Raw genomic sequence first — 54,556 nt, 5'->3', positions numbered from 1 at the left:
CCGTTGCCGATCTCAAGAATTTCGCACAGACCGGCGTGCCCTCCCGCGCCGACCTGATCCGTCAGGTTTCCGATGTCGCGACCGCGATCGTCGCCACCGCACAGACCGACGATCCGAATCAGAGTTGGAGCAGCCGGCTGATGTCGGGCGCCAAATCGCTGGTGCAGGTCCGCCCCGTCGGCAATGTCCCCGGCGACGGTATCGATGCCATCGCCGCCCGCTTCGAGGACAAGGTGAGGAACGGCGATCTGCCCGGCGCGGTGACGGAATGGAACAGCCTGCCCGATGCGGCCAAATCCGCATCGGCCGCCTTCAAGCAATCGCTGGAGGCCCGCATCCGCGTCGAGGATCTGGTAAGCGACGCCCTGTCGAAGGCGATCGCCAATACCGGGAAACAGAATTAGAGCATGATGCTGAAAAGTATGAGCGATTTTCGGACGACATCATGCTCTACCTATTTGATTTTAGAGCGGATTCAGATTTTAGATCGTTTCGATCTAAAATCATCCGGCTCTAATGACGGAGCGCAGCAATGATCAGACTGCTTATCTTCGCCATTCTCGTCCTGGCTCTCGGCTATGGCTTTTCCTGGCTGGCGGATCGGCCCGGCGATCTCTCGCTGGTCTGGGAAGGCCAGCTTTACCAGACGAAGCTCATCGTTGCCGCCGCGATCCTGATTGCGATCGTGGCCGCGGTGATGATCGTCTGGTGGTTCGTGCGGTTGATCTGGACCTCGCCACACTCCGTCACCCGCTATTTCCGCGCCCGCAAGCGCGATCGCGGCTATCAGGCACTGTCGACCGGCCTGATCGCGGCCGGGGCTGGCAATTCTCTGCTGGCTCGCAAGATGGCGGCTCGCACCCGCGGCCTCATCCGCGCTGATCAGGAGCCGCTCATCAACCTGCTTGAGGCCCAGGCCGCCCTGATCGAAGGCAAGCATGACGAGGCTCGTCAGAAGTTCGAGCAGATGGCCAATGATCCGGAAACGCGCGAGCTCGGGCTGCGCGGCCTTTATCTCGAAGCCAAGCGCCTCGGCGCGCATGAGGCAGCGCGGCAATATGCCGAGAAGGCCGCCGACCAGGCGCCCTATCTGCCCTGGGCGGCGCAGGCGACACTGGAATATCGCAGCCAGGCCGGCCGCTGGGATGATGCCATCAAACTTCTGGACCAGCAGAAGGCCGCCCAGGTCGTCAGCAAGACCACGGCCAATCGTCAACGCGCCGTGCTGCTGACGGCCCGCGCCAGCGACAAGCTGGAGAGCGATCCGACAGGCGCCCGCGACGATGCGCTGGCAGCGCTGAAGCTCGTGGACGATTTCGTGCCTGCAGCATTGATCGCCGCTAAGGCACTCTTCCGCGAAGACAAGGTACGCAAGGCCGCTTCCACCCTTGAGCAGGTCTGGAAGGCGCAGCCGCACCCCGAAATCGGTCGGGCTTACGTGCGAGCCCGCAGCGGCGATTCCGTTCTTGACCGTTTGAAGCGCGCCGAGAGGCTGGAGGCGATCCGCCCGAACAATGTCGAGGCCCTCCTGTTGACCGCAAAGGCGGCGATGGATGCCGGCGATTTTGCCAAGGCCCGTGCCAAGGCCGAAGCCGCCGCAAGGATCGATGCGCGCGAAGGTGCCTTCCTTTTGCTGGCTGACATTGAAGAAGCCGAAAGCGGCGATCAGGGCCGCATCCGCCACTGGATGGCGCAGGCCCTGCGCGCGCCGCGCGATCCGGCCTGGGTTGCCGATGGCTTCGTTTCGGAGAAATGGCTGCCGCTGTCGCCGATCACGGGCCGTCTCGATGCCTTCGAATGGAAAGCGCCCTTCGGCCAGATCGAAGGTCCGGTCGAAGAAGGTTCCACGGTGTCGGTCGACGCGGCGCTGAAGTCGCTGCCGCCGGTGCGCGACGCCTCTCCCGCAACCGCGGCGGAAAAGCCAAGTTCACCGAAAGTTGCATCGCCGGCCGCCGATACCTATGTCATGGAATTGGAGCCCGTCGTGGCGAAACCCGCTTCAAGCGCATCCGAGGCAGCGCCAAAACCGGCGCAGCAGGAGTCTGAGCCCCGGCCCTTCTTCGGTGGTGCGCCTGATGATCCGGGTGTGAAGGATCATAAACTTGAACCGGAACCCAAGACGCGGCTCAAGTTGTTTTAGAGCAATTCCGGCAAAACTGCGCAGCGGTTTTGCGTCCGGAATTGCGGGAAGACAAAAAGATTGAGCATGGTGCCCCAAGAACCCTGCTCTGCTTGCTTTGAGAATGGAAACGGATGTTCGAACGCTTTCAGGAATTCCTTCATAACCTGACCCAGGACCACCCCAGATCCGGCTTCGCCCCCGACGACCCACGTGTCGCGGTGGCAGCGCTCTGCATCCAGGTCATGGAGGCGGACGGCAAGATCGAAAACAGCGAGAAGAAGCGGCTGCGCAAGCTCCTGAAGGATCAATATGGTCTGGATGGCCGCCAGCTCGACCGGCTGATCGCCGCCGGCGAGGAAGCCGAAAGCGAAGCCGTCGACTATTATCGCTTCACCTCCGACCTGAAGCGGCATCTCGACAGCACGCAGCGCCTCGAACTGCTCGGCATCCTCTGGGATATCGTCTATGCCGACGGCGAGCGCAGCGAGATGGAAGACCATGCGATCTGGCGCATCGCCGACCTCATGGGCATTTCCGACCGCGAGCGCATCATGAAGCGTCAGGAAGCAGCCGCACGCGCGCCCGGTTCGAGGGTGGAGACAGGCAATGATGATTGAAGCGCCGAAGAGCGCTGGCCGTCCGATATTGATCGTTCTGCATCAGGAGCGCTCCAGCCCCGGCCGCGTCGGCCAGATGCTGCTGGAAAAGGGCTACGATCTCGATATCCGTCGCCCGGTGCTTGGCGAACGCCTGCCCTCGACGCTTGAGGGACATGCCGGCGCCGTCGTCTTCGGCGGCCCGATGAGCGCCAACGACCCGGATGAGTTCATCAAGTCCGAAACCGACTGGCTGAAGGTACCGCTTAAAGAAAACCGGCCCTATCTCGGCATCTGCCTTGGTGCGCAGCTGCTCGCCCGCCATCTCGGCGCCAAGGTGAAGGCGCGAGACGACGGCAAGACCGAGATCGGCTGGTATGCGCTGCAGCCGACGGAAAAGGGCCGGCTGCTGATGCGCTGGCCGCAAATGGTCTATCACTTCCACCGCGAAGGCTTCGAACTGCCGCATGGCGCCGACCTGCTGGCAACGGCAGAGACCTATCCGAACCAGGCCTATCGCTACGGCGCCAATGCCTGGGGCCTGCAGTTCCATGCCGAACTCACGCGCGCCATGATGCAGCGCTGGGTCGTGCATGGCGAGCACCGCTTCTGCATGCCGAACGCCCAGCAGGGCCGCGAGCACCTGGAAGGTCGTATGATCTTCGACGCCGCGCTCAAGGCCTGGCTTTCCGAATTCCTCGATCTCGTCTTCGAGGGCAAGCAAGCGATGGCTGCCTGCGAAGCCTAGCCTGACAAAAACGCGCGATCGAATTCATCGATCGCATAGCGGATCGCTCCCGCATACCGCTTCAGTTGCTCCGCATCCGCCATGAGAGCGTCCCTGACGCTTCGCGGGATCTCGAGCTGGACACCGGCCTGCCGCTTGCCGCGATTGCAGATATTGCCGGCGGAAGCTCCCGCAAGCGCCTCCCCCTTCACTCTCGCGGCCGCCACAAAGCCATTGAGCCGCAATGTCCTAACGATCCGGTCGCGAAGCGATGTGTCGAGACCGCCGATCCAGCTCGTCAGCGGATCATCCCGATCCGTCCGCCCATGAACGGCGACGACAATCCATGAATTGGCCACCAAGCCGTTTGCTATCGGTTCATCGAAATTTTCGGAGGTGACGTGCAGCTCATGATGGAGCCTCACCGGATCGAGCCCTTCGAAACGATAAAGGGAGAACCTTTCACCCGCGATCGCCAGAGCGATTTCGGATGTGGCAGGCTCGATAAAGCCGCCATGGGGAGCGATGACAGCGATAGGCGACGATCGATCCTCGATATGGATGCGATAGGCGACGCCCTCGGTTTCACGCTCGCGGAGCGCCGAAAACGAATTGTATCGATCCGGCTTCCTTGTCATCGCGCAAGCCCTCAAGCCGGTTGCGGCTCGCCGTCACGGTCGGGCGCGTTCAGGCTGTCGATCCGGCGAAGCTGCGGGAAACCTGTGGCCCAGAGGATGGCGACGGTCAGCGTGCCGAGTCCTCCGATGACCACGGCGGGGATCGCGCCGAAATAATGCGCCATGGTGCCGGCGCGGAATTCGCCGAGCTCGTTCGACGCGCCGACGAAGACCATGTTGACGGCATTGACACGGCCGCGCACGTGATCCGGCGTCCAGAGCGTGATCAGCGTCTCGCGGACGTAGACGGAGATCAGGTCGGAGGCGCCCATGATGGCCAGAGCTGTTATCGACAGCCACGGCGTATGCGAGATGCCGAAGACCAGGGTTCCGACGCCGAACATGGCAACGCCGGCAAACATGCAGATGCCGGCACGATTGCGGATAGGATAGGTCGCCAGGAAAAGGCCCATGGCGATCGCGCCAAAGCTTGGCGCTGCGCGCAGCATGCCGAGACCCCACGGCCCGAGCGTCAGGATATCGCGCGCGTAGATGGGCATCAGCGCAACCGCACCGCCGAGCAGCACGGCGAAAAGATCGAGCGAGACGGCACCGAGCACCACTTTCTCCGACCAGATGAAACGGAAGCCGGCTAGCATCTCGCTCAGGCTTCGCCGCTCATGCGCGAGGCGCTGCTGCGGCTTCGGGATCAGGAATGTCAGCACCGAGCCGGCCGCAAAGAAAAAGACGGCCACGGTATAGGCGACATCGGCACCGACGCCATAAAGCAGGCCGCCGGCAACGGGGCCGAGGATGGCGGCTGCATCCCATGACATCGAGTTCCAGGTGATGGCGTTCGTCAGATCTTCGGGCGGAATCAGATTGGGCGCCAGCGACTGCATGGCCGGCGTCATGAAGGCGCGTTCTATGCCGAAGACCGTGAGGATCAGAAACACAGGCAGCGGAGCGAAGGTGCCCGATACGGTCAGGAACAGCAGCGCGGCCGCGCAGAGGGTGCCGACGAAAATGCAGATCGCGGAAATCCGCCGCCTGTTGTAGCGGTCCGCAGCCGTGCCCGTCACCAGGATCAGCAGTAGCGACGGCAGGAACTGCACGAGACCGATCAGACCGAGATAGATCGGCTGGCCGGTGTGCTCATACATCTGCCAGCCAACGGAGACGCTGACGACCTGCGTGGCAAAAGCCGTCAAAAATCGCGCGAAGAAGAAATAAGTATAAGCAACGTGCCTGAAGGCGGCAAACCGGTCTCCGCTGGCAGCGAACGACATGGGACGAGACTTTCCGATGCGGCCGCTAGCGCAAATGCCGGCCTTTTAAACATGATTCAACATGCTTCGGAGCATGGGACTTGCCCGTTTAGTCGCCAATGTCTACATGTCTGTCAACCGCGAATTGGAGACGGATATGCTCGCCTTATTTCAAACCATTGATCTGGCTTTGAATCTTTATACCTGGATCTTGATTGCCAGCGCCATCTTCTCCTGGCTCTATGCGTTCAACGTCATCAATTCGAGCAATCAGTTCGTCAGCTCCATCGGCAACTTCCTTTATGCGGTCACTGAGCCGGCCCTGCGCCCGATCCGCCGCATCCTGCCGGATCTCGGCGGCATCGATATCTCGCCGGTCATCCTGCTGCTCATCATCTTCTTCATCCGCTCGCTGATGTGGAATTCGATCGTGCCCTTGTTCCTGCGGTGAACAAAGCCTGGCAGGCCTTTGCGGATCACGTCAGGCTCTCCGTGAGGCTCACGCCCAATGGCGGGCGTGATGCAATCGATGGGCTGGAAGCCGGCAGCGACGGCGAGTGCTATCTGAAGGCGCGCGTCTCGGTGGCGCCGGAAAAGGGCAAGGCCAACAAGGCGCTGATCGCCCTGCTTTCCAAGAGCCTTGGCGTTCCCAAATCCATGTTTGCCCTCGTCAGCGGTGACACTGCGCGCAAAAAAATCCTCCGGATCGAGGGCGAACCGGAGGATTTAATAAGGAGGCTTTGCGCCGTCGCTGAAAGCGACTGATCAGGCCTTGGTGTTCTTCGCGCGCTCGATGGCTTCGACGATGAGCTCGCCGGCTTCCTTCGAACCCTTCCAGCCGAAGATCTTCACCCACTTGCCGGGTTCCAGATCCTTGTAGTGCTCGAAGAAGTGCTCGATCTGCTTCAGCGTGATCTCGGGCAGGTCGGTATATTCCTTGACCTTGTCGTAGCGCATCGTCAGCTTCGGTGCGGGAACGGCGATGATCTTCTCGTCCTTGCCGGAATTGTCTTCCATCATCAGCACGCCGATCGGGCGAACATTGATGACGCAGCCCGGAACCAGCGGACGGGTGTTGGCGATCAGCACGTCGATCGGGTCGCCGTCGTCGGAGAGCGTGTGCGGTACGAAGCCGTAATTGCCCGGATAGGTCATCGGCGTGTAGAGGAAACGGTCGACGACCAGCGTGCCGGCCTCCTTGTCCATTTCGTACTTGATCGGATGACCGCCGACCGGCACTTCAACGATGACGTTGACGTCTTCGGGCGGGTTCTTGCCAATGGAAATCGCGTCGATACGCATGCTTGTCCCCTAGATAAGGATGGTTGCCGCCAGCCAAATAATAGGATTCATCCCGCAACGCAACAACGCATCGGGAAACGGAGCTGATTTAGTTGCCGCTCAAGGCCAGACGAAGCCGATCTTGCGCAGCTGCCTGTGATCGAAAGTTTCGATACCCTCGCAGAAATCCGCGCCGCCCTGCCCGCGATAGAAGCGGTAGGCATTCTCGTTTTCCTCGAGGCACCAGACGACCAGCCCCTTGCAGCCAAGCGACTTCAACAGCCGGCGCGCCTCGCCGAACAGCATGCGCCCGAGACCAAGGCCCTGATATTGCGGGCGCAGATAGAGTTCGTAGATCTCGCCCTCCTGCGGCAGAGCGCGGGCACGATTGAGGCCGAGCGTGGCATAGCCGGCGATCTCGCCGGCGACATCCAGAACCAGCAACGTCGCCGGACCGCTGGTCGCCTTGCGCCACCAGGCTTCACCGCGACGCTCGATCATCTGGCCGAGGGCGCGATGCGGAATGATGCCGGCATAAGTGTACTGCCAGGACTGGCGGTGCACCTCCGAAATGGCTCGGGCATCATGGGGTTCTGCCCGCCGAACATCAATCGACAACGTCTTCATAACGTCTACTCTGGTCTTACCAACGCGAATTAACCATCCTCATTCATAAAGATGGCGGACTTGCCCACAGGCTTTATCCGTGGATCATTAACAAAAATTAACGACTTTTTAACCTTTAGGACAAGAGCTCAAAAACCGAACATGCAAATAAAAACCCCGGCACAATGGCCGGGGTCGAATGCATCGAAGCGCTACAGCAATCAGGCCAGACGAGCCTTCTCGTAACGCTTGCGCTCGTTGGGGTCGAGATACATCTTACGGAGGCGGATCGACTTCGGCGTCACTTCCACCAGCTCGTCGTCCTGGATCCAGGAGAGCGCGCGGTCGAGCGTCATGCGGATCGGCGGGGTCAGCTTCACGGCTTCATCCTTGCCGGCGGCGCGGATGTTGGTGAGCTTCTTGCCCTTCAGAACGTTAACTTCGAGGTCGTTGTCGCGCGAGTGGATGCCGATGATCATGCCGGCATAGACCTTCTCGCCGGCGTCGATGATCATCGGGCCGCGATCTTCCAGGTTGAACAGAGCATAGGCCACGGCTTCACCAGCTTCGTTGGCCAGCAGAACGCCGTTCACGCGGCCGCCGATCTCGCCCTTGTACGGCTGGTAATCATGGAACAGACGGTTCATGACGGCCGTGCCGCGCGTGTCGGTCAGGAGTTCCGACTGGTAGCCGATGAGGCCGCGGGTCGGCGCCCAGAAGACGAGACGGACGCGGTTGCCGCCCGAAGGACGCAGCTCGGCCATTTCGGCCTTACGCTCGGACATCTTCTGCACGACGATGCCGGAATGTTCTTCATCGACGTCGATGACGACTTCTTCGATCGGCTCGAGCAGCTGGCCGCTCTCATCCTTATGCATAACGACGCGCGGACGCGACACGGCAAGCTCGAAGCCTTCGCGGCGCATGGTTTCGATGAGAACCGCGAGCTGCAATTCGCCACGGCCGGAAACGTAGAATGAATCCTTGCCTTCGGCTTCCTCGATCTTCAGCGCGACGTTGCCTTCGGCTTCCTTGAACAGACGGTCGCGGATGACGCGCGAGGTGACCTTGTCGCCTTCGGTGCCCGCATAGGGGCTGTCGTTGACGATGAAGGACATGGTGACGGTCGGCGGGTCGATCGGCTGCGCGATCAGCGGCTCGGAGACCTGCGGGTCGCAGAAGGTGTCGGCGACGGTGCCCTTGGAGAGGCCGGCAATAGCGACGATGTCACCTGCCTGCGCTTCTTCAATCGGCTGACGCTCGATACCGCGGAAGGCGAGGATCTTGGAGATACGGCCGGTTTCGATGAGGTTGCCGTCTGCACCAAGAACCTTGACGGCCTGGTTCGGCTTGATCGAGCCGGAATGGATACGGCCGGTGATGATGCGGCCGAGGAAGGGGTTGGCTTCCAGGATCGTGCCGATCATGCGGAACGGGCCTTCGCCGACGGTCGGCTCGGGAACATGCTTGACGACGAGGTCAAGAAGCGGGCCGAGACCTTCGTCCTTCGGACCCTCAGGCGAATAGTTCATCCAGCCGTTACGGCCCGAACCATAGAGGATCGGAAAATCGAGCTGCTCGTCGGTGGCGTCGAGATTGGCGAAGAGATCGAAGACTTCGTTGATGACTTCGTCAGCGCGGGCGTCCGGACGGTCGATCTTGTTGATCGCAACGATCGGGCGCAGGCCGACCTTCAGAGCCTTGCCGACGACGAACTTGGTCTGCGGCATCGGGCCTTCGGCAGCATCGACGAGAACGATCGCGCCATCCACCATCGAGAGAATGCGCTCGACTTCACCGCCGAAGTCGGCGTGGCCGGGGGTGTCGACGATGTTGATGCGCGTATCCTTCCAGACGACCGAGGTCGCCTTGGCAAGAATGGTGATGCCGCGTTCCTTTTCGAGATCGTTGGAATCCATGACGCGTTCGGCAACGCGCTGGTTCTCGCGGAACGAGCCGGACTGCTTCAGGAGCTCGTCGACGAGGGTGGTTTTCCCATGGTCAACGTGCGCGATGATCGCGATGTTGCGAAGTGCCATATGTCTTAATCTCTGAGGCTGGGGCGCGGTATAAAGCAAACACGCCAATTGCATTTGGCGCGCTCATACCCTTTTTTTCGCGATTGCGAAAGGGGGGAGGCAAGAAAGCAGCTTCAAGCCCGCCTTCACGCCCCACGAATATACCAACCTTGCGCGCGGAGATAGCGAAAGCCTCCCGTCAGCGGCGTCGCCAATATCAGATGCACGCCGTTGCCTTCTTCGGAATTTCTGCTGATCCGTCAGGCGGCGCGTTTCAGCAGCCAGGCATCATGAGCCACCAGGAAGGCCTTGAGGCGATCGGGATAGTCGTTCACCACCGCATCTCGAACGCTTTGCCGCAAAGCCAAGTCCTTGCGCCATGCCAAGACACGCGGCAGCCTGTCGAAGACGCCGGTCGGTGTTATGGTGTCGAACACATCAAAGTAACGGAAGATCGGCGCAAAGACTGCATCGACCAGGCTGAATGCCTCTCCGGCGAAAAAGGGGCCATCGCCCAATTGCGCTTCAACGCGAACAAACTTGTCGATCAACGCTTTGCGCTTGGTCTCGTAGGTTTCTTCATCCCTGGCGGTCTCGAATCCCCACAGGTCCGAGAGGATCGAAGAGCCGAACTCGATCCAGCCGCGATGCCGGGCACGGGTCAGCGGATCGGCCGGATGGAGCTTGGCGCCGGACTGAGTTTCCTCGAGATATTCGCAGATCACGGCACTCTCGAACAGGACCGCTTCCGCTCCGTCGTCCTGCCGCACGATCAAGAGCGGCACCTTGCCGAGCGGGGAAATGGTCAGAAACCAGTCGGGTTTTGCCGACAGATCGACATAGCGGAACTCGAATGGCGCGCCCTTTTCGGCAAGCGTGATGGCGGCTCGCTGGACGTAGGGGCAAAGGTGATGGCTGATGAGGGTCAGCATGGCGTCGGGCATGATCAGATCTCCTGGAGCCTTTGTTCAATATAGATGTAATTGCATATATATCCACGCTTGCCAGCATGGTCAATATAGATGTAATTGCATTCATGTCCGATTGTTCAGATGCCAAGACCCCACAGCCCTCGCCCGCCGTCACCCGCGCGTGGATAGGCCTCATGCGCACACAACAGATCGTCCTTGCTGCGATCGAGCAGGACTTGAAAGCGGCCGACCTGCCGCCGCTCGGTTGGTATGACGTGTTGCTGGAGCTGGTGCGGGCCACCGGCGGCAGGCTACGGCCCTACGAAATCGAGGAGCGGACGCTGCTTGCCCAGCATAACCTGTCCCGCCTGCTCGACCGGATGGAAAAGGCCGGCCTTGTCCGCCGCGAGGTATTTTCAGAGGATGGCCGGGGCCGTTGGGTGGTTATCAGTGAGGCGGGCAGCGCCATGCGGGACCGCATGTGGACCGTCTATGCCTCGGCCCTTCAACGTCACCTCGGCGACAAGCTCGATGATATTCAAGCCGATCAACTGACCGAGCTGTTGGCGCTGCTCTCGCGCAAATCCTGATCTGCGGTGTATGACCGATCCGAGCAGCCACTGCCGCAAAGATCAATCGCGGAAATTAAGCATCCGCGACCGACTTTGCGACATGCCGAAAGCAAGGATCAAGCCGCCAGCCCCTTCTTCTTCAGCATCGCATCCGGGCTCGGCAGCTTGCCGCGGAAAGCCTTGTAGGCGTCTTCCGGATCGATCGAGCCGCCGACGGAGTAGATATTGCCTTTCAGTCGTGTCGCCATGTCCGGGTTGAAGGCGTCGCCGGTTTCCTCGAAGGCGGCGAAAGCATCGGCGTCGAGCACTTCCGACCACATGTAGGAATAATAACCGGCCGAATAGCCGTCGCCGGAGAAGACATGCTGGAAATGCGGCGTCGCATGGCGCATGACGATCGATTTCGGCATGCCGATCTCATGAAGCACTTCCCCCTGCACCGCCATCGGATCTTCGACAGCGCCGCGGGTATGGAAGGCCATGTCGACCAGCGCCGAGGAGGTAAACTCGACTGTGTTGAAGCCGGCATTGAAGGTGCGCGCCGCCAGCACCTTGTCGAGCAACGCCTGCGGGATCGGCGCACCGGTCTCGTAGTGAACGGCATATTGCTTGAGGATGGCGGGCACCGTCAGCCAATGCTCGTAAAGCTGCGACGGCAGCTCGACGAAATCGCGGGAAACGCCGGTGCCCGAAACGGAGGGATAGGTGACGTTCGAGAGCATGCCATGCAGCGCATGGCCGAACTCGTGGAAGAGCGTACGGGCATCATCGAGCGACAGCAGAGCCGGCCGGCCTTCCGCCGGCTTGGCGAAGTTGCAGACATTATAGATGATCGGCAGCTCGCCGATTTCGCCATTCTTCAGCGGCAGCTTGTGCTGCGACTGGAACGAGCTCATCCAGGCGCCGGAACGCTTCGAGCTGCGGGCGAAATAATCGCCGAGGAACAAGGCGACCAGCTTGTCGAAACGGTCGCGGATCTCGAAGACGCGCACATCGGGATGATAGGCGGGAATGCCCTTCCGCTCGATGGCCTTGATGCCGAAGAGGCGGCCGGCGACATCGAAGCAGGCGGCGATGATCTTTTCGAGCTGCAGATAGGGCTTCAGCTCGGTTTCGGAGAAATCGAATTTCCGCGTCCTGATCTTCTCGGCATAGTGCCGCCAATCCCAGGGCATGACCTCGTGATTGCGGCCTTCTTCGGCGATGAGCGCCGCAATATCCTTTTCTTCGTCTGCTGCGCGAGCTGCCGCCTTCGCCCACACGGTCATCAGGAGATCGTTCACGGCTACCGGCGTCTTCGCCATGGTGTTGTCGAGCTTGAGCTCGGCGAAGTTGGCATAGCCGAGCAGCTTTGCCTTTTCCGCCCGCAGCGCCAGCGTTTCGCGGATGATCTCGCGGTTGTCGGTCTTGCCGCCATTGGCACCGCGCGCCACCCAGGCGTTGAAGGCCTGCTCGCGCAGATCGCGGCGTTCGGAAGACGTCAGGAAGGGCTCGATGATCGAGCGCGACAGCGTGACGGCATATTTGCCCTCTTCGCCGCGTTCGCGCGCCGCTGCGGCCATCGCCTCGCGCAGATAGTCGGGAAGGCCGGCAAGATCCGCTTCTTCCGACAGAAGCAGCACCCAGCTCTTCTCATCCGCCAGCACATTCTGGCCGAATTGCGCGCCGAGGCCGGCAAGCTTTTCGTTGATCGCCGAAAGCTGCTCCTGCTCCGCCTTCGGCAGCTTGGCGCCCGACTTGACGAAGCCCTTCCAGTGCCGTTCCAGCACCCGCGTTTGCTCCAGCGTCAGCCCGAGGGTTTCGCGGCCTTCCCAGAGCGCGTCGAGGCGGGCAAACAGTGCCGCATTCGTGCCGATCTTCGAATAATGCCGCGACATCTTCGGCGCGATCTCGCGCTCCAGCGCCTGGATCGTCTCGTTCGTGTGCGCGCCGGCCTTGTTCCAGAAGAGCGCGGAGATGCGCGAGAGTTCATCGCCGGCGATTTCGAGCGCGGTCACGGTATTGGCGAAGGTCGGTGCCTCGCTGTTGCCGGCGATCGCATCGATCTCAGCCTCATGCGAGGCAAGCGCGGCGTCGAAGGCAGGTGCAAAATCCTTATCCTTCACTGCATCGAAACGCGGCAGCCCCTGATGTCCGGTCCATTCGGTGAGCGCAGGATTGACGGCGGTTTGGGAAGACATGCGAGGCATCCTTTCGACAGACATCTGACCGAAGCACGATATAAGGCTAGCCTCGCCGAATTGGTATGGCGAGGGGCGAACAAATTGATGCGGCGAGGTCAGGCCTTGCGCCAGCCAAGCAGGCCGGGCGTGGCGTGCCAAAGCGCCTGCGCCGCAAAACCCATGAAAAGCACGCCGGAACAGCGCACGATCAGCCGTTCGTGCGCACGATAGAAACGCCGCACCGCGCCGGCTCCAATGATGCTGATGAGAATAAGGTCGGCGGTTATGAAGCCGGCAAAAGAGACCACAAGCAACAACGGCAGAGCGCTGAAGGTCAACGCACCGGCGGAGCCCGCAACAAGGGCCGTGAATGTCGCCAGCGCAACAGGATATCCCTTGGGATTGGTAACGCCGAAAATCAGGCCGCGGCGGAAGGGACGGTCGACATTGACGAGCGCCTTGCCGTCACCCTTCGGCTTGGCGGTCACGGCACTCCAGCCGATCCAGGCGAGATAAAAGCCGCACAGCAAACCGAGCAGATCGAAGACGAAGGTGCCGATGGTCTTAGCGCCGACGATGGCGACCAAGGCCAGCGTCGACCAGACGAGATCGCCGAACAAATGGCCGCTGACGAAGAATGCACCCGCCTTGCGGCCCTGGCCGGCACCTATGCCGAGCAAAGCCAGAAAGGCAGGGCCGGGAATGAGCACGTAGAAAAGCGCGGCGAGGAAGGCGCCGACAACGAGCGATTGCGTCATGATGAGTGATCCCGCTGGTGATCGCGCGAGAGTAGCAATCTGTGGAACCCGGTCAAGCAGCTGGCCGTTTTAAGTTCCAGGAGGCCGTTGTGTTCGTGGGATGAAATCAATAAGAACGTAGTGGGGCCCCAAAAATCAAAGAGCGTAGGTAGGGAAGCGCTTATGAACAGCAGGATTAATACGGACTCACTCGCTTTTCTTGTAAGCGATTGCGCCCGACTGATCAGGGCGGCCTTCGAGCGACGCATTCTTGTCGCCGGGCTCGGGCTGACGGCGGGTGAAGCACGAACGCTGATGCAGGTTGCCGCCATCAATGGCAGTCGCCAGCTCGACATCGCCTCCCGCATGGGGTTGGAGCCGATGACGGTCAGCGCCTTTCTGGACAAGTTGCAGGCACGTGGCCTGATCGAACGCCAGCCCGATCCGCTCGACCGCCGCGCCAAGCGGATCGTGCTTTCGGAAGCTGCCGACGCGAAGCTCAGGCAAATCGACCGTGAGGTCTGCGAAGTCGAACGCAATGCGACACAGGGTTTCGACGAAGGTCTTCAAGTGCAACTGCATGATGCGCTCTGCACTTTTCGCAGCAATCTTCAGAAGGCCGAAGCCCCTGCAGAAGTCGAACGGGAATTGAGGCCGGTGGATTAATTCCAGGCCGCCATCCTCGAAAAAGCAAGCCCGCCTCCGGCGATCGGAAGCGGGCTTTCTGCATGTCGTGAATTACTTCGACAGGTTGCGCTTGGCGAGCGTGCGCAGGCGCAGCGCGTTCAGCTTGATGAAGCCGGCCGCATCCTTCTGGTCGTAGGCGCCCTGGTCGTCTTCGAACGTGACGAGCTTGTCGGAATAGAGCGACTTAGGGCTTTCGCGGCCGATGACCATGACATTGCCCTTGTAAAGCTTCAGCGTCACTTCGCCTTCAACATGCTCCTGGCTCTTGTCGATGAGCGCCTGCAGCATTTCGCGTTCCGGCGAGAACCAGAAGCCGTAATAGATCAGCTCGGCATAGCGCGGCATCAGCTCGTCCTTGAGGTGCGCGGCACCGCGGTCGAGCGTGATGGATTCGATGGCGCGATGGGCGGCGAGCAGGATCGTGCCGCCGGGGGTCTCGTAGACGCCGCGCGACTTCATGCCGACGAAACGGTTCTCGACGAGATCGAGGCGGCCGATGCCGTTGTCGCGACCATAATCGTTGAGCTTGGCAAGCAGTGTCGCCGGGCTCAGACGCTCGCCGTTGATCGAAACGGCATCGCCCTTTTCGAAACCGATCTTGATGATGGTGGCCTTGTCCGGAGCGGCTTCCGGAGAAATCGTGCGCATGTGCACGTATTCTGGCGCTTCCTGGGCCGGGTTTTCCAGAACCTTGCCTTCGGAGGACGAGTGCAAGAGGTTGGCGTCGACGGAGAACGGCGCCTCGCCCTTCTTGTCCTTGGCAACCGGGATCTGGTGCTTCTCGGCGAATTCGAGCAGGTCGGTACGGCTCTTGAACGACCAGTCGCGCCAGGGGGCGATGATCTTGATGTCCGGATTCAGCGCATAGGCCGACAATTCGAAGCGAACCTGGTCGTTGCCCTTGCCGGTCGCGCCATGCGCGATGGCATCGGCGCCCGTCTTCTTGGCGATCTCGATCAAATGTTTGGAAATCAGCGGACGGGCGATCGAGGTACCGAGCAGATAGACGCCTTCATAGACGGCATTGGCACGGAACATCGGGAAGACGAAATCGCGCACGAATTCTTCGCGCACGTCCTCGATATAGATTTCCTTGATGCCGAGCAGCTCGGCCTTCTTGCGCGCCGGCTCCAGCTCTTCGCCCTGGCCGAGATCGGCGGTGAAGGTGACGACTTCGGCGCCAAGCTCCGTCTGCAGCCATTTCAGGATAATCGAGGTGTCGAGACCGCCGGAATAGGCGAGAACGACTTTCTTCACGTCTTTATGTGATGCCATGATGAGTTCCGTTTCGAGGCGGACCAGGGGAAAGGCCCGCAAAGCTGTATCGCGGAACTTTTAGCGAGATTATCGTGCGGCGCAAGGGGAAGCACAAACGGGACGCTTCGAAGGATGGGGTCAGAGATGGCTACCAATATTCATCCGCCGATGCAGGATGCGGATGATCGCAACTGTTTGAGCATCGTCTTTATAAACGATGAAATGAGAGCCGGAGGCCAACGCAAGATAACCAGGCTTGATGCCGTTTATTGCACGACCGCGAGCGGTTCCGGCTATCAACGCATCACAATGATCGCGAATGGCAAAAATATAACCTTCCGCTTGCTCGCTGCTCCACTTTTCCTCGGTGTAATCGTAGATTTGATCGATATCGAGCGTGGCCTTAGGGGAAAAGATCAATCTTTTCATCAACGGCTACGCAGCATTCGCTTCTTTTCGATGAAACTCTCGAAATCAAACTCATGCGGCGCCCCTGAGGCTTCACCCTCGGCGATCGCGGCAGCAATCGCTTCTCTTTCCGCCCGGCTGCGCAGCAATTTCAGCGCAGCGTCGATGACCTCGCTCGGCGAAGCGTAGTTGCCGTGACTGATCTGTTCGCCGATGAACGCATCCATCTGCTCGTCGATTTCTACGGACACATGCTTTGTCACGCGCGGGGCCTCCGACTGGTTTGACTTGGCTCCCGAAAGTACCATATTCGGCGGCGACCGAACAATGCCTGAGGAGGGCGCCGCTCGTGACCGATATTCAAGACATTTTCAAGAAATCCAATGTTGCCGTCATCACCGGAGGCGCATCCGGCATTGGCTTCGCCGCAGCGAAATACTTCGCCTCGCTCGGCATGAGCGTCGTCATTGCCGATCTCGGCGGTGACAGGCTGGCCGAAGCGAGCGCGGAACTCAAGACGATCGCAGGCGAAGAGCATGTCATGGCCATCGAAACCGATGTCGCCAGTAAAGACGCGCTGGAAGCTCTGGAACGCGCCGTCCTGCAACGTTTCGGCCGCGTGCATGTGCTGATGAACAATGCCGGCATCGGTCCGGAAACCTCGATCTTCAGCGCCCAGGCGGGCTGGGATGCGATCCTCGGCGTCAACCTGCTTGGCGTCATCAACGGCACACGCGCCTTCGGGCCGGGCATGATCGCCCATGGCGAACCGGGTGTCATCATCAATACCGGCTCGAAGCAGGGCATCACCACCCCTCCCGGCAACCCCGCCTACAATGTCTCGAAGGCCGGCGTAAAGGTCTTCACCGAAGCGCTGCAGCATGAGCTACGCAATACAGAAGGCGCGAAGATTTCGGCCCACCTCCTCATCCCCGGCTTCGTCTTCACTGGCCTGACCAAGGGCGAGCGCAAGGAAAAGCCCGCCGGCGCCTGGACGCCGGAGCAGACGGTCGACTTCATGGTCGAAAGCCTGAAGCGTGGCGATTTCTACATTCTTTGCCCCGACAATGATGTGGCCCGGCCGGTCGACGAGCGCCGCATGCTCTGGGCTGCCGGCGATATCGTCGAGAACCGGCCGCCGCTATCGCGCTGGCACCCGGACTATGCCGATCAATTCAAGGCTTTCCTTGAAAAGAAGGATTGATTTGCAATCAGCCGAAAGCCGGATAAGACAACGCCAAGCACTATTATCCGGCTTTCGGAGCAACTTTCATGGATTTCATACCCAGCCTGCCGACCCTTCTGGCCTTCTCGGCAGCGAGCCTGTTGCTGGCGATGACGCCTGGTCCCGACATGACGCTATCGATCAGTCGCGCGCTCGCGCAAGGCAAGAAGGCGGCGCTCTTTGTGGTGCTCGGCACTACCCTCGGCGTCGTCGTCCATACCTGCCTGGTGGCCTTCGGCATTTCTGCGCTGATTACAGCCTCACCCGTTGCCTTCACCGTACTGAAGACCGGCGGCGCTGCCTATCTGCTGTGGCTGGCGATCCAGGCGATCCGCTTCGGTTCCAGCCTGTCGGTCAAGAAGGTCGATGCTGTCGGCGGAACACCCTTCGCCAACATCTCGAACGGCTTCTGGGTAAACCTGCTGAACCCGAAGGTAATCATCTTCTTCATGACCTTCTTGCCGCAGTTCGTTACATCAGGCGATCCCGCCGTCACGCACAAGCTGCTCTTCCTCGGCTTCTTCTTCATCGTCATCGGCATGCCGGTGAACATGCTCGTCGTGCTGGCTGCAGACGGTCTTTCGTCCTGGCTGCAAAGGAACCGTGGCGTGATGCGTGGCCTGGATTACACCTTTGCCAGCGTGTTCTCGATTTTCGCGGTGAAAATCTTCTTCACTCAGGCTCGCTGATGATGGGGCATCGCCCGGCAAATCGACCGGCGATCCACCAATAGACAGTGGCACTGCCGGCCCCTAAGAAGGCGAAGCAGACGGCGATGGTGATGAGATTGAGGGTCTGCGGCCGTTCGACGCCGCCCGAGATCAGGATGGATGCGACCGCCGAAAGGGTCGCGCCGAAAATTGCATAGCCGTACCATCGGCGCATGGCGCGCCATTCCAAAATCGGAATGACCACCAGGGACGGCAGGATGCTGACGATCATCGCAACCTTCGTCAGCGCAATGGTCAGAACGAAAAGCTCGGGCGCCGCGGTTTCCGGAACCGTCCAGGCGGCAACGCAGGCAAGCACGAAGCCCATCAGAGCGCAGGCAGCGAGATAGCCCCACAGGAGGCGTATCGGCTTGCGCAGTCCAAGGAGCATCGATCTCAGTCCTCGCCGTGATTGGCGATCATCATGGCTTCGAATGCCAACCGCTCCGTCTTGCGCATGCGCTCGGATTCCGACTTCAGCTGACCGCAGGCAGCGAGAATGTCGCGGCCGCGCGGCGTGCGGATCGGCGAGGCATAACCGGCCGAATTGATGAAATCAGCGAACTTCTCGATCTGCTCCCAGTCGGAACACTGGTAGTTCGTGCCCGGCCAGGGATTGAAGGGGATCAGGTTGATCTTGGCTGGAATGCCCTTCAGAAGCTGGATCAGCCCCTTTGCATCCTCGAGGCTGTCGTTGACGCCCTTCAGCATCACATATTCGAAGGTGATGCGGCGCGCATTCGACAGGCCCGGATAGGCGCGGCAGGCGTCCATCAGCTCCTTCAGCGGATACTTCTTGTTGATCGGCACCAGCATGTCGCGCAGATCGTCGCGCACCGCATGCAGCGAGATCGCCAGCATGACGCCGATCTCATCGCCGGTGCGGTAGATTTCCGGCACGACGCCCGAGGTCGAAAGGGTGATCCGGCGCTTGGAAAGCGAAAGGCCGTCACCGTCCGAGGCAATCAGCAACGCCGTCTTGACGCTCTCGAAATTGTAGAGCGGCTCGCCCATGCCCATCATGACGATATTGCTGACCTTGCGTCCCTCGGCCGGCATGATCGTGCCCTGCGGCGCTTCGCGATCCGGGAAATCGCCGAGCCGGTCACGCGCCAGAAGCAGCTGCGACAGGATCTCTTCCGCCGTCAGGTTGCGCACCAGGCGCTGCGTGCCGGTGTGACAGAAAGAACAGGTGAGCGAACAGCCGACCTGGCTCGAAATGCAGAGCGTGCCGCGCCCCTCTTCCGGAATATAGACGCTCTCGACCTCGACAGGCCGGCCGGCGCCGCGCGGCGGAAAGCGCAGCAGCCATTTGCGGGTGCCGTCATTGGAGACCTGCTCCTCGACGATTTCGGGGCGCGCGATGGTGAAATGCGTCTTCAGCATTTCGCGCATGTCTTTTGAGACATTCGCCATGGCGTCGAAATCGGAAACGCCGCGCACGTAGATCCAGTTCCAGAGCTGGCTGACGCGCATCTTGATCTGCTTGTCGGCGACGCCCTTTTCCTTCAGCGCTGCGCCCATCTCTTCGCGCGTGAGGCCGATCAGCGACGGCTTCGGCGATAATTCCACAGGCTGCGACACGGGCATCGGCTTGAGCCGGGAGGGGGTTATGACATCGGTGGCGGACATAGGATCATTCCAACGGTTCACATCGGCGATGCCGCAAAAGCTGACGAAAGCTGCGGATGCGGGCAAGGCACGGAAATCTGAAGATTCATGCGGTGGCGGGGCAAGCTATCTGCCGCACACCTATCGTTGGCGCGGCCTTTAGCATTAATTTCCGCTCGCGTCATCCCTTTCCCTCAAAAGCAAAGATTGGCCTTCAAAAACGAAAGGCCGGTCGATTGGACCGGCCTTGCTCATTGCGGTCGCGGCAACGGGAAGATCACATTTGCGTGATCCTTCGGCCCTCGATCTTATTTGCAGTTTTCGATCTGCTTCAGCGCAGCCGTCACACCCTTCAAAGAATAGGTGTAGGAGGTGGCAGTGCCCTTCTTCGACGTCGCCGAAACCTTCAGCGAGTGGCCGGATTTCAGCGCGGCGACCAGTGCCGGCTCCTGCGCGGCATTCTCGACCCAGGCGGCCTTGTCCTTGGTGAACATCACGAAGGTCTTGTTGTCGATGATGACGTTGACCTTGGAGTTGTCCTTGAGGGGATAGCCCATCATCGCCTGCGGCTCATAGGAGATGTTCTGGCCAGGACGCTGGGACACGATGAAGAAATTGTCGCCATGGTCGATACCCGTCGGCGGTGCCTTGGCCGTCGGTACGGAAAGAACGTAACATACCTTGCCGCCGGCGGACTGGTAGGAATAGGCACCCCAGGCGTCGAACTGCTGAATGCGCGTCGGAGCCGCCGGCGCTGCTGGCGCCGCTGCCTGCGTCTGCTTCTTGGTCTGCGCGGACGCTATGCCGGTTCCGGCCAGAACGAGCGAGAGGGCGATTGCGAAGCTTTTTACAAACATGGTTTCCTGCCGATTTCTTGCGGTCCAGAGCTCATGGCGATTCGTTTGACGCACGCCGATGCTCGTGAGCTGCCTTATTTTGACTTTATTCAGGTTACCAAACCGTCAACGGAGCGCCGCCCGCCACTGGCACCGTGTCATTTCAACCCAGGTATCGCACGAAGCTTGAAAGGCACAAGAAGGAATTGGAAAACCCGGATGGTGGAGTACCACCCAACGGATTCGATTTAAGACATAAAGATTCAGGCAAGAATTTGACCTCGCTAAAATCAGGGGGGCCTCATAAAGCTCTGGAAAGCTGAGAGGATTCCGATCGGCCATACAAAGCGGCCATCAGGCCGTCTTCATCGCCTCGGGCTCGCTCTCCAGAGCCCGGTCGGCGGCATCATAGTGTTCCTGGCGGATATGGCCTCTGATCATGCTGAAGGCGAGCGTCAGCACCGCGACGTCGTCCGAATAGCCGATGACGGCAAAGAAATCGGGGATGATATCGATGGGCATGACGAAATAGCCGAGTGCGGCCAGCAATATGCCGCGAACGCGGGTTGGCGTTTGAGGGTCGAGCGCACAATAGAAGGCGGCCACGACGTCGCGGGAGAACGGGATATGGCGAGCCGCCTTCCGCAAGGTCGGCCAGAATTTTCTGCGCACCGATTTCTCCTGCTCTTTTTGGGTCTCTTCGTCACCAGGCATCAGGATTTCCCCATACTTGATGTCATCCATTCCATTCACCTCAATCGAGGCCCGTCGCCCGAGCCGGGTAAACATATGGTGATCGCCTGGCGCGATTCAATCGATCCGGCGCGCGGCCGCCTTCTCCATCGCCTTCGCCAGCTTGACGTCATGGTCGGTCAAGCCGCCGACATCGTGGGTCGTCAATTTCACCTCGACGCGAGAATAGACGTTGAACCACTCCGGATGATGGTTGAATTTTTCCGCGGCAAGGGCAGCTTCCGTCATAAAGCCAAAAGCCTCGACGAAGTTGCCGAACTTGAAGGTCTTCGAAATCGAAAGCCCGTCGGCCGCAAGCGCCCAGCCTCCGAGCTCCGCAAGATTTTCATTGATTGCCGCGCGGTCCAGCTTCTCGTATTTCATGGCAGGTCACTCCTCTCTAGGACGGCTCAACTCTTCACGGAATCTCCGAACCGCTCTACTTTGTTATTTCCTCGCAATTCCGGACGGAAAAACGCTCCGCACTTTTCCTGGAATTGCTCTCTAGCGGTGAAACGATAGCATGGATCGCCACAGGATACTTTTCGTCTGCGCCGGCAATATCTGCCGATCGCCCCTCGCCGAAGGCATATTCAGGCATCTGGCTGATGACGCCGGCCGCGCCGGTGAATTCGAGATCGATTCGGCCGGCACCGGCGGCTGGCACCAGGGAGAGCGCCCGGATCGCCGCTCGATTGCGGTTGCGGCAGCCCATGGCATCGATATTTCAGCCCAGCGCGCCCGCCGCATCGAACCATCAGATTTCAGCCGGTTCGATCTGATCCTGGCGATGGATCAAGACAATTTGAAGAACTTGCGCAAGACAGCACCCGCAGACGCCCTCGGCAAGCTGCATCTCTTCAATGCCCTGGCGCTTGGCAGCAACAAGGATATTCCCGATCCCTATTACGGCAACCGCGAAGATTTCGAGGCTGTCTACACCATGCTCTTGGCTGGCTGCAGCGCATTGCTGCCCAAGGCCGGCAAGCTGCTGCGCGGCTCGTGAAGCGGGAAGATCTCTTCGGTGAGATAGGGACCGCCGCCAACCGATTCGCGCGACGAAAGAAGCACGAAGCGTCCGACCGTGAAGGGCTGGGTATAGAAATTGCCGCGGCCGGAGAGATAGTGCACGACATCGTCGACCCGCGAGGACTTCAGCCTGGCGAGCGTGACATGCGGCGTGAATTTACGGGGGTCAGGCTGCAGGCCGATACGCTGGCAGATGCGTTCGATCTCGCCCTGAAGGGCGAACATGTCAGGCGTCTGCGAGACCCCGGCCCAAACCGAATGCGGTTTCTTGGAGCCAAAGGAACCGATGCCCTCCAGCCGAAGCTGGAATTCAGGTCGATCTATCCGGTCCAGCCGGTCGACGATCTCATCCGCCGTGCGGCCATCGACATCGCCGATGAAGCGCAAAGTGATGTGATAATTTTCAACGTCGATCCACCTGGCTCCCGGGAGACCACCGCGCAACAATGACAGGCTCATGGCCGCATTGCGCGGAATTTCGAGGGCGGTAAAAAGTCTCGGCATGACGAGCACTCCCCGAATCTCTTGCAGGTATAGGTAGGGAATCACGCATTTGCAGTCGGTGCAAGCATCTATTTCGCACCTGCGTCAATCATCCCTACAAAACTCATAACAGCCGGCAACATATGCTCGACCATCACATCGACCCCTTTAGGGTTCGGATGCATCCCATCGGACAGCTGCAAATCCGCGTGCGTTGCCACGCCATCGAGGAAGAACGGATAGAGCGCGAGCTGGTATTTGTCGGCCAGCCGCTTGTAGATCGGGTTGAATTTATCGGCGTAGTCGCCCCCCATGTTCGGCGGCGCCAGCATGCCGACGAGAAGGATCGGGATCTTTCTGTCCTTCAACCGTTCGATCATCGTCTCGAGGTTCTTTTCCGTCTGCTCCGGCGGAATGCCGCGCAGCGCGTCGTTGGCGCCGAGTTCGAGGATGACACCATCCGTTCCGTCGGGCACCGACCAGTCGATACGCGAGAGCCCGCCCGATGTCGTATCGCCGGAAACGCCGGCATCGGCAACGGCAATATCGAGCCCCTTGGCCTTCAGCGCCGCCTCGAGCTTGGCGGGAAATCCGTCGCCGGGCGGCAGCTGATAGCCCGCCATCAAGCTGTCGCCGAAACCAACGAGCTGGATGGTCCGTGCATCGGCGCCATGAACCGCGCCAAACAAAAGACTGAAAGTGATGACAGCGAATTGAAGCGCAGCAACTTTAAAACCCATGATCCATTCCCTAAATTCGCTGCTCGGGCCAGTCGCGCCCGCCACTATCTCTGATGTTCTCTGATATATAGGGCGTTCGCATTGGCAAAAACCATCATCGAGCTGAAGAAGGCGGATTTGACGCTCGGCAACGCCGCCGCATCCGTCCATGTGCTGAAGGGCATCGATCTCACGATCATGGAAGGCGAGGCCGTCGGCATCGTCGGCCCCTCCGGTTCCGGCAAGTCGACCTTGCTCATGGTGCTGGCCGGCCTCGAAAAGCTCGACAGCGGCGAACTTGTGATCCGCGACACGCCCTTGCATAGCCTCAGCGAAGATCGCATCGCCGATTTCCGCGGCCGCAATATCGGCATCGTCTTCCAGTCCTTCCACCTGATTGCCAACATGACGGCGCTCGAAAATGTCGCGGTGCCGCTGGAGCTTGCCAACAACAGAGATGCCTTCGATATCGCGCGGCGAGAGCTGGAAGCGGTGGGACTGGGCGAGCGGCTCAATCACTATCCCGGCCAGCTTTCCGGCGGCGAGCAGCAGCGCGTGGCAATCGCCCGCGCGCTGGCGCCTTCGCCCGCCGTCCTGATCGCCGACGAACCGACAGGCAATCTCGACACCGATACCGGCCGGCAGATCGCCGACCTGCTCTTCGCCCAGCAGGTCGAACGTGGCACGACCATGCTGCTCGTCACCCATGACCCAGCGCTGGCCGCCCGCTGCTCGCGCCAGATCCGCGTCCGCTCCGGCGAAATCGAGAACGACAGCGCCCTCACCCGCGCCAGCCAGGCGGCGATGGCATGAGCGTGGCGGGATTGCGCCTGCCGCTCGCCTTCCGTTTAGCCATGCGCGAACTGCGCGGCGGCCTTGGCGGCTTCTACATCTTCCTCGCCTGCATTGCGCTTGGCACCGGCGCCATCGCCGCCGTCAATTCCGTTTCCCGTTCGATCACCGACGCGATCTCGACGCAGGGGCAATCCCTGCTGGCCGGGGACGTGCGCTTCGAGCTGCGCAATCGCGAGGCGACATCAGAGGAATTGGCCTATCTCCAGGGCCTCGGCAAGCTCTCGCGCTCCACCAACCTGCGCTCCATGTCCCGTCTGCCCGATGGCTCCGATCAGGCCCTGGTCGAGGTCAAGGCGGTGGATGACGCCTATCCGCTCTACGGCAGCTTCCAGGCCGATCCCAATCAGCCGCTGTCGACGCTGCTGGCCACCAAGGATGGAACCTATGGCGCGGTCGTGGCGCCGTTGCTGCTTGAGCGCCTGAACCTCAAGGTTGGCGGCGATCTGCTGCTGGGTAACGCCAAGCTCCGCATCACCGGCACCATCACAAATGAACCGGATGCCGTCTCCGAAGGCTTCGGCTTCGCCCCTCGCCTGCTCACAAGCCGCGATGCGCTCACCGCCGCCGGCCTGATTACGACGGGCAGCCTCGTCGAGCAGGCCTATCGCATTCGCATGGACGATCCAGCCGCCGGCCTGCGCAACATCGGCGATCGTGCCAATAGCGCCTTCCCGCAGGCGGGATGGTCGATCCGCACCAGCAGCCGCGCGGCGCCCGAGCTTGCCGACAACGTCACCCGCTTCTCGCAGTTCCTGACGCTGGTGGGATTGGCGGCGCTCATCGTCGGCGGCGTCGGCGTTGCCAATGCCGTGCGCGCCTTTCTCGATTCCAAGCGCACCACCATCGCCACCTTCAAGTGCCTGGGGGCGCCCGCCTTCGTCGTCGTACTGATCTATCTCATCCAGATCGCCCTCATCGCGCTCGCCGGTATCGTGGTCGGTCTTGTGCTCGGTGCGATCGCGCCGATGATCGCATCGCAATTCATGGCCGAATTCCTGCCGATTTCGACCGCGCCGACGCTCTATCCCGGAGCCTTGACGCTGGCCGCCCTCTTCGGCCTGCTGACGACGCTTGCCTTTGCCATTCCGCCGCTCGGCCATGCCCGCGAAGTGCCGGCAACCGCGCTGTTCCGTGAACAGGGCTTCGAAGCGCGCCGCCTACCCGGCTGGCCCTATCTGCTCGCCGCCGGCCTATTGATGGTGGCCCTGGCAGCCCTAGCGATTGTCACCGCCTACGACCGCTTTATCGCAGTCGTCTTCGTCGTCTCGATTGCGGGAGCTTTCGTCGTACTGCGCCTGGTGGCCGCCCTGCTCTCCTGGCTTGCCCGCCGCAGCCCGCGCATGCGCTCCCCCGCCCTGCGCCTGGCGATCGGCAACATCCACCGGCCGGGCGCGCTCACCTCTTCCGTCGTGCTCTCGCTCGGCCTCGGCCTGGCGTTGCTGGTCACCCTGACGCTGATCGACGGCAATATGCGCCGCGAGCTGATGGGCCGTATGAGCGAACAGGCACCCAACTTCTTCTTCGTCGACATTCAGGGACCGGAGCTCGAAGGCTTTCGCAAGATCGTGCTCGACATCGACCCCAAGGGCAAGCTCGTCGAGGCGCCGATGCTCCGCGGCCGGATCGTCGCCTTCAATGGCGAGGATGTCACCAAGATGAAGGTGCCAGCCGCAGGTCAATGGGTCCTGCGCGGCGACCGCGGCATCACCTATGCCGATACAGTGCCGGAAAACGCCTCGGTCACGGAAGGCAAATGGTGGGACAAGGATTATAGCGGCGAACCGCTGGTCTCCTTTTCCGAAGAGGAAGGCAAGGCGCTCGGCCTGAAACTCGGCGACAAGGTCACCGTCAACGTGCTTGGCCGTAACGTCACCGCCAAGATCGCCAGCTTCCGTAAGGTGCAATGGCAGTCGCTGTCGATCAATTTCGTGATGATCTTCTCGCCCAACACCTTCAAGGGCGCACCGCACGCCTGGCTCGCCACTCTGACGGATACCTCCGCCACATCGGAGCAGGAAGCGGCGATCCTGAGGAAAGTCACCAATACCTATCCGACCATAACAAGCGTCCGCGTTAAGGATGCACTCGATGTCGTCAACACGCTGGTCGGACAGCTGGCAACGGCCATCCGCTCCGCCGCTTCAGTGGCGTTGATTGCATCCGTACTGGTGCTGGCGGGGGCACTCGCCGCCGGCAACCGTGCCCGCACGCATGATGCCGTCATCCTCAAGACGCTCGGTGCGACGCGTGCAACATTGATCCGCGCCTTCAGCTACGAATATCTGATCCTGGGCGCCGCTACCGCCATCTTCGCGCTCATCGCCGGCTCCGCCTCCGCCTGGTATATCGTCAGCCGCATCATGCGCCTGCCGTCGGCCTTCCTGCCCGACGTCGCCTTCTCCACGCTGATTATCGCCCTGATTTTGACGGTCGGTATCGGCCTGATCGGTACTTGGCGGATTCTCGGGCAGAAAGCAGCGCCCGTTCTGCGCGAACTCTGATTCGTCTTTGCGCATTAACCGAACACGATGAATCGGCACGATATTACGCCGATTTAACATGGGGCCGACCGCTTGACCCTTGTCTATGAGGCCCGAAAGCCTCATATTCTGTGCAGGCATGCTGAGCTCCGCAGCGGCGCCTGGGCCTAGAAAGACCCGACACCGTAATCACATCGGAGCTTGAAAGAGGAAAACATGGCTGACTTTCGCAATTACCAAAACCGGGCGCAGAGCGGCGCGCAATCCGGTGCGATGATAGACGAAGGCCTTCGAGCCTACATGCTCAAGGTCTATAACCTGATGGCGCTGGGTCTGGCGATCACGGGTGTTGCCGCCTATCTCTCCTTCTCGCTCGCTTTCGCAAACGGACAGATCACGGCCTTCGGCCAGGCGATCTATCTGAGCCCGCTGAAGTGGGTGGTCATTCTCGCCCCGCTCGCAATGGTCTTCTTCCTGAGCTTCAGGATTAACCGCATGAGCGTGGCCGCCGCGACGACGACCTTCTGGGTCTACGCCGCGCTGGTGGGCCTGTCGCTGTCGTCGATCTTCATCATCTACACTGGCCAGAGCGTCGTGCAGACCTTCTTCGTGACCGCCGCCTCCTTCGGCGCGCTGTCGCTCTACGGCTACACGACGAAGCGTGACCTGTCGGCGATGGGTTCATTCCTGATGATGGGTCTCTTCGGCCTGATTATCGCGACGCTCGTCAACATCTTCCTGGCTTCGTCCGCCCTGCAGTTCGCCATCTCCGTGATCGGCGTCCTGATCTTCGCAGGCCTTACCGCCTACGACACGCAGCGGATCAAGGAAATGTACTACACCGCCGACGATGCGACCGTGGCCGGCCGCAAGGCGATCATGGGTGCCCTGTCGCTCTACCTCGACTTCATCAACCTGTTCATGTTCCTGCTGCAATTCATGGGCAACCGCCGTTAATCGCACGGCATGAATGAGATACGAAAAGGCGGCTTCGGCCGCCTTTTTTATTTGCTTGGGCACACGCCCTGCGATTTGATAGTTGCCGTCACAAATTCGCAGATCAGGCAATAGAAGCAATGTCCGTCAGCCTTCGCAGTGCAACCTCAGACGACCTTTCCCACATCACGGCAATCTATCGCGACTCCGTCCTGAACGGCACGGCGAGCTATGAGATCACGCCACCGAGTGAGGAAGAGATGGCGGCGCGCTTCCAGGCGATCTGCGACAAGGGCTACCCTTATCTCGTTGCGGAAGACGAGGCCCGCACCTTTCTCGGCTACGCCTATGCTTCCTCGTTCCGCACGCGGCCTGCCTATCGCTGGATGGTGGAGGACTCGATCTATCTGGCGCCGGAGGCCCGCGGTCGCGGCATCGGCAGGCTGCTGCTCGATGCGCTCGTCGAAAGCTGCCAAACGCTCGGCTTCCGCCAGATGATCGCCGTCATCGGCGGCGCCCATCCCGCCTCCGTCGCCGTGCATCGCGCCGCTGGCTTTACCGAAGCGGGGCTCTTGAAGGGCACCGGCTACAAGCATGGGCGCTGGCTGGATACGATGCTGATGCAGAAGGCGCTTGGGGACGGTGATCAGAACGATCCGGATCTGTCGGTCTATCCGGGGACGCTTTTTGGGGAGTAGATCTGCGCCCCTATTGAGCCTCTGATACCCCCTCTGCCGCTGTCGCGACATCTCCCCCACAAGGGGGGAGATTGTTGGGAGTATGACGCTCGTCTTTCCAAACCAATAACCTGCAGTTTCTGCAACCCCGATCTTCACTTTAGGCGCACGCGTGCCACAAGTTACCAATCTCCCCCCTTGTGGGGGAGATGTCACGAAGTGACAGAGGGGGGTGCCGCACTCGCCACAAGCGCGTAGCCAATGACGAGAAACTACTTCTCCACCAGCTTCAGCTGCTTGTCGAAAACCTTCAACACTTGGTTCAGGTCATGACCGCGTTTCAGGATCATGCCGTTGGTGTTGACGACGGAAAAGGCGCCCTGCTTGGCCGCAAGCTTCGGATTCTTTTCGATGCGGAAGAGCGGCATCTCGCCGGAGCGCTTGAAGACGGAGAAAACCGCCTTGTCCTTCAAGTGGTCGATGGCATAGTCGCGCCACTCGCCTTCGCCGACCATGCGGCCATAGATCCAGAGAATCGCATCCAGCTCCCGGCGATGAAAGGTCACCGGTAGCGGGTCCTTGCTCTGTTTGTATTCTCTGAGATCAACGACGACGGATGAATTGGTATCGACGGAACGGCTTTCACCGTGTCTCAAATCCGGCTGATCAGTCATCAATCCCCCAGGGGCTATCTCATGACAGGAGAATGACAGTTTGCCTCAGCCACATCAAATTGCAAGACGGCTGGCGGCTCACAATTTCTTTCCTGCGCCTGAAAGCATCGCGGCAGTGCCGCATTTCAAACAAAACGACGCCCAATTTACAGGAAGTATAGGGGGCCGTTTGGCGCCGCCGCGTCAAACGGCCCGGCCGGGGCGCTTCGATTAAACCCCAGCCCCGAATGCGTCCTCGCCGGGCACCTCCCCTTTTTGGCGCTAGCCAAAATAGGGACCCCTTTTTGGCATCAGCCCAAATAGGGAGCCTTTTCGGTCCGAACAGAAATGAAAGACCTCCGGCAAAGCTGGAAAACCGCTCAGCCGTCCGAGCCGACCGTCAGAACAGTCGCCCCGAGAATAGCAGCCGGATCGCCCGAAGATGTCGACGACTGCAGCAGGATCGCGAGGCCGCGCCGGCCGGCCTTATCCAGCACGGTCGACGGCAGCACGAGGCTCATGGCCTTGCCGTCCCACATGCCGACTGTTTCGACGTCGGATACCGCGTGCATGTACGCGATCTGCTGGCCGTTGTTTTCGCCGCCCTTCGGAGCCACCATCTGCTCCTTGTCAAAATAGACGGCAACGACATTCGCCTTGCCCTGCCCGGCGCCGATCTTGATCTCGAGCTCGTCGCCCTTCATGACAGCATTCACCGGAACCGTCAGCCCCTCGCCAAGGCGCTGGAAATCATCGAGCTTGACGTTGATGGCATCGAGATCGGCACCGTTCATGTGATCCCTGCCATTGACGATCGCCTGCGGCGTATAGACGCCGCTGCGCCCCATCGTGCGGGCATAGGCATATTGGCGCGCCGTATTGTCCTTGGACGCCATCGTATCGTTCCAGCCGAGATAGTTCCAATAATCGACGTGATAGGCGAGCGCCACGACATTGCCCTGGCGGATCAGCTTGCGGAACGCCGCATCGGCGGGAGGACAGGAAGCACAGCCCTGCGAGGTGAAGAGTTCGACGACGCCCTTGATCTTCGCAGCCTCCTGCGCATGCAGCGAACTTGCGAGCGCAATGCCTGCCAGAAGTGGAGCCAAAAACCGAAGGCGCATTCTATCTTACCTCTGCATCCAATCTTGAGCGCCGCTGCCTGCACGGGCTCTGCAATATCAACGCTTCTTGGGGCGACCAGGCCACATCAAGCCCGAAAAATCTGAAACAAGAGATAATAGTTTAACGCGATGACGCAAAGTCACGATGGGGTGAGACCGAAGTGAGCTGGAAGTCTCGCCATACACATCACCGTGAAAAACAAGAGGCCGCCGGAAGAGTTTTCCGGCGGCCTCCCATAACAGCGTTTAATGCCTATCAGGCAGCGAGATCGCGCAGAACGGTCTGCAGGATACCGCCATTGTTGACGTAGACGACCTCATCCAGCGTATCGATACGGCAGATGATCGGAATGTCCTTCACCGTGCCGTCGCCATAGGTGACCTTGGCGATCTTGCGCTCGCGCGGCTTGATATCAGCTAGGCCTTCGATGGTGACGAGTTCGTCGCCCTTCAGGCCGAGGCTGGCCCAGGTGGTGCCGTCCTCGAAAACGAAGGGGATGACGCCCATGCCAACGAGGTTCGAGCGGTGGATACGCTCGAAGGACTGGGCGATCACGGCGCGTACGCCGAGCAGGTTCGTGCCCTTTGCAGCCCAGTCGCGCGACGAGCCGTTGCCGTATTCGACGCCGGCGAAGATGACGAGCGGAACGCCCTCGGCCTTGTACTGCATGGCCGCATCGTAGATCGACGTCTCTTCCTTGGACGGATAGTGGATGGTGTAGCCACCTTCCTTGCCGTTCGGGCCGAGCATGTGGTTGCGGATGCGGATGTTGGCAAACGTGCCACGCATCATGACTTCATGGTTGCCGCGGCGCGTGCCGTATTGGTTGAAGTCGGCAACGCCGACGCCATGACCGATGAGGTATGCACCGGCCGGCGAGGCAGCCTTGATCGAACCGGCCGGGGAAATGTGGTCGGTGGTGATCTTGTCGCCGAAGAGGCCGAGAACGCGAGCGCCCTTGATGTCGGAAACGCCGGCGCCCTTCTTGCCCATGCCCACGAAGTAAGGCGGGTTCTGCACGTAGGTCGAGTTGTCGTCCCAGGCATAGGTCTGGCCCGGAGGAACCTGCACAGCCTGCCAGTTGGCATCGCCCTTGAAGACGTCGGCATACTTGCTCTCGTAGAGCTCGCGGGTGACGTACTTCTGGATGAACTCCTGAACCTCGTGCGAGGTCGGCCAGATGTCCTTGAGGTAGACCGGCTTGCCGTTCTGGTCTTCACCGATCGGCTCCTTCGTCAGGTCGAGCTGCACCGAGCCGGCGAGCGCATAGGCGACGACGAGCGGCGGCGAAGCCAGGTAGTTGGCCTGGACGTCAGGCGAGATACGGCCTTCGAAGTTGCGGTTGCCGGAGAGCACGCCCGATACGATCAGGCCCTTGTCGTTGATCGTCTTGGAGATCGGCGCCGGCAACGGGCCGGAATTACCGATGCAGGTGGTGCAGCCGAAGCCAACCAGGTTGAAGCCAAGCTTGTCGAGATCGGCCTGCAGGCCGGACTTGGCAAGATATTCGCCGACGACCTGAGATCCCGGTGCCAACGACGTCTTGACCCACGGCTTGGTCTTCAGGCCCTTGGCAACGGCGTTGCGGGCGAGAAGGCCGGCAGCGATCAGCACCGACGGGTTGGAGGTGTTGGTGCAGGAGGTGATCGCAGCAATGGCGACGTCACCATGGCCGATATCGAAATCCGTGCCTTCGACCGCATAGCGGTTGGAGAGCTGGCCGGGCTTCTTGTATTCGGTTTCCAGCGAGGTGGCGAAGCCGGAAGCGATGTTTTCGAGCGCGATGCGGCCTTCCGGACGCTTCGGGCCGGCCATCGACGGCACGACGTCGCCAAGGTCGAGTTCCAGCGTGTCGGTGAAGACGAGGTCGGAGCCGTCATTGTCACGCCACATGCCCTGAGCCTTGGAATAGGCTTCAACGAGCGCGATGCGGTCCTTGGCGCGGCCGGACATGTTGAGGTAGTTCAGCGTTTCCTTGTCGACCGGGAAGAAGCCGCAGGTCGCGCCGTATTCCGGACCCATGTTGCCGATGGTGGCGCGGTCGGCGAGCGGCATGTTGTCGAGGCCGGGGCCGAAGAATTCGACGAACTTGGAAACGACGCCCTTCTTGCGCAGCATCTGCACGACGGTCAGCACGAGGTCGGTCGCGGTGACGCCTTCCTTGAGCTTGCCGGTCAGCTTGAAGCCGATGACTTCCGGAAGCAGCATGGAGACCGGCTGGCCGAGCATGGCGGCTTCAGCCTCGATACCGCCCACACCCCAGCCGAGAACGCCGAGGCCGTTGATCATCGTCGTGTGCGAATCGGTGCCGACGCAGGTGTCGGGATAGGCGATCGTTTCGCCGTCTTCTTCCTTCGTCCAGACGGTCTGGCCGAGGTACTCGAGATTGACCTGGTGACAGATGCCGGTGCCGGGGGGGACGACGCGGAAGTTCTTGAATGCCTGCTGACCCCACTTCAGGAAACGGTAGCGCTCGCCGTTGCGCTGGTATTCCAGCTCAACGTTGCGGGCGAAAGCCTGCGGCGTGCCGAATTCGTCGACGATGACGGAGTGGTCGATGACGAGGTCGACGGGAACCAGCGGGTTGATCTTTTCCGGATCGCCGCCGAGGGAGACCATGGCGTCGCGCATGGCAGCAAGGTCGACAACAGCGGGAACGCCGGTGAAGTCCTGCATCAGCACGCGCGCCGGGCGATAGGCGATTTCGTTCTCGACGGTGCCCTTGTTGGTCAGCCATTCGGCGACGCCAAGGATATGTTCCTTCGTGACCGACTGCCCGTCTTCAAAACGCAGCAGGTTTTCCAGCAGCACCTTCATGGAGTAAGGCAGCTTGGAAACGCCGGGCAGACCATTGGCCTCGGCCTTGGGCAGGCTGAAATAGACATAGTCTTTTCCGCCCACGGTCAGCGTGGAACGACAATTGAAACTGTCAAGAGATTTAGACACGAGATACCCCGTTTCTGATAGCCAACACAGTCGTGCGAACGCCTATGCACTTTATGCACATCAGGATGCGGGTACGGCCATTTCCGCTGTCCGCACGTAAGGAAAATACCTTAAGTTCGGCGCAAGGATTGAATTCACGCCGACCGCTGGCGTGGTTGCAGGTCTTATAGATAATTTCGTAAAGACTTGCCAGAGTGACAAAGCGCAAATTTGGACAATTTTTTGCGCGTTGCAGCAACGAAAACGGGGAAAGCCTGAGCGAATGCATCTAAGCGCTGAAAATCTGGCGGCAAGGCGGGGCGAAGACCTGATTTTCTTGAATGTTTCCTTCAACTTGACCGCTGGCGACGCACTCGTTCTGACGGGGCGCAACGGGTCGGGAAAATCGACGCTTCTGCGCGTTGTGGCGGGCCTTCTACGGCCGGAAAAAGGCACTGTCACATTCAACGGAAATGACGGCGAATCGGGCCGGCCTGCCGGCGAAGCCAGCCACTATCTCGGCCATCGCAATGCAATGAAATCCGAGCTGACTGTCGCCGAAAATCTGACCTTCTGGAAAACATTCCTCGGTGATATGCCGGGCGGCTTCGGTCTTGATGTCGATGAGGCCGTCGGTGCCGTCGGACTTGCCGGCATCACGCACCTGCCCTTCGGCTACCTCTCCGCCGGCCAGCAGCGGCGAATCGCTTTCGCCAAACTTCTCGTCGCCTATCGCCCGATCTGGATCCTCGACGAACCGACGGCGGCATTGGACAGCTCAGCGGATCAACTCTTTGCGGATCTGATTACAACCCATCAGAAGAATGGCGGGGTTGTGCTTGCTGCGACGCACCAGCCGCTGGGGCTGGAGAATGTGCAGGAGATGCGGATGACGGGATTTGCAGGGGTGAACGAGGGGGTGTGGGGATGATGTCGAGTTTGCCGAGCCTGCGATGCCACCCTCTGTCCTTTCGGAAAAACTCATCGCTGCGCGATGAGTTACCCCCCTCTGTCACTTTCGTGACATCTCCCCCACAAGGGGGGAGATTATGGGCCGCAGCTACATGCCCAAAGCAACTTCGATATGATCTGCGGGTACTGCAAGCCATTGTTCGGCGCCGGCTGAGCAACGAACTACCGATCTCCCCCCTTGTGGGGGAGATGCCCCAACGGGGCAGAGGGGGGTGGCGAGAAGCAAACGCTTCTCGCGCCTTGAGCCAGGCGAAAGGCAATTCGCCGACTCACTTTGAAAGCTATTTCCCATGACCGCCCTCTTCCTCCGCGACCTCAGACTTTCGGTCCGCGCCGGCGGCGGAGCATTGATCGGCATTCTCTTCTTCCTCACCGTTGTCGCCGTCATTCCCTTCGGCGTTGGCCCCGACCTCAAGCTTCTCTCGCGCATCGGCCCGGCCATCGTCTGGATCGGCGCGCTGCTCGCAAGCCTGCTCGGCCTCGACCGGCTGTTCCAGGCCGAGCGCGACGACGGTTCGCTCGATCTGCTCGTCATGCAGGAAACGCCGCTGGTCCTCACCGTTTTCATCAAATGCGCAGCGCATTGGGTGGCGACCGGCCTGCCCCTCGTCATCGCCTCGCCACTGCTCGGTCTCTTTATGAATATGAGCGAGACGGCAATCGGTGCGACGGCGCTCACCCTGCTCGTCGGCTCGCCGGCCATCACCTTCATCGGCGCCGTCGGCGCCGCCGTCGCCGTGGCGTTGCCGCGCGGCGGGCTGCTCGTTTCCATTCTCGTCCTGCCGCTCACCATTCCCGTGCTGATCTTCGGCGTCAGCGCCACCTATGCCGCCGTCGAGGGACCGCAACCCTTCCTGCCGCCGTTCCTGATATTGATCGCGCTCACGCTGTTCTTCGCAGTCATCGGCCCGGCCGCCGCTGCCCTTGCCCTCAGGAACACGACTGATTGATCGGAGCAATTCCAGGAAAAATGCGAAGCGGTTTTCCGCCCGGAATTGCGCAATAACAAGAGGGTAGAGCGTTTTCGCGGCTCGAAGAAAAGCGGAAAGGCTCTAACGGTGATACTGTTTCGTCTATCCGAGGCAACGCGGTCGATTGCCGGAAAAGCCATATCAGGTTAAACAAGCCGCATGAGCGATATCACTGCGATCAGCCGATTTTCCGACCTCGCCAACCCCACGCGGTTTCTGGCCCTTTCGGCGCGTCTCATTCCCTGGCTGGCTGTCATCTCGGCCGTGCTTTTCGCGATCGGTCTCTATCTCTCCTTTACGACCGAGGGCGACTACCAGCAGGGCGATACCGTCCGCATCATGTATATCCACGTTCCCGCCGCCTGGCTGTCGATGATGTGCTACACGATCATGAGCATGTCGGCGATCGGCACACTGGTCTGGCGCCATCCGCTCGCCGACGTCGCCGGCAAGACCGCCGCCCCGCTCGGCGCCGCCTTCACGCTGATCGCACTGGTCACCGGCTCGCTTTGGGGCAAGCCGATGTGGGGCACCTATTGGGTCTGGGATGCGCGGCTGACCTCGGTCTTCATCCTTTTCCTGATGTATCTCGGCCTGATCGCGCTCAACCGCGCCATGGACGATCCGTCGAAGGCCGCCCGCGTCGCCTCCGTGCTGACGCTGGTCGGCTTCATCAATATCCCGATCATCAAGTTCTCGGTGGACTGGTGGAACACGCTGCATCAGTCGGAAAGCATCATGCGCATGGATGGCCCGGCCATCGACGCCGAATTCCTCTGGCCGCTCTTCGTGATGGCGCTCGCCTTCACACTGCTGTTCTTCACGCTGCACCTGATGGCGATCCGCAACGAAATCTGGCGCCGCCGCATCGCGACGCAGCGCCGCATGGCCGCGCGCATGGCGAGCCGCGAGGAATAGCATGTCGCATCCCTTCTACGTCTTCGGCTCCTACGGCTTTGCAGCTTTCATGATCCTCGCCATCATCGCCTGGATCTGGATCGACGGACGCCTGCGCCGTCGCGAACTTGCGGCACTAGACGCCTCCGGCATCCGCCGCCGTTCGCAGCGCGCAGCTGAAAGCGAAACGAAATGACTGTGGATACCGATAATAAGGACCAGCCGAAATCGAGCAGCGGCACCGCGCGCTATCTGCTGGCGCTGATCCCGCTTGTCGTCTTTGCCTGCATCGCCTTTGCCGTCGGCAAGGTCATGTATGACCAGGAAGTGCACGGCACCGACATATCGGCCATCCCTTCCGCCCTGATCGGCACCAAGGCACCCAAGCTCGCCCTGCCGCCGCTTGCAGGCTCCAACCTGCCGGCGCTGACCGATGACGCCATCAAGGGCAAGCTGACGCTCGTCAACGTCTTCGCCTCCTGGTGCATTCCGTGCCGCGACGAGCATCCGGTGCTGAAGGAACTCGCCAAGAGCGGTCAGCTCAACATCGTCGCAATCAACTACAAGGATACGAGCGAGAACGCGCTCCGCTTCCTCGGCGAACTTGGCAATCCCTACAACGCCATCGGCATCGACCCCAACGGCTCCGCCGCCATCGACTGGGGTGTATACGGCATCCCGGAATCCTACCTCGTCTCCCCCGACGGCACGATCCTCTACAAGCAGGTCGGTCCGTTTACGCCGACCAGCCTGAAGGAAGGGCTCTATCCGGCGATAGCGAAGGCTCTGGGGAAACCGGCAGCCTAAATGCCTGGCTTCATCGAAGCGTAACCACCCGCCCTCGTGGTTCGAGGCTCCAGCCCTGCGGGTCTTCGCACCTCACCATGAGGACTAATCGCTGCACCGCGCCGCTAGAGCGCTTCCGCTTTTCTTCGAATCGCGGAAACGCTCTAACCTTTTGTTTCTACGCAATTCCGGACGGAAAACCTCTATGCACTTTTCCTAGAATTGCTCTAAGGTCGCTCCACCTCATGGTGAGGTGCCTTGTTGCCGACGCGATAGCGGCGGAAGCAAGGCCTCGAACCACGAGATGGCCACGGAGCCAGCCTCAAATCCTCTCAAATCCCGCCCTGCCAGGTCTTGACCGCCTCGACCGGCCAGACCAGCATCAGCACGTTGAGCGTGAGATTATCGCGGATCAGATAGCCGGTGAGCAGCTCAAAGAAGATGGCGATGGCGATCGTCACCACGACCGGCGCACGCCAGGCAAACAGGAAGCCGACCACCATGAACACGGCGTCCATCGACGAATTGAGGATGCTGTCGCCGATATAATCGAGCGAGATCGTCGCCGCGCGGTAGCGATTGATGATGATCGGCGAGTTTTCCAGAATTTCCCAGCCGGACTCGATCAGCATGGCCACGAAGAGACGCATCGACAGCGGCTTGCGGCGCATGATCAGATGCGTGAGCCCGAAGAAGAGGAAGCCGTGGATGATATGCGACGGCGTGTACCAATCGGCGATATGCTGCGAGTTGCCGCTGGATTTGACGACCGGCTCGAAAAGTTTGACGTAGCCGCAGGTGCAGATCGGCACGCGGCCCATCATATATTCGGTCACGATCTGCACGAGCAGAACGACGGCGCAGGCGATGAACCAGAAACTTTGCTGCCGGTATCGGCTTTGGGCGTCGATGGCGTCGCTCATTTACCGTTTTCCGCCGGCTGTTCGACCGTGTGCTTCATGATCAGCGGCATCTGCGAGAGGGTGAAGATAATCGTGATCGGCATCGTCGCCCACACCTTGAAGTTCACCCAGAGATCGTCCGCCGCCTTGGCATCGGGCAAATAGTACCAGTTCGAGCCGCGCCAGACGACTTCGTTGAGCACGGCCAGAACGAAGAAGAAGATGCCCCAACGCAGCGTCAGCTTGCGCCAGCCCTCGGCATCCAGCTGGAAGGCGGCGTTGAAGACATAGCCGAGCAGCGACTTGCCGAAGGCAAGGCCGCCGAGCAGCGCGACGCCGAACAGCGCATTGACGATGGTCGGCTTCATCTTGATGAAGGTTTCATTCTGCAAGTAGATGCCGAGCGCGCCGAAGATGACGACCACGATGCCGGAGACGAAGGGCATCAGCGGCAGATGGCCGAGCATCACTTTCGAGACGACGAGTGAGATCACCGTCGCAGCCATGAACAGGCCGGTGGCGACGAAGAGCGGACCGCCGAGCGCTGCCAGCTGCGGGAAATGCTGCACCAGCCAGTCGCCGCGCAGATTGCCGAAGAAGAACACCAGCAAAGGCCCGAGTTCCAGCACCAACTTCAGCATCGGATGGTGTTTGTCGGCGGCACTTGGGGTGAGATCGCTGTCGCTGGTCGTCATTGCGGCACTTTCCCTGTCATCAAATTTGTCATCGAGTTTGTTCTTGTCGTTCATTGGCCGTTTCCAGCCCCCGTGCCGGCAATGGCATTGGCGAAATCCTCGGCCTCGAATGGCTCGAGATCGTCTACACCCTCGCCGACACCAATGAAATAGACCGGCAGCTTGTGCTTGGCCGAGATAGCGACAAGGATGCCGCCGCGCGCGGTGCCGTCAAGCTTAGTCATGATCAGTCCGTTGACGCCGGCGACATTGCGGAAGATTTCCACCTGGTTCAAGGCATTCTGGCCCGTGGTCGCGTCCAGCGTCTGCAGCACGGTATGCGGCGCATCCGGATCAAGCTTGCCGAGCACGCGCACGATCTTTTCGAGCTCGGCCATCAGCTCCGCCTTGTTCTGCAGGCGGCCGGCGGTATCGATGATCAAAACGTCGCTCTTGTTGGCCTTAGCCTGCTGGAAGGCATCGAAGGCAAGGCCGGCAGCATCCGCGCCGAGCTTGGTGCCGATGAATTCCGACTTGGTGCGGTCGGCCCAGATCTTCAATTGCTCGATAGCCGCGGCACGGAATGTATCGCCGGCAGCGACCATGACCTTCAAACCTGCGCCGGAGAGTTTTGCCGCCAGCTTGCCGATGGTCGTCGTCTTGCCCGTGCCGTTGACGCCGACCACGAGAATGACATGCGGCTTGTGGCTGAGATCGAGCTGCAAGGGCTTGGCGACCGGCTTCAAAACCTTGGCGATTTCCTGCGCCATGATGCGGCCGACGTCTTCGCTTGTGACGTCCTTGCCATAGCGCTCAGAGGCCAGCGTATCCGTGACCCGCATCGCCGTCTCGACGCCAAGATCGGCCTGGATCAACAGATCCTCCAGATCCTGCAGCGTCTGATCGTCGAGCTTGCGCTTGGTGAAGAGCGCCGCGATCTGGCCGGTGAGCTGCGACGAGGTGCGCGCAAGCCCGGCGCGCAGGCGCTGGAACCAGGAGAGCTTTTGCTTGGGGGCTTCAGGAATGGGGCTTGGAGCGGAGGCCGCGGTGGAGAAGCCCTTGGGGAGGATGGGAGCTTGGGCTGAGGTTTCGGTGTTTTCGGAGGCCGCTTCAGAGTCTTTCGACGATAGTTCCGAACTTGCTGGAACTGCGTCACCCCCCTCTGTCCTGTCGGACATCTCCCCCACAAGGGGGGAGATCGGTTCGGAGGATGCTTCCCCTGAAACCACATTGGTTTCTGTAGCAGTGGATCGTTCCGACTCAACCGCCTGCTCTTCCGCAGCCTGCGTCTTCGTATCAGGTTCAACGAAAGCAACTGGCTCTACGACCTGCTCAGCCTTTAGCTCTTGCTCGGCCGGCGCCTCGCTCTCCAAGCGATCTCCCCCCGTGTGGGGGAGATGTCCCGAAGGGACAGAGGGGGGTGCCGAGGCCTCCGCAGGTTCGGAAGCCGGCGAAGCATCTACAAGAGGCGGCACCTCCTGCTCTACAACGGGCGCTTCTACCCGAGCCAAATCCTCCACAGGCGCCTGCTCTTCAGCCGGCTTTTCACGGCCGAAGGTGAAGACTTTTTTGATGAAACCGAGCGCCATGAAATGTCCGTTGAAGCATTAGGCCGCGGCGGCGGCCAGAAGTTGCATGTCGAGGTGCTTGCCATTGTGGCCGGTGATTGCGACCTGCACAAGGTCGCGCGGGCGAAGGCCGGGGGCGGCGACAAGCGTGAAGTTTTCCGTATGCGCCAACCCGCCATTCTCCACAAGCAGCCATTGCCGCGTGCCGACCATGTTGTCGAGATGGGTCCGGTGCAATCTCTGCCCGGCTTCGCGCAGGCGGGCGGCGCGGTCCTTGATGAGGCCGCGATCAAGCTGTGGTATGCGGGCGGCCGGCGTGCCGGGGCGCGGGCTGTAAGGAAAGACGTGCAGATGCGCGATGCCGGCTTCCTCGGCCAGGCCGACGGCATTGGCAAACATTTCTTCCGTCTCGGTCGGAAAGCCGGCGATCATGTCGGCGCCGAAACTCGTCTCCGGGCGCAGGCGGCGCACATCCGCGATAAAACTGATGGCATCGGCGCGCGAGTGTCGCCGCTTCATGCGCTTGAGGATCATGTCGTCGCCATGCTGCAGCGACAGATGCAGATGCGGCATGAAACGCGGCTCGTCGGCGATCAGATCCATCAGATGCTGATCGGCCTCGATGCTGTCGATCGAGGAAAGCCGTAGCCTTCGGATCTCGGGGAGCTGCTTCAAAAGCGTCTTGGCGAGCAGGCCGAGCGTCGGGGTTCCCGGCAGATCGGCGCCATAGCTCGTGGCATCGACGCCGGTGAGCACGATCTCGCGATAACCGCTTTCGACCAAGTTACGCGCCTGCTCCACAACGGCGCCCATCGGCACCGAGCGCGAATTGCCGCGGCCATAGGGAATGATGCAGAAGGTGCAACGATGATCGCAGCCGTTCTGCACCTGGATGAAGGCGCGGACATGGCCATCGATATGGCGGATCATCTGCGGTGCCGTCGCACGCACGCTCATGATGTCGTTGACGCGCAGCTTCTCTTCGGCCGAAACGCCGAAATCCGGCAGGGAGCGATAGGAAGCGCTCTTCAGCTTTTCTTCGTTGCCGAGCACGGCATCCACTTCTGCCATTTCGGCAAAGGTCTGCTTCTCGGTCTGCGCCGCGCAGCCCGTCACGATAATGCGGGCATGCGGGTTGTCACGTCGCGCGCGGCGGATCGCCTGCCGCGCCTGGCGCACGGCCTCGCCCGTCACGGCACAGGTATTGACCAGAATGGCATTGTTGAGCCCGGCTTTCTCCGCCTCGGCCCTCATCACTTCGGATTCATAGGTATTGAGACGACAGCCGAAGGTAATGACCTCGACCCCGCTCACCGCGCCTGAGCCCCCTGCTCCGGATCGCGCGAGAAGCTGCCCGTGACCGGATCGACGGTGCCGGACCATTCCCATTCGGCAGGCCCGGTCATGACGACATGGTCGTTGCTCTCAAGCCATTCGATGGTGAGCTTGCCGGGGGCCGGCGCGGAGGCAACCTCGATCGTCACCTTGCGGCCGGTGCGGCCGGTGCGCGCGGCGCTGACGGCGGCGGCACAGGCGGCGGAACCGCAGGCAAGCGTCAGACCGGCGCCACGCTCCCAGGTGCGGGTGCGCACTGTCGTCGGCGACAGCACCTGCGCCAGCGTGATGTTGGCGCGCTCGGGAAACATCGGATGGTTTTCCAGCAGCGGGCCGAAGCGATCGAGATCGAAGGACATCGGGTCCTTGTCCACCCAGAAAATCGCATGCGGATTGCCCATCGACATGGCCGAAGGCGAATGCAGGACGGGATTGTCGATCGGTCCGATCTGCAGCTCGATGCGGCTGGTATCGGCAAATTCCTCGGCAAGCGGGATCTTGTCCCAGTCAAAAACGGGCGTGCCCATATCAACCGAAATCGTGCCGTCCTCATGCTCCCTGGCATTGAGGATGCCGGCAACAGTCTGGAAGGTGAAAACCTTTTTGCCGGTTTCGGCCGCCAGCGCCTGCACGACGCAACGCGTGCCGTTGCCGCAGGCCTGAGCCTTCGTGCCATCGCAGTTCAGGATATCGATCCAGGCATCGGTGCCCTGCAGCTTCGGATCGTGGATCGCCATGATCTGGTCAAACTGGGTGGCCGGGTCGGAATTGAGCGCAATCGCCGCTGCAGGCGTCACCACATCCTTGCGGCCGCGCATGTCGACGACCAGGATCTTGTTGCCAAGCCCGTTCATCCTCGCGAATTCGACCGTATCACTCATGATGTCATGTCCGTCAGTGTTTTCGAGCTGTATATGGCGGAAATGCGGGGGAATTACCAGTGGGGCGTGAAGGGCGATATTATTCAGGATTGAGTGAGCTTTCCCGGGCCGCCTCGATCCTTCGACAGGCTCAGGATGAGGGCGGGGCGAATTGCAAGCCAGATGAGGGAGGTAGCCCTCATGGTGAGGAGGCCTGCAGGGCCGTCTCGAACCACGAGGGCGGGTGGCGCGTCTTCCCATTGTGTCCCCTTATATGATCTCGCGGCAAATCTGACCGTATTGGACTTGACGGAATTCATTTTGAGAAAAAATCATCCATCAATGTCGGATTATCAAAAGCTGCCACGTCCTAGGCTCGTCCACTCCGTCAAACCATAGGGATTATGACCATGCCGAATACCATTCACCTGCATCGCGTTCTGGCCACCAGCCCGGAAAAGGTCTATCGCGCATTCCTGGAGGCCGACGCGCTTGCCAAGTGGCTGCCGCCGAACGGCTTTGCCTGCAGCGTGCATCATTTCGAAGGAAAAGTCGGCGGCACGTTCAAGATGTCGTTCCGCAACTTCACGACGGGCGAGAGCCATTCCTTCGGCGGCGATTTCCGCGAACTCGTTCCCGGCGAGCTGGTGCGCTATACCGACAAGTTCGACGACCCGAACCTGCCGGGCGAAATGGAAGTGACCGTGACCTTGAAGAAGGTTCTCGTCGGAACCGAGGTCAATATCACCCAGGCCGGCATCCCGGACGTCATTCCGCCGGAAGCCTGCTATCTCGGCTGGCAGGAATCGCTGATCAATCTGGCGAAACTGGTTGAGCCTGAGATCAAGCAGTAAGGCTTGCTCGTGCAGCAGATGTCGCCAAAAGCCCTTCTTCCTCCGAGGAGAAGGGCTTTTGCCATGAACGGCCACTAGTCCTCAAACAGCTGGCACATCAAAAACTTCGCCGGCCCTGAGCGGCCGAAAACGATCTGGCTCCACGCCCTCATCCCTCAAGGCCGCATCCAGCGCGTGAACGGGTTCATCGATGCCCTCGTCCGTCAGCTGGAAGGTCGCGAAGTGATGTCCGGCGACATAGGCGGCATTGCAGAGCTTCATGCCCTTCACCGCCTCTTCCGGATTCTGGTGCTGACCCTTCATGAACCAGCGCGGCTCGTAGGCGCCGAACGGCAGGATCGCGAGGCGAAAGCCGCTATGCTTTTCCCGGACGGCTTGATAATTGATGCCGTCGTGAAAGCCGGTGTCGCCGACATGATAGATCTTGCCCGCTGGCGTCGTCAGCACGAATGCCGCCCAAAGCGCCATGCGCCGGTCGCCCATGCCGCGCGCCGACCAGTGGTGACAGGGCTCGACATCGATCGTCACGCCGGCCTTGATGGCGGTGCGATCGCCCCAGTCGACCACGGTGATATTGGCGTCCGGGACGGCGCGTCGGATGATCGCGTCGTTGCCGAGCGGTGTGACGATGTGAGGCCGATGCGCTTCATGCAGGCGCTGGAGCGTTGCGACATCGAGATGGTCGTAGTGATTGTGCGTGACGAGCACGAGATCGATATGCGGCAGGTCCTCGAAGCGGATGCCGGGCGGCACGACGCGCTTCGGCCCGAAGGACTGGAAGGGGCTGACCCGCTCCGACCAGACCGGGTCGGTCAGGATGTTCAGCCCGGCAATCTGCACCAGCATCGAGGCGTGCCCCACCATGGTCACGCGCATCTGCTCGCCGAAAACATGCCGGTCGGGTCTCGCCGGCGGAAAGGCGCTGATGACCGGATTGGGCCAGCGCACCCGTCCGCCACCGAGCTGCCAGCGCAGAAGATCGAATGCATTGCCCGGCGCGACGCCGCCGGGATTGAAGAAGCGCTGACCGTCGAAATGATCTGAGACCGGACCCTGATAATAGGGATTCTTCTTGGCCGAGCCGGATGAGCTGGTCATGGCTTGTCCGCTCCTTGCACACCCGTCGCCTCGCCCACCGGCAAGCCGATCCGGTCGAGCCATTCCGCCACCTCCTGTGCCGTTAGGGTCTGCTCCAGCACGACATTTGCGGGCATGGCGAAAAGCTGCGGCGTGAAGAAGCTCGTATCCCAGAATGCTGTGCCTTCGACCGGAGGCGAAAGCAGGATGACCTGGCGGCCATCGATGCGGGCAATCGTCTCGACGGACGCCTCGCCGGAAATCTCGACAAGGCCCGGCTCGTTCGGCTGCACCGTCTGATAGCGCCACCACGGCTCGTCATTGCCCTCTTCGGCCACGGTCACCGAGCGCGCCATATCGACGATGAACCTGTTGGGCGCACGGCCACCGGGTACCGTCTCGCCGAAGGCTGCCTGGATCAGCGTGAACAGATGAAAGCTGTTGACGATATTGTCGTAGCGCAACCGAAAGCCCTGACGGCTCGGCAGATGCAGCACCAGCAGGGCGTCGCTTCGGCTCAAGAGCACCTGGCGGACCCAGGCAGCACCCGGCGTATAATCCTGCAGCTCGGCAAGCTGCGCCATCAGGGCCTTGTCACCAGCCGCAAGCTTGCGCTGCTCCGGCATGACGGAAAGATGCGACACGGCCGACTGGCTAAGCAGCTGGAAAGCATCGAGCAACTGCCTTTGCCGCAGGCTCAGCTCCTTGCGGCCGACAAAGCCGCGGTGGATCTGCGGCAGCCAGGCCAGATAAAGTTCCCACACGGCCGGACCGCTGCGCTCCACCGCCCCGCCCTTTTCGACGATGGTGCCGAGCATGTTGGCAAGGATCGCAGCACCCGGCGGCGGCAGCCGGGCAAGTTCACGCGCCGCCCGTGCCGCGATCTTCGGCTGCGTCTTGGCACTTGCATAGAAGGCCTGCGCCACGGCGTTGAACCGCGCGTCGACCCGGCCACCGGCATAGTTTCGGCAGGCGGCGAGGAGATCGGTCAGGGCTGCATCATTCATTCGGAACTGTCTCGGGGAATCACTTGACGGCGGGCATCGATACAACAATTGGAAGACGGTGGTACGGTCAAATCGACATCGATATAGCGATATCATCCGTGCATTTCAGGCATTTCGGCCGCCTTGGGTTGACTTTGCCGGCCTTTTCCTGTTTATCGCCCGCAATCTGCGACGAGCACAAGCCTCCGAGCCACCGACCGGGACCCATTTAGGTATAAAGAGATCCCGGAGGTCAACACCCGACAGCGCGATGCGCCCTCGGGTGCTTTTTGGCTTTGCGTCTTGTTTTCGTCATGGAAAAGCACGACGTTTTCGGGCGAGGAACCGCGCATAGTTGCGCAAGATCCAAATCCCAGGCGATCGATAAGGAAGAAACGATGTTTGAAAACCTCCAGGACCGTCTTGGTTCCATTCTGAATGGACTGACTGGCCGCGGCGCGCTTTCGGAAGCCGATGTTTCCGCAGCACTGCGCGAGGTTCGCCGCGCGCTGCTCGAAGCCGACGTGGCGCTGGATGTCGTTCGCTCCTTCACCGATCGCGTCCGCGAAAAGGCTGTCGGCGCCGAGATCCTGAAGTCGATCAAGCCCGGCCAGATGGTCGTCAAGATCGTCCATGACGAGCTGATCGAAATGCTCGGCGGCGAAGGCGTCGGCATCGACCTCAACGCCCCGGCCCCGGTCGTCGTCATGATGGTCGGTCTGCAAGGCTCCGGTAAGACGACGACATCGGCCAAGATCGCCAATCGCCTGACCAGTCGCGACCGCAAGAAGGTCCTGATGGCTTCGCTCGACACGCGCCGTCCGGCAGCGCAGGAGCAGTTGCGTCAGCTCGGCGTGCAGACGGGCATCGACACGCTTCCGATCATCGCGGGCCAGTCGCCGACCGATATTGCCGCACGCGCCGTGCAGGCCGCCAAGCTCGGCGGCCATGACGTCGTCATTCTCGACACCGCCGGCCGTACGCATATCGACGAGCCGCTCATGGTCGAGATGGCGGATATCAAGAAGAAATCCAATCCGCACGAAATCCTGCTGGTCGCCGACAGCCTGACCGGTCAGGACGCTGTCAACCTCGCCCGCAATTTCGACGAGCGCGTCGGGATCACCGGCCTCGTGCTGACCCGCATGGACGGCGACGGCCGTGGTGGTGCGGCTCTTTCGATGCGCGCCGTGACCGGCAAGCCGATCAAGCTGATCGGCGTCGGCGAAAAGATGGGCGAGCTGGAAGAATTCCATCCCCGCCGTATCGCCGACCGCATCCTCGGCATGGGCGACATCGTCTCGCTGGTTGAGAAGGCGGCTGAGAATATCGACGCCGAAAAGGCGGCCGCCATGGCCGCCAAGATGGCCAAGGGCAAGTTCGATCTCAACGATCTCGCCAATCAGCTCGGCCAGATGCAGAAAATGGGCGGCATGGGCGGCATCATGGGCATGATGCCCGGCATGTCCGGCATGAAGGACAAGATGGCCGCTGCCGGCCTCAACGACAAGCTTTTCGGTCGCCAGCTCGCCATCATCTCCTCGATGACCAAGGCCGAGCGCGCCAATCCTGACATCCTGAAGCATTCCCGCAAGAAGCGCATCGCCGCCGGCTCCGGCACCGACGCCTCCGACATCAACAAGCTTCTGAAGATGCACCGCCAGATGGCGGACATGATGAAGATGATGGGCGGCAAGGGCAAAGGCGGCATGATGAAGCAGCTGATGGGCGGCCTTGCCGGCAAGATGGGTCTCGGCGGCGGTATGGGCGGCATGCCCGACCTGTCGAACATGGACCCCAAGCAGCTCGAAGCCCTGCAGAAGCAGGCCGAAGCCGCCGGCCTCGGCCGTCCCGGCAGTATGCCGGGCCTCGGTGGCGGTGGTGGATTGCCCGGTGGTTTGCCGGGTCTCGGCGGCGCCAAGCTGCCAGGCCTCGGCGGTGGTTTCCCGGGGCTTCCCGGTTTGCCGAAGAAGAAGTGAGAAGGATCGTTGACCCCCATGATTGATCCAGACGTAAAGGCCCAATTGGGCAACTACCGCCAGTCGATCGACAATATCGATGCCGCACTGGTGCATATGCTGGCCGAACGCTTCCGCTGCACGAAGGAAGTGGGCGTGCTGAAAGCCAAATACGACCTGCCGCCGGCCGACCCGGCGCGCGAAGAATTTCAGATCGAGCGCCTGCGCCGCCTGGCAAAGGACGCCAATCTGGACCCGGATTTCGCCGAGAAGTTCCTGAACTTCGTCATCAAGGAAGTCATCCGGCATCATGAACAGATCGCTGCGGATTTCAAAGGGTAACCCCCTGGCCGCATGATCCCGAGGGACGCAGGACGTTTTCGACGGGGATCATGCGGTACGAAAAAAGCAGCGCGACGTAACCATACCGCACAACGAAGCGGTCAAGAAAAGCCTAAGGAGAATTAACATGGCACTGAAAATTCGTCTCGCCCGCGGTGGCTCCAAGAAGCGCCCGTACTACCACGTTGTCGTAGCCGACGCTCGCTCGCCGCGCGACGGCCGTTTCCTGGAGACCCTCGGCTCCTGGAACCCGATGCTTGCCAAGGACGACGCCAAGCGCGTTGAACTCAAGGCCGAGCGCATCAAGCATTGGCTCGACCACGGCGCTCAGCCGACCGACCGCGTTCTGCGCTTCCTCGCCGAAGCTGGCATTGCTACCCGCGACGCCAAGAACAACCCGGAAAAGGCAAAGCCGGGCAAGCGCGCTCAGGAACGCGCTGCTGAAAAGGCGCAGAAGGCTGCTGACGCCGCTGCTGCTGCTTCTGAATAATCGGTCCTTGTGACTGTCAAAAACGGGCGGCATGGCAACATGTCGCCCGTTTTTTGTTTCCCATCGGCTAGCGTTCAGCCTATGAGAGAGCACAACGACAGCACCGCGCGTCAGAAGTGACGTGCAAAGGTCGCTGCAGCGGATCCCGGCAATCGGCGAAGAGACCATGACGAAACTGCAAAATCCGGTATTGATGGCCACTATCGGCGCCGCACAGGGCTTGCGAGGCGAAGTGCGTGCCCGCGCCTATACGTCCGATCCGACCGCGCTCGGCGATTACGGCCACCTGCACAGCATGGATGGCCGCAGCTTCGAAGTCCTGGAAATCCGCGAGGCCAAGAACGTTGTCATCGTGCGCTTCCGCGGCGTCAACGACCGCAAGGCCGCCGAGGCATTGAACGGGCTGGAACTCTACATCGAGCGCGACAATCTGCCGGATGACGAACTGGACGACGACGAATTCTTCTACACCGATCTCGAAGGGCTGGAAGCCGTTGACGACCAGGGTGTCGGCTACGGCACGGTCAGCGGCATCTATGATTTTGGCGCCGGCGATCTACTGGAGCTGAAGGGGCCGGGCAAGCGCCCCGTGCTGATCCCCTTTTCCGAAGCCGCCGTGCTCGAAATCGACCTCGAGGGCGGCAAGATTTTAATCGACCCGAGGGCCGCCGGCCTGATCAACAACCCCGACGATCTTATCGGCAAGCCGGAAAAGCCTGAGAAGCCGCAGGACAAGCCGAAGAAGAAGTGATCCTCATTGGGAAGTGACCACACCATGAGTTTCCGGGCGACCATATTGACGCTCTATCCCGAGATGTTTCCCGGCCATCTCGGCACGTCGCTCGCCGGCAAGGCGATGGAGCGCGGACAATGGTCGCTCGACACCGTGCAGATCCGTGATTTCGCCACCGACAAGCACCGTACCGTTGACGACACGCCCGCCGGCGGCGGCGCCGGCATGGTGCTGAAGCCGGATGTGCTCGCCCGCGCCATCGATAAAGCCAGTGAGAACGACAACCGCCCGCGCCTGCTGATGAGCCCACGCGGCAAGCCGCTGACGCAGAAGCGCGTGCGCGAACTGGCCGATGGTGAGGGCGTCATCATCGTCTGCGGCCGCTTCGAAGGCGTCGACCAGCGTGTCATCGAGGGACGTGGCCTCGAGGAAGTCTCGATCGGCGACTATATCCTCTCGGGCGGCGAGCCGGCCGCACTGATCCTGCTCGACGCCATTATCCGCATCCTGCCCGGCGTCATGGGCAACGACCTCTCCGGCCTGCACGAAAGCTTCGAAGGCGGCCTGCTGGAACATCCACACTATACCCGCCCGCAGATCTGGGAGGGCCGCGAGATCCCGGCCATCCTCACCTCGGGCAACCACGCGGCAATCGGCAAATGGCAGAGGGAGAAGGCCGAAGAGCTGACGCGCGAGCGCCGGCCGGATCTTCTGCCAAACCCATCAGCGAAATAGCTTCAAACCGGCCGCCGGATCAAAAACTGCTCCCAGGGCACCCCAATCCGCAACAAAGGCCACTTAAATCCACCGCCAAGGGGTGACAAACGCGTGACAATAGGGTATGTGCGCGCCCGGCATGGGAAATTTCCCATCAACCACCAAAGAAAAGCAGACGCATTCGCCCCTGCCTTCACCGGCATATATCCGAGGCGAGACCTTGAAGGTCCGACCAGGGATAGATCGATAAGGGCGCTCTGGCTGTTGAAGCAACAACGAGGTTGATACTATGAACATCATTCAGCAGTTGGAAGCCGAACAGGCTGCCAAGATCGAAGCCAAGCGCACCCTTCCCGAATTTTCCGCTGGCGACACCGTCCGCGTCAACGTGAAGGTCACGGAAGGCAACCGTACCCGCGTTCAGGCCTATGAAGGCGTTTGCATCGCTCGCTCCGGCGGCGGTCTGCAGGAAAACTTCACGGTTCGCAAGATTTCCTATGGCGAAGGCGTCGAGCGCGTATTCCCGGTTTACTCGCCGATGATCGAAAGCGTCGAAGTCGTTCGCCGCGGTAAGGTCCGTCGCGCCAAGCTCTACTACCTGCGCGACCTGCGCGGTAAGGCTGCCCGTATCGTCGAGAACACCGGCACCCGCGCCCGCAAGCTCAACGATGCCGAGCGTCAGGCTCTGGCCGAAGAAAAGGCACGCATCGAAGCCGAGAAGGTTGCAGCCGCACAGGCTCTCGCAGCCGAAAAGGCAGCAGCCGAAGCCGCCGAAGCAAAGGCAGCCGCCGATGCTGCTGCAGCCGCTGCAGCCGAGCCGGCAGCAGAATAAGTCTCGATCCACTTGGGATCGTAAAGCTTGAAGGCGACCCTCGGGTCGCCTTTTTGCTGTCTGGCTTAGCCCTGACGGAAAGAATTTTCTCCGCCAACTACCCTCTTAGAGTTGCTTTTCTATTTTTATGATCGCCGCCGTGGCAACAGCCTTGCCATTGGCTTTCCAAATATGACACTTTCGCGCCACGCTAATCGGGGAAATTTCCATGGCATTCCGTCGCTCGTTTCTTCTGGGCCTCAGCGCCCTCGTGCTTGCACCCTTTGCTTCTTTCGCCGCCGACCTGCCTGATCTCAAAGGTAAGACCGTCATCGTCGTCACCGAGAATGCCTATCCGCCGCTGCAGTTCATCGACCCAAAGACGAACAAGGCGATCGGCTGGGAATATGACGCGATGAACGAGATCGCCAAGCGTCTGAACTTCAAGGTCGAATATCAAAACACCAGCTGGGATGCGATGATCCAGGCCGTTTCCGAAGGCCAGTACAACATCGGCATGACGGGCATCACCATCAAGGACGATCGCAAGCAGAAGGTCGATTTCTCCGACCCCTACATGCGCTCCGAGCAATTCATGCTCGTGCGCGGTGACGAAAAGCGCTTCACCGACGCCAAGAGCTTCGCCGCCGTGAAGGACGCTCTGATCGGCGCACAGCCGGGCACGACCCCCTTCTACACCGCCGTCTATTCGGTACTCGATGGCAACGAGCAGAACCCGCGCATCAAGACCTTCGAAACCTTCGGCGCCACCGTTCAGGCCCTGAAGACCGGCGACGTCGATACGGTGCTGACCGACGGCACGGCCGGCAAGGGCTATGTCGATGCCTCCAACGGCGGCCTGAAGCTGGTCGGCGGCCCGCTCGGCACCGAGGATTTCGGCTTCATCTTTCAGAAGGGCTCCGATCTCGTCACCCCGATCAATGCCGCCATCGCCAGCCTCAAGGCCGACGGCACGCTCGAGGCGCTGAACAAGAAGTGGTTCCTCGACTATAAGATGGGCCAATGAACTCTGAAGATCGATATATGGGAAGCCCGCTCTGATGGCACTGCTTGCAGGCCCGGGCGGGCACCGCGGCAAGGAAGACTTTCCCTGGTGGTTAGTCGCCCTCGCCATCCTCGGCATCGCCGCCTCATTCGCGATTGCGGCGAACGGCCTCTATGCCCAGATTTTCTCTCTTCTGCTGAACGGCATCGGCGTCACGGTCTTCGTGACGCTGGTGGCGTTTACGCTCGCGATGCTGCTCGGCCTTGCGCTGGCGCTGCTCGGTCTGTCGGACTTCCTCGTGCTGCGGCAGGCGGCGCGCCTCTATATCGAGATCGTGCGCGGTATCCCGATACTGGTGTTGCTCGCCTATATTGCTTTCGTCGGCACGCCGGCCTTCGTCGCCGCCTATAATTTCATCGTTTCGCCGCTGATTTCCGCCGGCTGGACCAGCCCGCTCATCACCCGCGACGTGCCCTTCGTCTGGCGCACGATCATCGCGCTGACGATCGCCTATTCGTCCTTCATCGCCGAAATCTTCCGCGCCGGCATCCAGGCGGTCGACCAGGGCCAGATCGAAGCGGCCAAGGCGCTGGGTCTCAGCCGCTTCCAGCGCTTCCGCCTCGTTGTCTTTCCGCAGGCAATCCGTGTCATCCTGCCGCCGCTGTCGAACGATTTCATCGCCATGGTCAAGGACAGTTCGCTGGTATCGGTCCTCGGGGTTGCCGATATCAGCCAGCTCGCCAAGCTCTACTACTCGGCCAATTTCCGCTATTTCGAAACCCTGTCGATCCTCGCCTTCATCTATCTGTTGCTGACGATCGGCCTGTCGCTGTTGCTCAGGCAACTCGAATCCTGGATGCGCCGGCGTTCGGGCAGCGATCGCTCCGCCTTCCCCCGCATGGCGGCGGGCCAGCCACCGGGGGCGCAGGTATAATGCCAAAGCCGGCCGTACCGATACAGCCTATCGTCGCCATTGCCGAAGGTTTTGAAAATTGATATGAGCATGGCCATGAGTAAGATCATGAGCAAAGACGGACGTTACGTCACGGCTTTCGTGCTGCAGGACCACAAGCGCCTGCCGGCACGTTTCTTTGCGATGATTTCGGGCGCGCTCAACAGCCGACTTCGCTGATCACACCCGAGGCCGGCGGTCCTGATCCGTCACCCCCATCTTCGACAATGCCAATATGGATCTGTAGCCATGAGCGCTCCACGCACACTGTACGACAAAATCTGGGACGACCATCTGGTCGACGCACAGGATGACGGCACCTGTCTTCTCTATATCGACCGCCACCTCGTGCACGAGGTGACGTCACCGCAGGCATTCGAAGGCCTGCGCATGACCGGTCGCAAGGTTCACGCCCCGCAGAAGACGCTGGCTGTCGTCGACCACAACGTGCCGACCTCGCCCGATCGCCACCTCGGCATCAAGAACGAGGAAAGCCGCATCCAGGTCGAGCAGCTCGCCAAGAATGCCGCCGAATTCGGTGTTGAATACTACTCCGAAAACGACAAGCGTCAGGGCATCGTTCACATCATCGGCCCCGAGCAGGGCTTCACGCTGCCCGGCATGACCATCGTCTGCGGCGACAGCCACACTTCGACGCACGGCGCCTTCGGCTCGCTGGCGCATGGCATCGGCACCTCCGAGGTCGAGCATGTGCTCGCCACGCAGACGCTGATCCAGAAGAAGGCGAAGAACATGCTGGTGCAGGTCGACGGCCAGCTGCCGCCGGGCGTCACCGCCAAGGACATCATCCTTGCCATCATCGGCGAGATCGGCACCGCAGGCGGCACCGGCTACGTCATCGAATATGCCGGCGAAGCCATCCGCTCGCTGTCGATGGAAGGCCGCATGACCATCTGCAACATGTCGATCGAAGGCGGCGCCCGCGCCGGCCTGATCGCTCCGGATGAGATCACCTTCGAATACATCAAGGGCAAGCCGCGCGCGCCGAAGGGCGAGGCGCTGGAGCAGGCGATTGCCTACTGGAAGACGCTGCAGTCCGACGAAGGCGCGCATTACGACCGCATCGTCAAGCTCGATGCCGCAAGCCTGCCGCCGATCGTCTCCTGGGGCTCCTCGCCGGAAGACGTCATCTCCGTTCAGGGCGTCGTTCCGAACCCGGATGAAATCCAGGACGAGACCAAGCGTACCTCCAAGTGGCGCGCCCTCGACTATATGGGCCTGAAGCCTGGCACGCCGATGACCGAGATCAATGTCGATCGTGTCTTCATCGGCTCCTGCACCAACGGCCGTATCGAAGACCTGCGCGCCGTTGCCAAGGTCGTCGAAGGCAAGACCGTGGCTGCGACTGTGGACGCCATGATCGTTCCGGGCTCCGGCCTCGTGAAGGAACAGGCGGAAGCCGAAGGCCTCGACAAGATCTTCAAGGCTGCCGGTTTCGATTGGCGCGAGCCTGGCTGTTCGATGTGCCTTGCCATGAACGACGACCGCCTGAAGCCAGGCGAGCGCTGCGCGTCAACCTCGAACCGCAACTTCGAAGGCCGTCAGGGCTTCAAGGGCCGTACGCATCTGGTCTCGCCGGCCATGGCCGCCGCCGCCGCGATCGCCGGCCACTTCGTCGATATCCGCGAGTGGAACTGATCCGCTCGACGGCATGAATGACAAAGGGCGGCCAATGGCCGCCCTAACTCAATTGCGGAATATCTTATCTGTCGCGAAACTTCGAGTTTTTGCGACAAAAATTACAAGAGCATTTTTATCGCGATAAGTTCGGATTTTAGCGACCTTTGAGGGAAGCATGATCCCAAAAAGCCTGTGCCGCGAACAGCATTTCGCCATGCAGCGCTTGATACCGTTTCTCTGTTTCCGATGAGAACGCTGGCTTCCCCTCTTCGTCACGCTGAACAGAGTCCCCCAAAGCATCGGCCATATCGGAATAGAAATAAGACATATCGCCATAAGGGCGTTTGCAATCCATAAGCTCGACGTAGCCGTAATAGGCTCGGATATTCATGCTCTTGATGAGCGACAGATGTTCTTCTGTAACGGTGAAAATGAAGCTGGCTTCTGTCGGCACCTTGATGCTTGCGTCTCCCCATTCATTGAGCTGAAGTTCTCCATTTTCAGCGACAGCAGCATGATAATTGTCGATTTTATATGGCCCTGGACCAAGCTCATAGGTTTCGAAGAAACGCCGAGCTGTATCGGCCAATCTTTCCGCCAATACCTCCCACTTATCTGGGCGGTCGGCAGCTATGTCCGGGCAGAGAGCAAGAAGTTTTAAGAGGATAGCGCCGTTGGCTTCATCGTCATTAACTGCGCCGAGAAGATATATCCCACCAGCTTCCGATGGGTTCCAATATGGGTGCATTGATGTTCGCAAGACCTCGATCATATCGGTATTTGCCATGATGCCCTTCATATCTCTTAGCAGCGGATATTCGCAAAATCCGAATTGGAGCGACGGCTTTGCGACTAAACTTAACCAAGTCGTGAAATCAGCGTCTGCGTGATAGACAACCTGAGACATATGTCACAAGGAATCCGCGACCAGTATCCATCTGGATTCCACACCGCACTCAAGATGGAGTGGCCTTACTTACGGATTGTACGAGAGTTTGAGCCGCCAAGCCCCGCTGCGCCCGCTGGCTGAGCCAGACGCTGCCGAGCACGATGACGATG

At 60.7% G+C, this 54,556-nt stretch carries 60 protein-coding genes (2 of these 60 running past the window's edge); 30 read left to right on the top strand and 30 right to left on the bottom strand.

Going from position 1 to position 54,556, the window contains the following annotated elements:
• The 4 genes from GA0061103_RS28745 to GA0061103_RS28730 all read left to right on the top strand — a co-directional run.
• Positions 1-404, top strand: partial view of a COG4223 family protein gene (locus GA0061103_RS28745; RefSeq protein WP_092717422.1) — the 3' end only. 877 nt of this gene lie to the left of the window's left edge; the window shows 404 of its 1,281 coding nt (coding positions 878-1,281); its start codon lies off the left edge, out of view; it ends in the stop codon at positions 402-404.
• Between the two features lie 128 nt (positions 405-532).
• Positions 533-2,140 carry a heme biosynthesis protein HemY gene (locus GA0061103_RS28740; RefSeq protein ID WP_092717420.1) on the top strand — a complete coding sequence of 536 codons (1,608 nt, stop codon included), beginning with the start codon at positions 533-535 and terminating at the stop codon, positions 2,138-2,140.
• Positions 2,141-2,253: 113 nt separating this feature from the next.
• A complete protein-coding gene (locus tag GA0061103_RS28735) occupies positions 2,254-2,739 on the top strand; it encodes a tellurite resistance TerB family protein (protein WP_092717417.1) in 486 nt (161 codons plus the stop codon).
• The gene (locus tag GA0061103_RS28730) at positions 2,732-3,466 is read left to right on the top strand and encodes a glutamine amidotransferase (RefSeq protein WP_092717896.1); all 735 of its coding nucleotides are present in this window, start codon (positions 2,732-2,734) and stop codon (positions 3,464-3,466) included. The genes GA0061103_RS28735 and GA0061103_RS28730 overlap by 8 nt, the downstream gene beginning before the upstream one ends.
• On the opposite strand, the gene GA0061103_RS28725 is transcribed toward GA0061103_RS28730, so the two are convergent.
• Both GA0061103_RS28725 and GA0061103_RS28720 read right to left on the bottom strand, forming a co-directional pair.
• Positions 3,463-4,083, bottom strand: a complete 621-nt coding sequence (locus tag GA0061103_RS28725; protein ID WP_092717415.1) for a poly-gamma-glutamate hydrolase family protein — start codon at positions 4,081-4,083, stop codon at positions 3,463-3,465. The genes GA0061103_RS28730 and GA0061103_RS28725 overlap by 4 nt on opposite strands.
• 11 nt (positions 4,084-4,094) lie before the next feature.
• Positions 4,095-5,351, bottom strand: a complete 1,257-nt coding sequence (locus GA0061103_RS28720; RefSeq protein WP_092717413.1) for an MFS transporter — start codon at positions 5,349-5,351, stop codon at positions 4,095-4,097.
• Between the two features lie 106 nt (positions 5,352-5,457).
• Here GA0061103_RS28720 and GA0061103_RS28715 point away from each other — a divergent pair, with 106 nt between their 5' ends.
• Both GA0061103_RS28715 and GA0061103_RS28710 read left to right on the top strand, forming a co-directional pair.
• Complete coding sequence (locus GA0061103_RS28715; RefSeq protein WP_092717410.1) at positions 5,458-5,781, top strand: YggT family protein; 324 nt, start codon at positions 5,458-5,460, stop codon at positions 5,779-5,781.
• A complete protein-coding gene (locus GA0061103_RS28710) occupies positions 5,778-6,095 on the top strand; it encodes a DUF167 domain-containing protein (protein ID WP_092717406.1) in 318 nt (105 codons plus the stop codon). Before GA0061103_RS28715 ends, GA0061103_RS28710 begins: the two co-directional genes overlap by 4 nt.
• On the opposite strand, the gene ppa is transcribed toward GA0061103_RS28710, so the two are convergent.
• The 4 genes from ppa to GA0061103_RS28690 all read right to left on the bottom strand — a co-directional run bounded on the left by ppa (position 6,096) and on the right by GA0061103_RS28690 (position 10,179).
• The gene (gene ppa / locus GA0061103_RS28705) at positions 6,096-6,632 is read right to left on the bottom strand and encodes an inorganic diphosphatase (protein WP_069613363.1); all 537 of its coding nucleotides are present in this window, start codon (positions 6,630-6,632) and stop codon (positions 6,096-6,098) included. It lies immediately after the preceding gene.
• 99 nt (positions 6,633-6,731) lie between these two features.
• Complete coding sequence (locus tag GA0061103_RS28700) at positions 6,732-7,238, bottom strand: GNAT family N-acetyltransferase (protein WP_069613362.1); 507 nt, start codon at positions 7,236-7,238, stop codon at positions 6,732-6,734.
• A gap of 200 nt (positions 7,239-7,438) precedes the next feature.
• Positions 7,439-9,256: a translational GTPase TypA gene (gene typA / locus GA0061103_RS28695; RefSeq protein ID WP_092717403.1), complete on the bottom strand. Its 1,818-nt coding sequence runs from the start codon at positions 9,254-9,256 to the stop codon at positions 7,439-7,441.
• A 239-nt stretch (positions 9,257-9,495) separates the two neighbouring features.
• Positions 9,496-10,179: a glutathione S-transferase family protein gene (locus tag GA0061103_RS28690; protein WP_092717400.1), complete on the bottom strand. Its 684-nt coding sequence runs from the start codon at positions 10,177-10,179 to the stop codon at positions 9,496-9,498.
• Between the two features lie 92 nt (positions 10,180-10,271).
• On the opposite strand from GA0061103_RS28690, the gene GA0061103_RS28685 reads away from it, so the two are divergent.
• Positions 10,272-10,736 carry a MarR family winged helix-turn-helix transcriptional regulator gene (locus tag GA0061103_RS28685; protein ID WP_092717893.1) on the top strand — a complete coding sequence of 155 codons (465 nt, stop codon included), beginning with the start codon at positions 10,272-10,274 and terminating at the stop codon, positions 10,734-10,736.
• Between the two features lie 98 nt (positions 10,737-10,834).
• Here GA0061103_RS28685 and GA0061103_RS28680 read toward each other — a convergent pair whose 3' ends face one another.
• Both GA0061103_RS28680 and GA0061103_RS28675 read right to left on the bottom strand, forming a co-directional pair.
• Positions 10,835-12,898 (bottom strand): M3 family metallopeptidase, encoded by a 2,064-nt coding sequence (locus GA0061103_RS28680; RefSeq protein WP_092717397.1) that lies wholly within the window; start codon positions 12,896-12,898, stop codon positions 10,835-10,837.
• Between the two features lie 98 nt (positions 12,899-12,996).
• On the bottom strand, positions 12,997-13,638 hold the full coding sequence (locus tag GA0061103_RS28675) for a LysE family translocator (RefSeq protein WP_092717394.1): 642 nt from the start codon (positions 13,636-13,638) through the stop codon (positions 12,997-12,999).
• 162 nt (positions 13,639-13,800) lie between these two features.
• Between GA0061103_RS28675 and GA0061103_RS28670 the strand changes: the two genes are divergently transcribed.
• A complete protein-coding gene (locus GA0061103_RS28670; protein ID WP_092717391.1) occupies positions 13,801-14,283 on the top strand; it encodes a MarR family winged helix-turn-helix transcriptional regulator in 483 nt (160 codons plus the stop codon).
• A 72-nt stretch (positions 14,284-14,355) separates the two neighbouring features.
• On the opposite strand, the gene GA0061103_RS28665 is transcribed toward GA0061103_RS28670, so the two are convergent.
• The 3 genes from GA0061103_RS28665 to GA0061103_RS28655 form a co-directional block, all read right to left on the bottom strand.
• On the bottom strand, positions 14,356-15,579 hold the full coding sequence (locus GA0061103_RS28665) for an argininosuccinate synthase (protein ID WP_092717891.1): 1,224 nt from the start codon (positions 15,577-15,579) through the stop codon (positions 14,356-14,358).
• 120 nt (positions 15,580-15,699) lie between these two features.
• Positions 15,700-15,990, bottom strand: coding sequence for a type II toxin-antitoxin system RelE/ParE family toxin (locus tag GA0061103_RS28660; protein ID WP_092717388.1), 291 nt, complete (start codon positions 15,988-15,990; stop codon positions 15,700-15,702).
• The gene (locus tag GA0061103_RS28655; RefSeq protein WP_092717385.1) at positions 15,990-16,232 is read right to left on the bottom strand and encodes a type II toxin-antitoxin system ParD family antitoxin; all 243 of its coding nucleotides are present in this window, start codon (positions 16,230-16,232) and stop codon (positions 15,990-15,992) included. Before GA0061103_RS28655 ends, GA0061103_RS28660 begins: the two co-directional genes overlap by 1 nt.
• Before the next feature lie 86 nt (positions 16,233-16,318).
• Between GA0061103_RS28655 and GA0061103_RS28650 the strand changes: the two genes are divergently transcribed.
• Positions 16,319-17,173 (top strand): SDR family NAD(P)-dependent oxidoreductase, encoded by an 855-nt coding sequence (locus GA0061103_RS28650; RefSeq protein WP_092717383.1) that lies wholly within the window; start codon positions 16,319-16,321, stop codon positions 17,171-17,173.
• A 68-nt stretch (positions 17,174-17,241) separates the two neighbouring features.
• The gene (locus tag GA0061103_RS28645; protein WP_092717380.1) at positions 17,242-17,883 is read left to right on the top strand and encodes a LysE family translocator; all 642 of its coding nucleotides are present in this window, start codon (positions 17,242-17,244) and stop codon (positions 17,881-17,883) included.
• Here the strand turns inward: GA0061103_RS28645 and GA0061103_RS28640 are convergent.
• From GA0061103_RS28640 to GA0061103_RS28620, 5 genes are all read right to left on the bottom strand, one after another.
• Positions 17,867-18,295 (bottom strand): hypothetical protein, encoded by a 429-nt coding sequence (locus tag GA0061103_RS28640; protein ID WP_092717378.1) that lies wholly within the window; start codon positions 18,293-18,295, stop codon positions 17,867-17,869. The genes GA0061103_RS28645 and GA0061103_RS28640 overlap by 17 nt on opposite strands.
• A gap of 5 nt (positions 18,296-18,300) precedes the next feature.
• Positions 18,301-19,536 carry a dual-specificity RNA methyltransferase RlmN gene (rlmN, locus tag GA0061103_RS28635; RefSeq protein WP_092717375.1) on the bottom strand — a complete coding sequence of 412 codons (1,236 nt, stop codon included), beginning with the start codon at positions 19,534-19,536 and terminating at the stop codon, positions 18,301-18,303.
• Positions 19,537-19,823: 287 nt separating this feature from the next.
• Positions 19,824-20,372 (bottom strand): invasion associated locus B family protein, encoded by a 549-nt coding sequence (locus GA0061103_RS28630; RefSeq protein WP_092717372.1) that lies wholly within the window; start codon positions 20,370-20,372, stop codon positions 19,824-19,826.
• Between the two features lie 333 nt (positions 20,373-20,705).
• The gene (locus GA0061103_RS28625; RefSeq protein WP_092717369.1) at positions 20,706-21,095 is read right to left on the bottom strand and encodes a YkvA family protein; all 390 of its coding nucleotides are present in this window, start codon (positions 21,093-21,095) and stop codon (positions 20,706-20,708) included.
• A 66-nt stretch (positions 21,096-21,161) separates the two neighbouring features.
• Positions 21,162-21,467 (bottom strand): 4a-hydroxytetrahydrobiopterin dehydratase, encoded by a 306-nt coding sequence (locus GA0061103_RS28620; protein ID WP_092717366.1) that lies wholly within the window; start codon positions 21,465-21,467, stop codon positions 21,162-21,164.
• A gap of 139 nt (positions 21,468-21,606) precedes the next feature.
• Here GA0061103_RS28620 and GA0061103_RS28615 point away from each other — a divergent pair, with 139 nt between their 5' ends.
• Positions 21,607-22,089: a low molecular weight protein-tyrosine-phosphatase gene (locus GA0061103_RS28615; protein ID WP_092717364.1), complete on the top strand. Its 483-nt coding sequence runs from the start codon at positions 21,607-21,609 to the stop codon at positions 22,087-22,089.
• Here the strand turns inward: GA0061103_RS28615 and thpR are convergent.
• Both thpR and GA0061103_RS28605 read right to left on the bottom strand, forming a co-directional pair.
• Positions 22,020-22,616 carry an RNA 2',3'-cyclic phosphodiesterase gene (gene thpR, locus GA0061103_RS28610; protein WP_092717361.1) on the bottom strand — a complete coding sequence of 199 codons (597 nt, stop codon included), beginning with the start codon at positions 22,614-22,616 and terminating at the stop codon, positions 22,020-22,022. The genes GA0061103_RS28615 and thpR overlap by 70 nt on opposite strands.
• 68 nt (positions 22,617-22,684) lie before the next feature.
• A complete protein-coding gene (locus GA0061103_RS28605) occupies positions 22,685-23,335 on the bottom strand; it encodes an arylesterase (RefSeq protein ID WP_092717358.1) in 651 nt (216 codons plus the stop codon).
• 81 nt (positions 23,336-23,416) lie between these two features.
• Here GA0061103_RS28605 and GA0061103_RS28600 point away from each other — a divergent pair, with 81 nt between their 5' ends.
• The 4 genes from GA0061103_RS28600 (at position 23,417) to GA0061103_RS28585 (ending at position 28,283) form a co-directional block, all read left to right on the top strand.
• Positions 23,417-24,127, top strand: a complete 711-nt coding sequence (locus GA0061103_RS28600; protein ID WP_092717356.1) for an ABC transporter ATP-binding protein — start codon at positions 23,417-23,419, stop codon at positions 24,125-24,127.
• The gene (locus GA0061103_RS28595) at positions 24,124-26,670 is read left to right on the top strand and encodes an ABC transporter permease (RefSeq protein WP_092717353.1); all 2,547 of its coding nucleotides are present in this window, start codon (positions 24,124-24,126) and stop codon (positions 26,668-26,670) included. Before GA0061103_RS28600 ends, GA0061103_RS28595 begins: the two co-directional genes overlap by 4 nt.
• Positions 26,671-26,865: 195 nt before the next feature.
• A complete protein-coding gene (locus tag GA0061103_RS28590; RefSeq protein ID WP_075853634.1) occupies positions 26,866-27,606 on the top strand; it encodes a Bax inhibitor-1/YccA family protein in 741 nt (246 codons plus the stop codon).
• Positions 27,607-27,725: 119 nt separating this feature from the next.
• The gene (locus GA0061103_RS28585; protein ID WP_092717350.1) at positions 27,726-28,283 is read left to right on the top strand and encodes a GNAT family N-acetyltransferase; all 558 of its coding nucleotides are present in this window, start codon (positions 27,726-27,728) and stop codon (positions 28,281-28,283) included.
• Between the two features lie 251 nt (positions 28,284-28,534).
• Here GA0061103_RS28585 and GA0061103_RS28580 read toward each other — a convergent pair whose 3' ends face one another.
• From GA0061103_RS28580 to acnA, 3 genes are all read right to left on the bottom strand, one after another.
• On the bottom strand, positions 28,535-28,936 hold the full coding sequence (locus tag GA0061103_RS28580; RefSeq protein ID WP_092717347.1) for a DUF2794 domain-containing protein: 402 nt from the start codon (positions 28,934-28,936) through the stop codon (positions 28,535-28,537).
• A gap of 359 nt (positions 28,937-29,295) precedes the next feature.
• Positions 29,296-30,039, bottom strand: coding sequence for a DUF1223 domain-containing protein (locus tag GA0061103_RS28575; protein ID WP_092717344.1), 744 nt, complete (start codon positions 30,037-30,039; stop codon positions 29,296-29,298).
• A gap of 256 nt (positions 30,040-30,295) precedes the next feature.
• Complete coding sequence (gene acnA / locus GA0061103_RS28570; protein ID WP_092717341.1) at positions 30,296-32,986, bottom strand: aconitate hydratase AcnA; 2,691 nt, start codon at positions 32,984-32,986, stop codon at positions 30,296-30,298.
• 262 nt (positions 32,987-33,248) lie between these two features.
• On the opposite strand from acnA, the gene ccmA reads away from it, so the two are divergent.
• From ccmA to GA0061103_RS28545, 5 genes are all read left to right on the top strand, one after another.
• Complete coding sequence (gene ccmA / locus GA0061103_RS28565) at positions 33,249-33,896, top strand: heme ABC exporter ATP-binding protein CcmA (RefSeq protein WP_092717338.1); 648 nt, start codon at positions 33,249-33,251, stop codon at positions 33,894-33,896.
• A gap of 331 nt (positions 33,897-34,227) precedes the next feature.
• Complete coding sequence (ccmB, locus tag GA0061103_RS28560) at positions 34,228-34,887, top strand: heme exporter protein CcmB (protein WP_092717335.1); 660 nt, start codon at positions 34,228-34,230, stop codon at positions 34,885-34,887.
• A 180-nt stretch (positions 34,888-35,067) separates the two neighbouring features.
• Positions 35,068-35,826 carry a heme ABC transporter permease gene (locus GA0061103_RS28555; RefSeq protein WP_092717332.1) on the top strand — a complete coding sequence of 253 codons (759 nt, stop codon included), beginning with the start codon at positions 35,068-35,070 and terminating at the stop codon, positions 35,824-35,826.
• A 1-nt stretch (position 35,827) separates the two neighbouring features.
• Positions 35,828-36,001, top strand: a complete 174-nt coding sequence (ccmD, locus tag GA0061103_RS28550) for a heme exporter protein CcmD (protein ID WP_092717329.1) — start codon at positions 35,828-35,830, stop codon at positions 35,999-36,001.
• On the top strand, positions 35,998-36,612 hold the full coding sequence (locus GA0061103_RS28545) for a DsbE family thiol:disulfide interchange protein (protein ID WP_092717327.1): 615 nt from the start codon (positions 35,998-36,000) through the stop codon (positions 36,610-36,612). The genes ccmD and GA0061103_RS28545 overlap by 4 nt, the downstream gene beginning before the upstream one ends.
• 311 nt (positions 36,613-36,923) lie before the next feature.
• Here the strand turns inward: GA0061103_RS28545 and GA0061103_RS28540 are convergent, their stop codons facing one another.
• The 5 genes from GA0061103_RS28540 to dapF are packed head-to-tail and all read right to left on the bottom strand — an operon-like array spanning position 36,924 to position 41,951.
• Positions 36,924-37,514: a DUF2585 domain-containing protein gene (locus GA0061103_RS28540; RefSeq protein WP_092717324.1), complete on the bottom strand. Its 591-nt coding sequence runs from the start codon at positions 37,512-37,514 to the stop codon at positions 36,924-36,926.
• A complete protein-coding gene (locus GA0061103_RS28535; protein WP_092717321.1) occupies positions 37,511-38,242 on the bottom strand; it encodes a septation protein A in 732 nt (243 codons plus the stop codon). The genes GA0061103_RS28540 and GA0061103_RS28535 overlap by 4 nt, the downstream gene beginning before the upstream one ends.
• The gene (gene ftsY / locus GA0061103_RS28530; RefSeq protein WP_092717318.1) at positions 38,239-39,756 is read right to left on the bottom strand and encodes a signal recognition particle-docking protein FtsY; all 1,518 of its coding nucleotides are present in this window, start codon (positions 39,754-39,756) and stop codon (positions 38,239-38,241) included. The genes GA0061103_RS28535 and ftsY overlap by 4 nt, the downstream gene beginning before the upstream one ends.
• Before the next feature lie 18 nt (positions 39,757-39,774).
• Positions 39,775-41,049 (bottom strand): tRNA (N(6)-L-threonylcarbamoyladenosine(37)-C(2))-methylthiotransferase MtaB, encoded by a 1,275-nt coding sequence (gene mtaB / locus GA0061103_RS28525; RefSeq protein WP_092717315.1) that lies wholly within the window; start codon positions 41,047-41,049, stop codon positions 39,775-39,777.
• Complete coding sequence (dapF, locus tag GA0061103_RS28520; protein ID WP_092717312.1) at positions 41,046-41,951, bottom strand: diaminopimelate epimerase; 906 nt, start codon at positions 41,949-41,951, stop codon at positions 41,046-41,048. The genes mtaB and dapF overlap by 4 nt, the downstream gene beginning before the upstream one ends.
• 389 nt (positions 41,952-42,340) lie before the next feature.
• On the opposite strand from dapF, the gene GA0061103_RS28515 reads away from it, so the two are divergent.
• A complete protein-coding gene (locus GA0061103_RS28515) occupies positions 42,341-42,784 on the top strand; it encodes an SRPBCC family protein (protein WP_167376663.1) in 444 nt (147 codons plus the stop codon).
• An 81-nt stretch (positions 42,785-42,865) separates the two neighbouring features.
• Here GA0061103_RS28515 and GA0061103_RS28510 read toward each other — a convergent pair whose 3' ends face one another.
• Positions 42,866-43,882: an MBL fold metallo-hydrolase gene (locus GA0061103_RS28510; RefSeq protein ID WP_092717307.1), complete on the bottom strand. Its 1,017-nt coding sequence runs from the start codon at positions 43,880-43,882 to the stop codon at positions 42,866-42,868.
• A complete protein-coding gene (locus GA0061103_RS28505; protein WP_092717304.1) occupies positions 43,879-44,868 on the bottom strand; it encodes a hypothetical protein in 990 nt (329 codons plus the stop codon). Before GA0061103_RS28505 ends, GA0061103_RS28510 begins: the two co-directional genes overlap by 4 nt.
• A gap of 377 nt (positions 44,869-45,245) precedes the next feature.
• Between GA0061103_RS28505 and ffh the strand changes: the two genes are divergently transcribed.
• The 9 genes from ffh to leuC all read left to right on the top strand — a co-directional run bounded on the left by ffh (position 45,246) and on the right by leuC (position 53,515).
• A complete protein-coding gene (gene ffh / locus GA0061103_RS28500; RefSeq protein ID WP_092717301.1) occupies positions 45,246-46,826 on the top strand; it encodes a signal recognition particle protein in 1,581 nt (526 codons plus the stop codon).
• An 18-nt stretch (positions 46,827-46,844) separates the two neighbouring features.
• Positions 46,845-47,147: a chorismate mutase gene (locus GA0061103_RS28495; RefSeq protein ID WP_092717298.1), complete on the top strand. Its 303-nt coding sequence runs from the start codon at positions 46,845-46,847 to the stop codon at positions 47,145-47,147.
• Between the two features lie 127 nt (positions 47,148-47,274).
• Positions 47,275-47,637: a 30S ribosomal protein S16 gene (gene rpsP, locus GA0061103_RS28490; RefSeq protein ID WP_092717295.1), complete on the top strand. Its 363-nt coding sequence runs from the start codon at positions 47,275-47,277 to the stop codon at positions 47,635-47,637.
• Positions 47,638-47,803: 166 nt separating this feature from the next.
• Positions 47,804-48,388, top strand: coding sequence for a ribosome maturation factor RimM (gene rimM / locus GA0061103_RS28485; RefSeq protein ID WP_092717887.1), 585 nt, complete (start codon positions 47,804-47,806; stop codon positions 48,386-48,388).
• 24 nt (positions 48,389-48,412) lie between these two features.
• A complete protein-coding gene (trmD, locus tag GA0061103_RS28480; protein ID WP_092717292.1) occupies positions 48,413-49,105 on the top strand; it encodes a tRNA (guanosine(37)-N1)-methyltransferase TrmD in 693 nt (230 codons plus the stop codon).
• A 271-nt stretch (positions 49,106-49,376) separates the two neighbouring features.
• Complete coding sequence (rplS, locus tag GA0061103_RS28475; protein ID WP_092717289.1) at positions 49,377-49,919, top strand: 50S ribosomal protein L19; 543 nt, start codon at positions 49,377-49,379, stop codon at positions 49,917-49,919.
• A gap of 208 nt (positions 49,920-50,127) precedes the next feature.
• The gene (locus tag GA0061103_RS28470) at positions 50,128-50,925 is read left to right on the top strand and encodes a transporter substrate-binding domain-containing protein (protein WP_092717286.1); all 798 of its coding nucleotides are present in this window, start codon (positions 50,128-50,130) and stop codon (positions 50,923-50,925) included.
• A gap of 34 nt (positions 50,926-50,959) precedes the next feature.
• Positions 50,960-51,838, top strand: coding sequence for an amino acid ABC transporter permease (locus tag GA0061103_RS28465; RefSeq protein WP_092717283.1), 879 nt, complete (start codon positions 50,960-50,962; stop codon positions 51,836-51,838).
• A 267-nt stretch (positions 51,839-52,105) separates the two neighbouring features.
• Positions 52,106-53,515: a 3-isopropylmalate dehydratase large subunit gene (leuC, locus tag GA0061103_RS28460; RefSeq protein ID WP_092717281.1), complete on the top strand. Its 1,410-nt coding sequence runs from the start codon at positions 52,106-52,108 to the stop codon at positions 53,513-53,515.
• A gap of 136 nt (positions 53,516-53,651) precedes the next feature.
• Here the strand turns inward: leuC and GA0061103_RS34850 are convergent, their stop codons facing one another.
• Positions 53,652-54,404, bottom strand: a complete 753-nt coding sequence (locus tag GA0061103_RS34850) for a hypothetical protein (protein WP_141694480.1) — start codon at positions 54,402-54,404, stop codon at positions 53,652-53,654.
• A 49-nt stretch (positions 54,405-54,453) separates the two neighbouring features.
• Positions 54,454-54,556: the final stretch of an EamA family transporter gene (locus GA0061103_RS28450; RefSeq protein WP_092717275.1), read on the bottom strand. The gene runs 794 nt beyond the window's last position; only the last 103 of its 897 coding nucleotides appear in the window; its start codon lies off the right edge, out of view — the gene reads right to left on this strand; the stop codon is at positions 54,454-54,456.

Source organism: Martinezella multihospitum (assembly GCF_900094585.1).
Classification (GTDB): domain Bacteria; phylum Pseudomonadota; class Alphaproteobacteria; order Rhizobiales; family Rhizobiaceae; genus Rhizobium; species Rhizobium multihospitium.
Note: the sequence above shows the minus strand (reverse complement) of the source record. Positions and strands in the feature narration are given on the sequence as shown.

Excerpts from the sequence above, each read along its gene's own strand:
- rimM (WP_092717887.1), top strand. The coding sequence starts at position 47,804 with ATGACGAAACTGCAAAATCCGGTATTGATGGCCACTATCGGCGCCGCA.
- ftsY (WP_092717318.1), bottom strand. The coding sequence starts at position 39,756 with ATGGCGCTCGGTTTCATCAAAAAAGTCTTCACCTTCGGCCGTGAAAAG.
- GA0061103_RS28640 (WP_092717378.1), bottom strand. The coding sequence starts at position 18,295 with ATGCTCCTTGGACTGCGCAAGCCGATACGCCTCCTGTGGGGCTATCTC.
- ccmB (WP_092717335.1), top strand. The coding sequence starts at position 34,228 with ATGACCGCCCTCTTCCTCCGCGACCTCAGACTTTCGGTCCGCGCCGGC.
- GA0061103_RS28625 (WP_092717369.1), bottom strand. The coding sequence starts at position 21,095 with ATGGATGACATCAAGTATGGGGAAATCCTGATGCCTGGTGACGAAGAG.
- GA0061103_RS28465 (WP_092717283.1), top strand. The coding sequence starts at position 50,960 with ATGGCACTGCTTGCAGGCCCGGGCGGGCACCGCGGCAAGGAAGACTTT.
- ccmA (WP_092717338.1), top strand. The coding sequence starts at position 33,249 with ATGCATCTAAGCGCTGAAAATCTGGCGGCAAGGCGGGGCGAAGACCTG.
- GA0061103_RS28540 (WP_092717324.1), bottom strand. The coding sequence starts at position 37,514 with ATGAGCGACGCCATCGACGCCCAAAGCCGATACCGGCAGCAAAGTTTC.
- GA0061103_RS28685 (WP_092717893.1), top strand. The coding sequence starts at position 10,272 with ATGTCCGATTGTTCAGATGCCAAGACCCCACAGCCCTCGCCCGCCGTC.
- ppa (WP_069613363.1), bottom strand. The coding sequence starts at position 6,632 with ATGCGTATCGACGCGATTTCCATTGGCAAGAACCCGCCCGAAGACGTC.
- GA0061103_RS28700 (WP_069613362.1), bottom strand. The coding sequence starts at position 7,238 with ATGAAGACGTTGTCGATTGATGTTCGGCGGGCAGAACCCCATGATGCC.
- GA0061103_RS28510 (WP_092717307.1), bottom strand. The coding sequence starts at position 43,882 with ATGACCAGCTCATCCGGCTCGGCCAAGAAGAATCCCTATTATCAGGGT.
- GA0061103_RS28660 (WP_092717388.1), bottom strand. The coding sequence starts at position 15,990 with ATGAAAAGATTGATCTTTTCCCCTAAGGCCACGCTCGATATCGATCAA.
- GA0061103_RS28620 (WP_092717366.1), bottom strand. The coding sequence starts at position 21,467 with ATGAAATACGAGAAGCTGGACCGCGCGGCAATCAATGAAAATCTTGCG.
- GA0061103_RS28725 (WP_092717415.1), bottom strand. The coding sequence starts at position 4,083 with ATGACAAGGAAGCCGGATCGATACAATTCGTTTTCGGCGCTCCGCGAG.
- rlmN (WP_092717375.1), bottom strand. The coding sequence starts at position 19,536 with ATGTCCGCCACCGATGTCATAACCCCCTCCCGGCTCAAGCCGATGCCC.
- GA0061103_RS28535 (WP_092717321.1), bottom strand. The coding sequence starts at position 38,242 with ATGAACGACAAGAACAAACTCGATGACAAATTTGATGACAGGGAAAGT.
- GA0061103_RS28495 (WP_092717298.1), top strand. The coding sequence starts at position 46,845 with ATGATTGATCCAGACGTAAAGGCCCAATTGGGCAACTACCGCCAGTCG.
- GA0061103_RS28740 (WP_092717420.1), top strand. The coding sequence starts at position 533 with ATGATCAGACTGCTTATCTTCGCCATTCTCGTCCTGGCTCTCGGCTAT.
- GA0061103_RS28720 (WP_092717413.1), bottom strand. The coding sequence starts at position 5,351 with ATGTCGTTCGCTGCCAGCGGAGACCGGTTTGCCGCCTTCAGGCACGTT.
- rpsP (WP_092717295.1), top strand. The coding sequence starts at position 47,275 with ATGGCACTGAAAATTCGTCTCGCCCGCGGTGGCTCCAAGAAGCGCCCG.
- GA0061103_RS28680 (WP_092717397.1), bottom strand. The coding sequence starts at position 12,898 with ATGTCTTCCCAAACCGCCGTCAATCCTGCGCTCACCGAATGGACCGGA.
- GA0061103_RS28605 (WP_092717358.1), bottom strand. The coding sequence starts at position 23,335 with ATGGGTTTTAAAGTTGCTGCGCTTCAATTCGCTGTCATCACTTTCAGT.
- GA0061103_RS28690 (WP_092717400.1), bottom strand. The coding sequence starts at position 10,179 with ATGCCCGACGCCATGCTGACCCTCATCAGCCATCACCTTTGCCCCTAC.
- GA0061103_RS28730 (WP_092717896.1), top strand. The coding sequence starts at position 2,732 with ATGATTGAAGCGCCGAAGAGCGCTGGCCGTCCGATATTGATCGTTCTG.
- GA0061103_RS28505 (WP_092717304.1), bottom strand. The coding sequence starts at position 44,868 with ATGAATGATGCAGCCCTGACCGATCTCCTCGCCGCCTGCCGAAACTAT.
- ccmD (WP_092717329.1), top strand. The coding sequence starts at position 35,828 with ATGTCGCATCCCTTCTACGTCTTCGGCTCCTACGGCTTTGCAGCTTTC.
- GA0061103_RS28470 (WP_092717286.1), top strand. The coding sequence starts at position 50,128 with ATGGCATTCCGTCGCTCGTTTCTTCTGGGCCTCAGCGCCCTCGTGCTT.
- GA0061103_RS28715 (WP_092717410.1), top strand. The coding sequence starts at position 5,458 with ATGTCTGTCAACCGCGAATTGGAGACGGATATGCTCGCCTTATTTCAA.
- GA0061103_RS28735 (WP_092717417.1), top strand. The coding sequence starts at position 2,254 with ATGTTCGAACGCTTTCAGGAATTCCTTCATAACCTGACCCAGGACCAC.
- GA0061103_RS28645 (WP_092717380.1), top strand. The coding sequence starts at position 17,242 with ATGGATTTCATACCCAGCCTGCCGACCCTTCTGGCCTTCTCGGCAGCG.
- GA0061103_RS28545 (WP_092717327.1), top strand. The coding sequence starts at position 35,998 with ATGACTGTGGATACCGATAATAAGGACCAGCCGAAATCGAGCAGCGGC.
- GA0061103_RS28580 (WP_092717347.1), bottom strand. The coding sequence starts at position 28,936 with ATGACTGATCAGCCGGATTTGAGACACGGTGAAAGCCGTTCCGTCGAT.
- GA0061103_RS28615 (WP_092717364.1), top strand. The coding sequence starts at position 21,607 with ATGGATCGCCACAGGATACTTTTCGTCTGCGCCGGCAATATCTGCCGA.
- trmD (WP_092717292.1), top strand. The coding sequence starts at position 48,413 with ATGAGTTTCCGGGCGACCATATTGACGCTCTATCCCGAGATGTTTCCC.
- GA0061103_RS28595 (WP_092717353.1), top strand. The coding sequence starts at position 24,124 with ATGAGCGTGGCGGGATTGCGCCTGCCGCTCGCCTTCCGTTTAGCCATG.
- GA0061103_RS28575 (WP_092717344.1), bottom strand. The coding sequence starts at position 30,039 with ATGCGCCTTCGGTTTTTGGCTCCACTTCTGGCAGGCATTGCGCTCGCA.
- GA0061103_RS28665 (WP_092717891.1), bottom strand. The coding sequence starts at position 15,579 with ATGGCATCACATAAAGACGTGAAGAAAGTCGTTCTCGCCTATTCCGGC.
- GA0061103_RS34850 (WP_141694480.1), bottom strand. The coding sequence starts at position 54,404 with ATGTCTCAGGTTGTCTATCACGCAGACGCTGATTTCACGACTTGGTTA.
- GA0061103_RS28585 (WP_092717350.1), top strand. The coding sequence starts at position 27,726 with ATGTCCGTCAGCCTTCGCAGTGCAACCTCAGACGACCTTTCCCACATC.
- GA0061103_RS28675 (WP_092717394.1), bottom strand. The coding sequence starts at position 13,638 with ATGACGCAATCGCTCGTTGTCGGCGCCTTCCTCGCCGCGCTTTTCTAC.
- dapF (WP_092717312.1), bottom strand. The coding sequence starts at position 41,951 with ATGAGTGATACGGTCGAATTCGCGAGGATGAACGGGCTTGGCAACAAG.
- thpR (WP_092717361.1), bottom strand. The coding sequence starts at position 22,616 with ATGCCGAGACTTTTTACCGCCCTCGAAATTCCGCGCAATGCGGCCATG.
- leuC (WP_092717281.1), top strand. The coding sequence starts at position 52,106 with ATGAGCGCTCCACGCACACTGTACGACAAAATCTGGGACGACCATCTG.
- GA0061103_RS28590 (WP_075853634.1), top strand. The coding sequence starts at position 26,866 with ATGGCTGACTTTCGCAATTACCAAAACCGGGCGCAGAGCGGCGCGCAA.
- GA0061103_RS28555 (WP_092717332.1), top strand. The coding sequence starts at position 35,068 with ATGAGCGATATCACTGCGATCAGCCGATTTTCCGACCTCGCCAACCCC.
- typA (WP_092717403.1), bottom strand. The coding sequence starts at position 9,256 with ATGGCACTTCGCAACATCGCGATCATCGCGCACGTTGACCATGGGAAA.
- rplS (WP_092717289.1), top strand. The coding sequence starts at position 49,377 with ATGAACATCATTCAGCAGTTGGAAGCCGAACAGGCTGCCAAGATCGAA.
- GA0061103_RS28630 (WP_092717372.1), bottom strand. The coding sequence starts at position 20,372 with ATGTTTGTAAAAAGCTTCGCAATCGCCCTCTCGCTCGTTCTGGCCGGA.
- ffh (WP_092717301.1), top strand. The coding sequence starts at position 45,246 with ATGTTTGAAAACCTCCAGGACCGTCTTGGTTCCATTCTGAATGGACTG.
- GA0061103_RS28515 (WP_167376663.1), top strand. The coding sequence starts at position 42,341 with ATGCCGAATACCATTCACCTGCATCGCGTTCTGGCCACCAGCCCGGAA.
- GA0061103_RS28670 (WP_092717391.1), top strand. The coding sequence starts at position 13,801 with ATGAACAGCAGGATTAATACGGACTCACTCGCTTTTCTTGTAAGCGAT.